Annotated in this window: 55 protein-coding genes, 2 tRNA genes, 1 rRNA gene, 1 other RNA gene, 1 pseudogene and 1 other annotated feature; of the genes and pseudogenes, 47 read left to right on the top strand and 13 right to left on the bottom strand. The window is 47.4% G+C overall.

Going from position 1 to position 54,843, the window contains the following annotated elements:
• The 3 genes from BLU03_RS13740 to BLU03_RS13245 all read left to right on the top strand — a co-directional run.
• On the top strand, nt 1–215 hold a 215-nt coding region (locus tag BLU03_RS13740; RefSeq protein WP_176765485.1), incomplete at its 5' end, for a hypothetical protein.
• Nucleotides 216–446: 231 nt separating this feature from the next.
• On the top strand, nt 447–1,268 hold the full coding sequence (nei, locus tag BLU03_RS13250; RefSeq protein WP_008590308.1) for an endonuclease VIII: 822 nt from the start codon (nt 447–449) through the stop codon (nt 1,266–1,268).
• Nucleotides 1,269–1,358: 90 nt separating this feature from the next.
• Nucleotides 1,359–2,492, top strand: coding sequence for a zinc-dependent alcohol dehydrogenase (locus tag BLU03_RS13245; protein WP_093108257.1), 1,134 nt, complete (start codon nt 1,359–1,361; stop codon nt 2,490–2,492).
• 48 nt (nt 2,493–2,540) lie between these two features.
• Here BLU03_RS13245 and rsmG read toward each other — a convergent pair whose 3' ends face one another.
• The 7 genes from rsmG to rpmH all read right to left on the bottom strand — a co-directional run bounded on the left by rsmG (nt 2,541) and on the right by rpmH (nt 9,007).
• Nucleotides 2,541–3,257, bottom strand: coding sequence for a 16S rRNA (guanine(527)-N(7))-methyltransferase RsmG (gene rsmG, locus BLU03_RS13240; protein WP_008590304.1), 717 nt, complete (start codon nt 3,255–3,257; stop codon nt 2,541–2,543).
• A 15-nt stretch (nt 3,258–3,272) separates the two neighbouring features.
• Complete coding sequence (mnmG, locus tag BLU03_RS13235) at nt 3,273–5,159, bottom strand: tRNA uridine-5-carboxymethylaminomethyl(34) synthesis enzyme MnmG (RefSeq protein ID WP_093108255.1); 1,887 nt, start codon at nt 5,157–5,159, stop codon at nt 3,273–3,275.
• 22 nt (nt 5,160–5,181) lie between these two features.
• Nucleotides 5,182–6,558: a tRNA uridine-5-carboxymethylaminomethyl(34) synthesis GTPase MnmE gene (gene mnmE, locus BLU03_RS13230; protein ID WP_008590300.1), complete on the bottom strand. Its 1,377-nt coding sequence runs from the start codon at nt 6,556–6,558 to the stop codon at nt 5,182–5,184.
• 379 nt (nt 6,559–6,937) lie between these two features.
• Nucleotides 6,938–7,555, bottom strand: coding sequence for an RNA-binding cell elongation regulator Jag/EloR (gene jag / locus BLU03_RS13225; protein ID WP_076572398.1), 618 nt, complete (start codon nt 7,553–7,555; stop codon nt 6,938–6,940).
• Entirely contained in the window at nt 7,552–8,319 is a 768-nt protein-coding gene (gene yidC / locus BLU03_RS13220; protein ID WP_076572396.1) for a membrane protein insertase YidC, read from the bottom strand. The genes jag and yidC overlap by 4 nt, the downstream gene beginning before the upstream one ends.
• A 77-nt stretch (nt 8,320–8,396) precedes the next feature.
• Nucleotides 8,397–8,744, bottom strand: a complete 348-nt coding sequence (rnpA, locus tag BLU03_RS13215) for a ribonuclease P protein component (RefSeq protein WP_076572394.1) — start codon at nt 8,742–8,744, stop codon at nt 8,397–8,399.
• A gap of 128 nt (nt 8,745–8,872) precedes the next feature.
• Nucleotides 8,873–9,007, bottom strand: coding sequence for a 50S ribosomal protein L34 (gene rpmH, locus BLU03_RS13210; RefSeq protein WP_008590292.1), 135 nt, complete (start codon nt 9,005–9,007; stop codon nt 8,873–8,875).
• 613 nt (nt 9,008–9,620) lie between these two features.
• Between rpmH and dnaA the strand changes: the two genes are divergently transcribed.
• From dnaA to BLU03_RS13140, 14 genes are all read left to right on the top strand, one after another.
• Nucleotides 9,621–10,964 (top strand): chromosomal replication initiator protein DnaA, encoded by a 1,344-nt coding sequence (dnaA, locus tag BLU03_RS13205; RefSeq protein WP_076572392.1) that lies wholly within the window; start codon nt 9,621–9,623, stop codon nt 10,962–10,964.
• A gap of 175 nt (nt 10,965–11,139) precedes the next feature.
• Nucleotides 11,140–12,279, top strand: coding sequence for a DNA polymerase III subunit beta (dnaN, locus tag BLU03_RS13200; protein WP_093108253.1), 1,140 nt, complete (start codon nt 11,140–11,142; stop codon nt 12,277–12,279).
• A gap of 212 nt (nt 12,280–12,491) precedes the next feature.
• Entirely contained in the window at nt 12,492–12,713 is a 222-nt protein-coding gene (yaaA, locus tag BLU03_RS13195) for a S4 domain-containing protein YaaA (protein WP_008590286.1), read from the top strand.
• Between the two features lie 16 nt (nt 12,714–12,729).
• Nucleotides 12,730–13,842, top strand: a complete 1,113-nt coding sequence (recF, locus tag BLU03_RS13190) for a DNA replication/repair protein RecF (RefSeq protein ID WP_008590283.1) — start codon at nt 12,730–12,732, stop codon at nt 13,840–13,842.
• Nucleotides 13,843–13,851: 9 nt separating this feature from the next.
• A complete protein-coding gene (remB, locus tag BLU03_RS13185) occupies nt 13,852–14,148 on the top strand; it encodes an extracellular matrix regulator RemB (RefSeq protein ID WP_076572388.1) in 297 nt (98 codons plus the stop codon).
• Between the two features lie 30 nt (nt 14,149–14,178).
• Nucleotides 14,179–16,110, top strand: a complete 1,932-nt coding sequence (gene gyrB / locus BLU03_RS13180; protein ID WP_093108263.1) for a DNA topoisomerase (ATP-hydrolyzing) subunit B — start codon at nt 14,179–14,181, stop codon at nt 16,108–16,110.
• A gap of 44 nt (nt 16,111–16,154) precedes the next feature.
• Nucleotides 16,155–18,650: a DNA gyrase subunit A gene (gene gyrA, locus BLU03_RS13175; RefSeq protein ID WP_093108251.1), complete on the top strand. Its 2,496-nt coding sequence runs from the start codon at nt 16,155–16,157 to the stop codon at nt 18,648–18,650.
• Between the two features lie 135 nt (nt 18,651–18,785).
• Nucleotides 18,786–19,859, top strand: coding sequence for an HD-GYP domain-containing protein (locus BLU03_RS13170; RefSeq protein ID WP_093108249.1), 1,074 nt, complete (start codon nt 18,786–18,788; stop codon nt 19,857–19,859).
• 101 nt (nt 19,860–19,960) lie between these two features.
• Entirely contained in the window at nt 19,961–21,430 is a 1,470-nt protein-coding gene (guaB, locus tag BLU03_RS13165) for an IMP dehydrogenase (RefSeq protein ID WP_076572382.1), read from the top strand.
• 197 nt (nt 21,431–21,627) lie between these two features.
• Nucleotides 21,628–22,929, top strand: a complete 1,302-nt coding sequence (locus tag BLU03_RS13160) for a serine hydrolase (protein ID WP_093108247.1) — start codon at nt 21,628–21,630, stop codon at nt 22,927–22,929.
• Between the two features lie 116 nt (nt 22,930–23,045).
• A complete protein-coding gene (gene pdxS / locus BLU03_RS13155; protein ID WP_076572378.1) occupies nt 23,046–23,924 on the top strand; it encodes a pyridoxal 5'-phosphate synthase lyase subunit PdxS in 879 nt (292 codons plus the stop codon).
• 18 nt (nt 23,925–23,942) lie between these two features.
• The gene (gene pdxT, locus BLU03_RS13150; RefSeq protein ID WP_076572376.1) at nt 23,943–24,533 is read left to right on the top strand and encodes a pyridoxal 5'-phosphate synthase glutaminase subunit PdxT; all 591 of its coding nucleotides are present in this window, start codon (nt 23,943–23,945) and stop codon (nt 24,531–24,533) included.
• Nucleotides 24,534–24,569: 36 nt separating this feature from the next.
• Nucleotides 24,570–24,778 (top strand) — a binding site (T-box leader).
• Between the two features lie 65 nt (nt 24,779–24,843).
• Nucleotides 24,844–26,118, top strand: coding sequence for a serine--tRNA ligase (serS, locus tag BLU03_RS13145; RefSeq protein WP_008590263.1), 1,275 nt, complete (start codon nt 24,844–24,846; stop codon nt 26,116–26,118).
• 151 nt (nt 26,119–26,269) lie between these two features.
• Nucleotides 26,270–26,362 (top strand) — tRNA-Ser (locus BLU03_RS13140).
• A 171-nt stretch (nt 26,363–26,533) separates the two neighbouring features.
• On the opposite strand, the gene BLU03_RS13135 is transcribed toward BLU03_RS13140, so the two are convergent.
• Nucleotides 26,534–27,346: an alpha/beta fold hydrolase gene (locus BLU03_RS13135; RefSeq protein WP_008590258.1), complete on the bottom strand. Its 813-nt coding sequence runs from the start codon at nt 27,344–27,346 to the stop codon at nt 26,534–26,536.
• Between the two features lie 92 nt (nt 27,347–27,438).
• Between BLU03_RS13135 and BLU03_RS13130 the strand changes: the two genes are divergently transcribed.
• The 5 genes from BLU03_RS13130 (at nt 27,439) to BLU03_RS13110 (ending at nt 31,646) form a co-directional block, all read left to right on the top strand.
• Nucleotides 27,439–27,882, top strand: a complete 444-nt coding sequence (locus BLU03_RS13130) for a MarR family winged helix-turn-helix transcriptional regulator (RefSeq protein WP_008590256.1) — start codon at nt 27,439–27,441, stop codon at nt 27,880–27,882.
• 141 nt (nt 27,883–28,023) lie between these two features.
• Nucleotides 28,024–28,977 (top strand): ABC transporter permease, encoded by a 954-nt coding sequence (locus tag BLU03_RS13125; RefSeq protein WP_008590253.1) that lies wholly within the window; start codon nt 28,024–28,026, stop codon nt 28,975–28,977.
• The gene (locus BLU03_RS13120; RefSeq protein WP_076572373.1) at nt 28,967–29,917 is read left to right on the top strand and encodes an iron chelate uptake ABC transporter family permease subunit; all 951 of its coding nucleotides are present in this window, start codon (nt 28,967–28,969) and stop codon (nt 29,915–29,917) included. Before BLU03_RS13125 ends, BLU03_RS13120 begins: the two co-directional genes overlap by 11 nt.
• Complete coding sequence (locus BLU03_RS13115; RefSeq protein WP_093108245.1) at nt 29,911–30,669, top strand: iron ABC transporter ATP-binding protein; 759 nt, start codon at nt 29,911–29,913, stop codon at nt 30,667–30,669. The genes BLU03_RS13120 and BLU03_RS13115 overlap by 7 nt, the downstream gene beginning before the upstream one ends.
• Nucleotides 30,670–30,698: 29 nt before the next feature.
• Nucleotides 30,699–31,646, top strand: coding sequence for a siderophore ABC transporter substrate-binding protein (locus BLU03_RS13110; protein ID WP_093108243.1), 948 nt, complete (start codon nt 30,699–30,701; stop codon nt 31,644–31,646).
• A 59-nt stretch (nt 31,647–31,705) separates the two neighbouring features.
• Here the strand turns inward: BLU03_RS13110 and BLU03_RS13105 are convergent, their stop codons facing one another.
• Complete coding sequence (locus tag BLU03_RS13105; RefSeq protein ID WP_093108241.1) at nt 31,706–32,392, bottom strand: deoxynucleoside kinase; 687 nt, start codon at nt 32,390–32,392, stop codon at nt 31,706–31,708.
• Nucleotides 32,389–33,030, bottom strand: coding sequence for a deoxynucleoside kinase (locus tag BLU03_RS13100; protein ID WP_093108239.1), 642 nt, complete (start codon nt 33,028–33,030; stop codon nt 32,389–32,391). Before BLU03_RS13100 ends, BLU03_RS13105 begins: the two co-directional genes overlap by 4 nt.
• Before the next feature lie 133 nt (nt 33,031–33,163).
• On the opposite strand from BLU03_RS13100, the gene BLU03_RS13095 reads away from it, so the two are divergent.
• Nucleotides 33,164–33,236, top strand: a tRNA-Arg gene (locus tag BLU03_RS13095).
• A gap of 719 nt (nt 33,237–33,955) precedes the next feature.
• Here the strand turns inward: BLU03_RS13095 and BLU03_RS13090 are convergent.
• Nucleotides 33,956–34,726 (bottom strand): S8 family peptidase, encoded by a 771-nt coding sequence (locus BLU03_RS13090; RefSeq protein ID WP_245698875.1) that lies wholly within the window; start codon nt 34,724–34,726, stop codon nt 33,956–33,958.
• A 31-nt stretch (nt 34,727–34,757) separates the two neighbouring features.
• Here BLU03_RS13090 and BLU03_RS13905 point away from each other — a divergent pair, with 31 nt between their 5' ends.
• The 8 genes and pseudogenes from BLU03_RS13905 (at nt 34,758) to BLU03_RS13055 (ending at nt 40,066) form a co-directional block, all read left to right on the top strand.
• The gene (locus BLU03_RS13905) at nt 34,758–35,105 is read left to right on the top strand and encodes a sigma factor-like helix-turn-helix DNA-binding protein (protein WP_143023840.1); all 348 of its coding nucleotides are present in this window, start codon (nt 34,758–34,760) and stop codon (nt 35,103–35,105) included.
• Nucleotides 35,102–35,305 (top strand): hypothetical protein, encoded by a 204-nt coding sequence (locus tag BLU03_RS13085; RefSeq protein WP_093108235.1) that lies wholly within the window; start codon nt 35,102–35,104, stop codon nt 35,303–35,305. The genes BLU03_RS13905 and BLU03_RS13085 overlap by 4 nt, the downstream gene beginning before the upstream one ends.
• 168 nt (nt 35,306–35,473) lie before the next feature.
• Nucleotides 35,474–35,575, top strand: a pseudogene (locus BLU03_RS13900) (peptidoglycan-binding domain-containing protein); the annotation flags it as partial.
• A 236-nt stretch (nt 35,576–35,811) separates the two neighbouring features.
• Nucleotides 35,812–37,950, top strand: coding sequence for a glycoside hydrolase domain-containing protein (locus BLU03_RS13075; protein WP_245698877.1), 2,139 nt, complete (start codon nt 35,812–35,814; stop codon nt 37,948–37,950).
• Between the two features lie 210 nt (nt 37,951–38,160).
• Nucleotides 38,161–38,709 (top strand): hypothetical protein, encoded by a 549-nt coding sequence (locus tag BLU03_RS13070; RefSeq protein ID WP_008592004.1) that lies wholly within the window; start codon nt 38,161–38,163, stop codon nt 38,707–38,709.
• Between the two features lie 150 nt (nt 38,710–38,859).
• Complete coding sequence (locus tag BLU03_RS13065; protein ID WP_008592015.1) at nt 38,860–39,045, top strand: hypothetical protein; 186 nt, start codon at nt 38,860–38,862, stop codon at nt 39,043–39,045.
• A gap of 332 nt (nt 39,046–39,377) precedes the next feature.
• Nucleotides 39,378–39,761 (top strand): AbrB/MazE/SpoVT family DNA-binding domain-containing protein, encoded by a 384-nt coding sequence (locus tag BLU03_RS13060; protein WP_093108231.1) that lies wholly within the window; start codon nt 39,378–39,380, stop codon nt 39,759–39,761.
• 2 nt (nt 39,762–39,763) lie between these two features.
• Nucleotides 39,764–40,066 (top strand): type II toxin-antitoxin system RelE/ParE family toxin, encoded by a 303-nt coding sequence (locus tag BLU03_RS13055; RefSeq protein WP_093108229.1) that lies wholly within the window; start codon nt 39,764–39,766, stop codon nt 40,064–40,066.
• 77 nt (nt 40,067–40,143) lie between these two features.
• On the opposite strand, the gene BLU03_RS13050 is transcribed toward BLU03_RS13055, so the two are convergent.
• Complete coding sequence (locus tag BLU03_RS13050) at nt 40,144–40,725, bottom strand: DUF4352 domain-containing protein (RefSeq protein ID WP_093108227.1); 582 nt, start codon at nt 40,723–40,725, stop codon at nt 40,144–40,146.
• Between the two features lie 297 nt (nt 40,726–41,022).
• Between BLU03_RS13050 and BLU03_RS13045 the strand changes: the two genes are divergently transcribed.
• The 5 genes from BLU03_RS13045 to BLU03_RS13025 all read left to right on the top strand — a co-directional run bounded on the left by BLU03_RS13045 (nt 41,023) and on the right by BLU03_RS13025 (nt 45,230).
• Nucleotides 41,023–41,658: an alpha/beta hydrolase gene (locus BLU03_RS13045; protein WP_093108225.1), complete on the top strand. Its 636-nt coding sequence runs from the start codon at nt 41,023–41,025 to the stop codon at nt 41,656–41,658.
• Between the two features lie 232 nt (nt 41,659–41,890).
• Nucleotides 41,891–43,147: a Y-family DNA polymerase gene (locus BLU03_RS13040; protein WP_093108261.1), complete on the top strand. Its 1,257-nt coding sequence runs from the start codon at nt 41,891–41,893 to the stop codon at nt 43,145–43,147.
• Between the two features lie 58 nt (nt 43,148–43,205).
• Nucleotides 43,206–43,853 (top strand): M50 family metallopeptidase, encoded by a 648-nt coding sequence (locus BLU03_RS13035; protein WP_093108259.1) that lies wholly within the window; start codon nt 43,206–43,208, stop codon nt 43,851–43,853.
• Between the two features lie 91 nt (nt 43,854–43,944).
• Nucleotides 43,945–44,196, top strand: coding sequence for a hypothetical protein (locus tag BLU03_RS13030; RefSeq protein WP_076572856.1), 252 nt, complete (start codon nt 43,945–43,947; stop codon nt 44,194–44,196).
• 125 nt (nt 44,197–44,321) lie between these two features.
• Nucleotides 44,322–45,230, top strand: a complete 909-nt coding sequence (locus tag BLU03_RS13025) for a DMT family transporter (RefSeq protein WP_093108223.1) — start codon at nt 44,322–44,324, stop codon at nt 45,228–45,230.
• On the opposite strand, the gene BLU03_RS13020 is transcribed toward BLU03_RS13025, so the two are convergent.
• Nucleotides 45,215–45,409, bottom strand: coding sequence for a hypothetical protein (locus BLU03_RS13020; RefSeq protein WP_076572852.1), 195 nt, complete (start codon nt 45,407–45,409; stop codon nt 45,215–45,217). The two genes, BLU03_RS13025 and BLU03_RS13020, sit on opposite strands and share 16 nt — an antisense overlap.
• A gap of 217 nt (nt 45,410–45,626) precedes the next feature.
• On the opposite strand from BLU03_RS13020, the gene acsA reads away from it, so the two are divergent.
• The 11 genes from acsA to BLU03_RS12965 form a co-directional block, all read left to right on the top strand.
• Nucleotides 45,627–47,336, top strand: a complete 1,710-nt coding sequence (acsA, locus tag BLU03_RS13015) for an acetate--CoA ligase (protein WP_076572850.1) — start codon at nt 45,627–45,629, stop codon at nt 47,334–47,336.
• Between the two features lie 303 nt (nt 47,337–47,639).
• Nucleotides 47,640–48,950, top strand: a complete 1,311-nt coding sequence (locus BLU03_RS13010) for a lysine N(6)-hydroxylase/L-ornithine N(5)-oxygenase family protein (protein WP_093108221.1) — start codon at nt 47,640–47,642, stop codon at nt 48,948–48,950.
• Between the two features lie 61 nt (nt 48,951–49,011).
• Nucleotides 49,012–49,527, top strand: a complete 516-nt coding sequence (locus BLU03_RS13005; protein WP_076572846.1) for a type 1 glutamine amidotransferase domain-containing protein — start codon at nt 49,012–49,014, stop codon at nt 49,525–49,527.
• An 88-nt stretch (nt 49,528–49,615) separates the two neighbouring features.
• Complete coding sequence (locus BLU03_RS13000) at nt 49,616–50,416, top strand: DUF3891 family protein (RefSeq protein ID WP_322787586.1); 801 nt, start codon at nt 49,616–49,618, stop codon at nt 50,414–50,416.
• 12 nt (nt 50,417–50,428) lie between these two features.
• Nucleotides 50,429–50,896 carry a tRNA adenosine(34) deaminase TadA gene (tadA, locus tag BLU03_RS12995; RefSeq protein WP_076572842.1) on the top strand — a complete coding sequence of 156 codons (468 nt, stop codon included), beginning with the start codon at nt 50,429–50,431 and terminating at the stop codon, nt 50,894–50,896.
• 44 nt (nt 50,897–50,940) lie between these two features.
• An RNA gene (ffs, locus tag BLU03_RS12990) (signal recognition particle sRNA large type) lies at nt 50,941–51,206 on the top strand.
• 159 nt (nt 51,207–51,365) lie between these two features.
• Entirely contained in the window at nt 51,366–53,057 is a 1,692-nt protein-coding gene (dnaX, locus tag BLU03_RS12985; protein WP_093108217.1) for a DNA polymerase III subunit gamma/tau, read from the top strand.
• 18 nt (nt 53,058–53,075) lie between these two features.
• On the top strand, nt 53,076–53,396 hold the full coding sequence (locus BLU03_RS12980) for a YbaB/EbfC family nucleoid-associated protein (protein ID WP_008590213.1): 321 nt from the start codon (nt 53,076–53,078) through the stop codon (nt 53,394–53,396).
• The gene (recR, locus tag BLU03_RS12975) at nt 53,396–53,992 is read left to right on the top strand and encodes a recombination mediator RecR (RefSeq protein ID WP_076572838.1); all 597 of its coding nucleotides are present in this window, start codon (nt 53,396–53,398) and stop codon (nt 53,990–53,992) included. The genes BLU03_RS12980 and recR overlap by 1 nt, the downstream gene beginning before the upstream one ends.
• Before the next feature lie 16 nt (nt 53,993–54,008).
• Nucleotides 54,009–54,218: a YaaL family protein gene (locus tag BLU03_RS12970; protein ID WP_076572836.1), complete on the top strand. Its 210-nt coding sequence runs from the start codon at nt 54,009–54,011 to the stop codon at nt 54,216–54,218.
• A gap of 358 nt (nt 54,219–54,576) precedes the next feature.
• Nucleotides 54,577–54,843: ribosomal RNA gene (locus BLU03_RS12965) — 16S ribosomal RNA — on the top strand; the annotation flags it as partial.

Genomic DNA, 54,843 nt, shown 5'->3' with positions numbered 1-54,843 from the left:
AGGCAGACGGACAGTCAAAAAGTGCTCTTTCTTTTTTGCCGGGCCGGACTGCCTGGGTCCCAAGTTTCTGGTCAGTGGAACTGGATAAAGCTAAAAGCGGAACCAACCGGGAGAAGCGGGAACATAAGCAGAATCACCCGGGTTCGGCGGTTTTTCCGAAACGGGAGAGACTGCTTATGGACGAAGCTTCTGGTTGGTGCAACTGGATAAGCTAAAAGTGGAGCTGACCGTTCAGAAACGAAGGCGCAGGCAGACGGACAGTCAAAAAGTGCTCTTTCTTTTTTGCCGGGCCGGACTGCCTGGGTCCCAAGTTTCTGGTCAGCGGAACTGGATAAAGCTAAAAGTGGAACCAACCGGGAGAAGCCGGGGCGTAAGCAGGAAGAACCTTTGATCCGACTGCTTACGTCCTTTTTATTAAAAGATTTTTTATTGAGAGGAGATCCGCTATGCCGGAAGGACCAGAAATACGGAAAGCCGCTGATGCGGTGGAGAAAGCCCTGAAAGACAGGGAAGTCCTTGATATATCTTTCGCTTTTGAAACACTTGAAGGATACGAGGATATTTTAACCGGGGCGACCGTAACCGGTGTAGATACGAAAGGAAAAGCGATGCTTACCCGCTTTGACAATGGGTACACCATCTATTCCCACAACCAGCTGTATGGGAAATGGATGATCAGGAATGCCTACAACTACCCGAAGACGAACCGGCAGCTCCGACTGGCGATTCATAACGAAAAAAAGTCCGCTCTTTTATACAGTGCTTCGGACATCGAAGTGCTGAGAGACGAGGAAGTACCTGATCATCCTTTCATAAGAAAAGTCGGACCGGATATTTTATCCGAGACTGTGACGAAAGAACAGCTGAGAGAACGGTACACGAGCAAACGTTTCTTCAGACGGAGATGGACCACCCTGCTTCTGGACCAGTCTTTCGTAGCCGGTATCGGAAACTACTTACGGAGCGAAATCCTTTTTCTCGCAGGTATCCACCCTTCCCTGAGACCCACAGACTCCACGCCACAGCAGATAGCGAAAGCGGCAGAGGCTACGATTACCCTTATGGAACAATCCTACCGCTACAAAGGAATCACCGTCGATCCAGATATTGCAGAACGGATGAAAGCAGAAGGAAAAACAAGAACCCAGTACCGGCACTGGGTTTTCCGGCGCTCGTTTCAGCCCTGCCACATATGCCGGACGAAAATAGAGAAAATAGAAGCCGGCAACCGCCGATTGTACTACTGCCCCACGTGCCAGGCGCTTTAATATTGAAAAGTTTCCCTATTTCTTCATGTTTAACTTTGGAATTTCAGGGATATATTGTCTCCAATACCAGAAAAGGAGTGAGATACCAACATGAGAGCAGTAACGTTCCAGGGTAAAGAAAATATGCAGGTAAAAGATGTACAGGCTCCTTCCATACAAGAACCGAGCGACATGATCGTGAAAATAACAGCGAGCGGAGTGTGCGGCTCCGACTTACACCTTTATAAAGGCGGACTTAAGCCCGAACAGGACTACGTGGTCGGACACGAGCCGATGGGTATCGTAGAAGAAGTCGACCCTGAAGTGAAAAACCTGAAAAAAGGCGACAGAGTCGTGATTCCGTTCAACATCGGATGCGGGGAATGTTTCTTCTGTAAGAACCAGATGGAGAGCCAGTGTGACGAATCCAACCCGCACGGCGAACCGGGCGGTCTTTTCGGATTTACGGAAATGTTCGGGAACTTCCCCGGCGGCCAGGCGGAGTACCTTCGCGTTCCGTATGCTGATTTCACTTCCTTTAAAGTTCCGGAGAACAGCGAACTGGAAGATGAAAGCGTCCTCTTCCTCTCCGATGTAATGCCGACAGCTTACTGGAGTGTGGAAAACAGCGGGGTGAAAAAAGGAGATACCGTCATCATTCTCGGAAGCGGACCGATCGGCCTCATGGCTCAGAAGTTCGCCCGCATGAAAGGGGCAGCACGCGTCATCGCCGTCGATCAGGTCGATCATCGCCTCAGTCATGCCGAGAAGACGAATAACGTGGAAACTTATAACTTCTCCAATAATCCGGACATCGGCTCCCTCCTTCATGAAAACACCAAAGGCGGAGCTGACGTCGTCATCGACTGTGTCGGCATGGACGGAACGGTACCGAAAGGGGAGAAATTCGGTTCCGATGAAGATAACCAGTTCGGAACGATCCACCCGATTATCACAGCTTCCCAGGCTGTACGGAAGTTCGGAGTCGTCCAGCTTACCGGCGTATACGGTACAGACGCCAACGCCTTCCCGCTTGGTGATTGCTTCAGCCGGAACGTTTCCCTGACAATGGGTCAGGCGCCTGTCATCCACCTGATGCCGAAGCTGTATGACATGGTCGAGAACAATGAACTGGATCCGACCGATATCATCACCCACAGCCTTCCTCTTGAGGATGCGGCCAAAGGGTACGATATTTTCGATAAAAAAGAAGACGGCAACATTAAAGTCGTTCTGAAACCATAACGAAAAAAATCCCTCTTCCAACAGGAAGGGGGATTTTTCGTCTGTTTTTCAGGAAAGAGGAACTTTATTCGGAGTTCCTGCTTTTCTCGGGTATTTACCGGGGGTTTTCCGGCGCTTTTCAATGCGTATAATACTTCTCTCCGCTCCGTCTTCCGGAAGCGTGAAGCTGTGCACATCCTTCGTCTCTCCGCCTAGGATAGAAATGGCGGATTCTGCTGTGTCCATCTCTTCCTGGGCGTTCGGCCCTTTCATGGCGATGAGGAACCCGCCTTTTTTCACAAGCGGCAGGCACAGTTCACTCAGCACAGACATCCGGGCGACAGCACGTCCGAGGACGAGATCATACTTTTCCCGGAATTTACCGTTCTTGCCGAAATTCTCGGCGCGGTCGTGATAGAAAGCCACATCGTTCAACTCAAGCTCCGTAGCTAAATGGTTTAGGAAACCGATTCTCTTTTTCAAGGAATCGACGATCGTAACCTTCAGTTCCGGAAACACGATTTTCAGCGGAAGACTTGGAAAACCTGCCCCCGCCCCGACATCACAGATGCGGAGCGGGCCGGAGAAGTCATGGTAAAAGGCAGCCGTCAGAGAATCATAGAAATGTTTCTCATACACTTCCCCTTTTTCAGTAATAGCGGTCAGGTTCATTTTTTCATTCCACTCGACAAGCATTTCCCAATATTTTTCGAACTGATCGAGCTGTTTCTCCGTAAGCTCGATTCCCTGTTCTTTCAATTTGTTTTGAAAAGTAGAAATATCCATATCTTACGTCCTTCCTCAGCCGGAAACCCGGGCTACATTTCCCTGTTCGATGTAGACAAGCAGAATCGATATATCAGCCGGATTCACACCGGAAACCCTCGAGGCCTGGCCGACAGAGAGCGGCTGTACGGCTTTCAAACGGTCTGCCGCTTCGGAAGCGAGACCCTGAATAGCATCGTAGTCGATGTCGTCCGGTATTTTTTTGGATTCCATATTTCTCATCTTCTCGATCTGTTCCAGAGATTTTTTAATATAACCGGAATATTTGATCTGAATCTCTACCTGTTCTTTTTCATCCGCTGTCAGAGCAATGTCGGAAGGAGTGAGACGTTCGATATAGCTGTAGTCGATTTCAGGCCGGCGCAGAAGGTCACTCGCCCGTACAGCTTCTTTCAGAGGCGTCGTACCCGATTCCTTCACGATGTCCTGCACGTCTTCCGTAGCCTTGACGATTTCATTTTCGAGACGTTTCTTCTCTTCTTCAATCTTGCGGCGTTTCTCTGTGAAACGATTATAGCGCTCTTCCGGAATGAGGCCGAGCTCGTATCCTTTTTCCGTAAGGCGGAGATCCGCGTTATCGTGACGAAGCATGAGACGGAACTCGGCACGGGAAGTAAGGAGACGGTACGGTTCTCTTGTACCTTTCGTGACCAGATCATCGATCATAACTCCGATATATCCTTCGGAACGATCGAGAATCAACGGTTCCAGATTAAGCGTTTTGGCAGCAGCGTTGATCCCTGCCATCAGTCCCTGACCGGCCGCTTCTTCATACCCGGAAGTCCCGTTGATCTGACCGGCTGTAAACAGCCCGTCAATCTGTTTCGTTTCAAGGCTCGGCCACAGCTGTGTCGGCACGACAGAATCGTACTCGATCGCATAGCCGGCCCGCATAATTTCTGCGTTTTCGAGTCCCGGTACTGTTTCCATCATCTGCTTCTGCACGTATTCCGGAAGAGAAGTGGACAGCCCCTGGACGTACACCTCTTCCGTGTCCCGGCCTTCCGGTTCCAGGAAGATCTGGTGACGTGGCTTGTCGTTGAAGCGCACGACTTTATCTTCAATGGATGGGCAGTAACGAGGCCCTGTACCTTTGATCATTCCCGAATACATCGGGGACAGACCGAGGTTTTCGTTTATGACTTCGTGAGTCGTTTCATTCGTATACGTCAGCCAGCACGGAATCTGGTCGGTAATGAATTCGGTCGTTTCATAGGAGAACGAGCGCGGTTCCGTTTCCCCGGGCTGAATCTCCGTTTTCGAGTAATCGATCGTATGGCTGTTTACGCGCATCGGCGTTCCGGTCTTGAACCGTACCATTTCGATACCCAGTTCTTCGAGCTGCTCGGAAAGCGTGACGGTCGGACGCTGGTTGTTCGGTCCGCTTTCATAAGACAGATCACCGATGATGACGCGTCCTCTCATAAACGTACCGGTTGTCACGATGACGCTCGGAGCATAGTATGCCGCTTTCGTTTCCGTTACGACTCCTTTGACCTGGTCGTCCTCCACAAGAATCTTCTCCACCATTCCCTGACGGAGGGTAAGATTGTCCTGGTTTTCAAGCAGACGTTTCATCTCTTTCAGATAAAGAGGTTTGTCCGCCTGGGCACGCAAAGCGCGTACGGCCGGTCCTTTTCTTGTATTCAACAGACGCATCTGGATATGGGTCTTATCGATGACACGACCCATCAGCCCTCCGAGAGCATCCACTTCACGTACCACGATTCCTTTGGCGGGACCGCCGATCGAAGGATTACACGGCATGAACGCAATCATATCCAGATTCAGACTGAGCATGAGCGTCTTCGCGCCGCGCCGCGCGGAAGCTGCAGCCGCTTCGACTCCGGCATGACCGGCTCCTATAACAATAACGTCGTAATGACCTGCATCATAAGTCATTCGAGATCTCTCCTTTAAAATTTTATTTCCCTAAGCAGAACTGCGAGAATAATTCATCAATAAGACTTTCTCCGACAGTGTCACCGACAATTTCACCAAGCAGTTCCCACGTTCTCGTCACATCGATCTGAACGACGTCGATCGGCACTCCCATTTCCATACCTTCGCGCGCATCTTCCAGTGCCTGTTTGGACTGCTTCAAAAGCTGAACGTGCCGTACGTTCGATACGTACGTCATATCTCCGCTGTCGATTTCTCCTTCAAAGAATGTGGAAGAGATCGCGTTCTCAAGCTGATCGATCCCCTCTTCCTGAATGAGGGAAGTGGAAATGACCGGGTTGTCCCCGGCTAATTCTTTCACACGTTCTATATCTATATTCTGTTCAAGATCCGTCTTGTTCAGCAATACAATCATGTTCATATCGCGAGCCGCTTCAAAAAGCTTCACGTCTTCTTCCGTAAGCTCGTCTCCATAGTTTAACACAAGTAGAATGAGATCCGCTTCCGTCAGCACCTGACGCGAGCGCTCTACTCCGATCCGTTCGACGATGTCCTCGGTTTCCCGGATGCCGGCTGTATCCACCAGTCTGAGCGGCACTCCTCTCACGTTTACATATTCCTCGATCACGTCCCGCGTCGTCCCCGGAACTTCGGTGACAATCGCTTTGTTTTCATGGACGAGCGTGTTCATCAGTGATGACTTCCCGACGTTCGGACGGCCGATGATAGCCGTAGCCAGGCCTTCGCGCAGAATCTTCCCCTGCTTTGCCGTCTGCAGAAGATTTTCGATCTCATCACGGACTTCCGCCGTTTTCTCCTGCATGATGTCGTTCGTCATTTCCTCGACGTCATCATACTCCGGATAGTCGATATTCACTTCCACCTGGGCAAGTGTTTCCAGAAGTTTCTGTCGCAGATTCTGGATCAGACCGGACAACCGGCCGTCCATCTGCTTCAACGCCACGTTCATCGCTCTGTCCGTTTTGGCACGGATAAGGTCCATGACTGCTTCCGCCTGCGACAAGTCGATTCGTCCGTTCAGAAAAGCACGTTTCGTGAATTCTCCGGGCTCGGCAAGTCTCGCTCCCTGAGCCAGAACGATTTCAAGGACACGGTTCACGGACACGAGCCCGCCGTGACAGTTGATCTCAACGATATCTTCCCGGGTGAAGGTTTTCGGTGCACGCATGACCGACGCCATCACTTCTTCCGCTATTTCACCCGTTTCCGGGTCCAGTAATTTTCCATAGTGCATCGTATGAGAATCGACAGTCGTCAAATCTTTCCCCTGGAACAGTTCATTCGCTCTGGAAACTGCATCATCCCCGCTCAGGCGGACAATCGCAATCGCTCCTTCTCCTGTCGGGGTAGAAATAGCCGCAATCGTATCGGTATCCATACATCGCACCTCCTTCTTTATTGAAATATCCACATGTGGATAAGTTTATCGTTAATAACTAACAGTTAAGATTAGCATGATTTGGGGATAAATATCAAGTTCCTGCTTCACAGCTTAAAAGAATCTCCCGGGGCTTCAGGAGGACCCGGATTATCGTGACCTTCAGGGGGTTTTCCAGTCTTTAAACGTCACGTTTCCCACTTTATCGTTACCTTCCGGCTGTACAATGATGCACAGACGTCACGTTTCCTGCGTAATCGTTACCTTCACCCGAAGTGCCAAGCTCCGAAAGTCACGAAAAAGCCGGAAGGCAAAAAACCTTTTTTCCGCATACAAAAACCCGCCAGGGAAGCCTGGCGGGAAAAGGGTTGCAGCTATTCTATTGCACAGGGCGGATAACGACGGAGCGGTTCGGATCTTTTCCGGCCGAATCCGTCTCTACCCGTCTGTTTCTCTGGAGAGCCGCATGAATGATTTTCCGTTCGTAGGAAGGCATAGGTTCTAGTTTCACCTGCTGCTGTCTCACGAGCGCCTGTTCTGCCTTACGCTCAGCCAGCTGCTTCAGCGTCTCGCGACGACGTTCCCGGTAACCTTCTGCATCGAGGGTGACACTCATGAGCTGTTCAGCCGAATTGTTTACAGCCATCTGAGTCAGGTACTGCAGGGCATTCAGTGTCTGCCCGCGTTTTCCGATCAGTCTGGCTATGTCTTCCCCGGAAATATCGGCATAGATTTCCCGGTTCTTTCTTTTCGTATCGACGCTCACAGTAAGTCCCATCTGAGCTGCTACGTTCTGAATGTAGGCGACTGTTTCTTCTTCCAGATCTTTTTTCTTCGTCACTTTGACAATGGACGGTTTTGCTCCGAATCCAAGAAAACCTTTTCTGCCTTCATCCAGTATCTCCACATCAACCCGGTCCTCTGTTGTCCGAAGTTCGGCCAGGGCAGAGTCGACCGCTTCTTTCACTGATGAGCCTGTAGCAGTCATTTGCTTCACTGATTTGCGCCTCCTGTCGATTTGTTCATCATCGGTTTACGTATAAATATCGTCTGTAAAATCATGAACACGTTACCCACGATCCAGTAGAGAGCAAGGGCGGACGGGAAGAAGAATGCGAATGTACCGATCATCAGCGGCATGATGTAAAGCATCATCTGCATCTGAGGGTTCGCACCTGCTGCTCCCGACATGCCTGCCATCATCAGCTTCTGCTGAAGGAACGTAGTGGCAGCTGTCAATATAGCGAGAAACGGATCCGGAGAACCGAGTTCGAGCCACATGAAGTTATGTGTCTGTATTTCGGGTGTTCTCATAATTGCGTGATAGAAACCGATCAGTATCGGCATCTGAACGATGATAGGCAGACATCCGGCCAGCGGGTTGACACCGTTCTGCTGGAAAAGATTCATCGTTTCCTGCTGCAGCTTCTGCTGCGTCTGAGCATCTTTCGAACTGTATTTCTGTCTTAATTCCTGCAGTTGAGGCTGAATATCCTGCATCGATTTCGAACTTTTCAACTGTTTAACGTTCAACGGCAACAAGACCAGACGAATGATGATCGTCACCGTAATGATTGCCAATCCATAACTTCCGCTTAAGAAATCAGCGAAAAACAACAACGTCTGTGATAACGGCCAGACTACGAATTCATTCCAGAATCCGGTACTATCCGCAGAAACATCCTGATTAATCTGCGTACACCCGGAAAGGAATAGCAGTACTCCCGCCATTGCGAGCAATATGCTCAGCTTTTTACGCAACGTTCCTTCCTCCTTACTGAAACTTCATATTTCCTTTTTCATACTAGCACTTATTAAGGAATCATTCCATGAACATTTTATTTCAATTTCTTTTTCAAAACACCGGAACGCCTGCAGACGTGCTGAAGACTTTGCTTCAGTTCGTGGTACTCCATCGTGTTCACCGGTTTTCTGGCAATCACTACGTAGTCATATTCCTGATGAAGGTCCTCTTCCATCTCCTGAAAAGCCTGACGCAGGTACCTCTTCACTTTATTTCTCATTACAGCATTGCCTATCCGCTTACTCACGGATAGTCCAATCCGGAAATGAGGCTGATCTTTTTTATAATAATAAAGAACCAGCTGCCTGTTGGCAAAAGATTTCCCTTTTTTGAAGACCGTCTGAAATTCTTTGTTTTTTTTGATTCTGTATGCTTTCTGCACAGTTCTCACAACCTCTTATCTGCATTAAAAAAGTTCTGTCCCAAAGGCCGGAGAACACCAGGTGGCGATCATCACTCCGACACGAATGGCAGAACCTAGAAAAAAAACCACTGATTACTTCAGTGGTCTTATGCGGATAACGTTTTTCTTCCTTTACGACGACGACGAGCAAGAACTTTTCTGCCGTTCTTCGTGCTCATACGTGTACGGAATCCGTGTACTTTTTTGCGCTTACGATTATTTGGTTGAAATGTACGTTTCATTATATACACACCTCCTGATGGGATTTACATGTTGTTTCTCATGTCATAGGCAGTCCTAATCATTATAATCATATTTAAAAAATGATGTCAATTACTAATTTAAGGGGAGTTCTTTTTTCAGAGGTGTCTTACAACAGCATCTGTACTACAACAACCAAAAAAATAAGCTGTCCACCTCCAGTGTGCACAACATTTTCAGTTCTCGTTTCTATCCACAGCACTAATCTACAGGTTAACCACAAAATATGGTGGTGTGGATATGTTTTTTCCTCAAGCTGTAGAAATTGTGGATAAGTTCCTGTGATTCATTGCAAGACTGCGATTTATTTGATATTATATTTGTGTTTAACAGTGAAATTAATTCCTGCCCGATTTTATATTATCCACAGCTTGTGGGTAATGTGTGGATAGTTTTTCACAGGGGTGTAGACATACTTATACACAAAGGTGTGGATAATGGGTAAAAAACGACTGAGTCCTTTATTCATACCCTATCGTACATCCACAACAGTTTAAAAGACATTTTTTATGTTAAAGCGAAAAATTATAGCTTTTTGTTATGTAAAACGAACAAAAAGCTTTTCTTTATTGGAACAGGAAAGGGGTGAAAGGGTTGGAAAATATCCATGAGTTATGGAATGCCACTCTGGAGCAGATGAAAGAGAAAATCAGCAAACCGAGCTTTGAGACCTGGCTGAAAGCGACGAAAGCTCACTCTCTCGACGAAGATACGCTCACCATCATAGCTCCGAATGAATTCGCGAGGGACTGGCTCGAGAACCAGTATCAGAAATTAATAAAAGAAACATTGATCGAAGTGACGGGATCGGAACTGAAAACGAAATTCATCATCCCGGAAACGAAAGAGGAGTCTCTCGAAGACGTAAAACTCTCCTCCAAACCTCCGGATCTTAAAGACGGGGAAGAATCTCCGACGAGCATGCTGAATTCCAAATATACGTTCGACACGTTCGTCATCGGAAGCGGGAACCGGTTCGCTCACGCAGCCTCTCTGGCCGTTGCAGAAGCTCCGGCAAGGGCTTATAACCCCCTGTTCATCTACGGGGGCGTCGGGCTTGGCAAAACCCACCTGATGCACGCGATCGGGCATTACGTACTGGATCACAACCCGAATGCGAAAGTCGTATATATTACATCCGAAAAATTCACGAATGAATTCATTAACTCGATCCGTGATAACAAAGCCGTGAATTTCCGAAACAAATACCGGAGCGTGGACGTTCTTCTTATAGACGACATCCAGTTCCTTGCGGGGAAAGAACAGACCCAGGAAGAGTTCTTCCATACATTCAATACTCTTCATGAAGAAAGCAAACAGATCGTCATTTCAAGTGACCGTCCCCCGAAAGAGATACCGACGCTCGAAGACAGGCTCCGCTCCCGCTTTGAGTGGGGACTGATTACGGATATCACACCGCCGGATCTTGAGACGAGAATTGCGATCCTCAGAAAAAAAGCTAAAGCGGAAGGACTCGAGATCCCGAATGAGGTCATGCTTTATATCGCCAACCAGATCGATACCAACATCCGTGAACTCGAAGGAGCACTGATCAGAGTGGTGGCCTATTCCTCCCTGATCAATCGGGATATCAACGCTTCCCTGGCGGCAGAAGCTCTGAAGGACATTATTCCGAACAAGAAACCGAAAGTCATTACGATCGGTGATATACAGGAAGTCGTTGCTGAGAAATTCAACATCCGCATGGAAGATTTTCCTGCGAAAAAACGGACGAAATCCGTAGCGTTCCCCCGTCAGGTTGCCATGTATTTATCGAGGGAGCTCACTGATGCCTCCCTTCCTAAAATCGGGGAAGAATTCGGGGGACGCGATCATACGACAGTCATTCATGCCCATGAAAAGATTACGAATATGCTGAGTAATGATCAGCAGCTTCACAGGGAACTCGATGAGATTACAGAACAGTTGAAAACGTAGAGCCTGGGTATAGTGTGAATAACAGGTACACATTCGCACACAGGTTATACACATGTGGATAATTATATGTGTCATGAGATAATTACAGTTATCCACAAATCCACACGCCCTATTACTATTACTACTATTTTTTTAATAATAATAATTAATATATTCACTTTAGGAGGACTCATGAATGAAATTCGCTATTCAGCGTGATCAACTGATGGAAAGTGTCCAGGATGTAATGAAAGCCATATCTTCCCGTACGGCAATTCCGATTCTTACAGGAATGAAACTGGAAGCTACGACAGAAGGAGTAAAACTTACGGGGAGTGACTCCGACATCTCCATCGAATCTTTCATACCCGCCGAGGAAGACGGAACGGTCCATATCGAAAACATTGAACCGGGAAGCATCGTTCTACAGGCAAAGTACTTTCCTGATATCGTACGTAAAGTTCCGGATAATACCGTGGAAATAGAAAGCGATCATACGAAAAACGTAACGATCCGTTCCGGAAGTGCAGAATTTCACCTGAATGGCCAGGACGCCGAAGAATACCCGTCTCTTCCGCAACTGCGTACGGAAAACAGTTTCGATATGCCTACGGATCTTCTGAAAAGATTAATCAAACAGACCGGATTCGCCGTTTCCACTTCCGAGACCCGACCGATTCTGACAGGAGTGCACGTGAGTACGGAAGAAGAGAATCTTCAGTTCGTAGCAACCGACAGCCACCGTCTCGCTTCAAGAAAAATCAGCCTGGAAACGGAAGAAACGTTGAACCTTCCTTCCGTCGTCATCCCCGGGAAGAGTCTCAGTGAACTGAACAAAATTCTCGATGATACGGGAGACTCGGTACAGATCAGCATTACGGATAACCAGATCCTCTTCCGGACAAAACATTTATATTTCCTGTCACGTCTTCTCGAAGGTAACTATCCGGAGACATCCCGTCTTATTCCGAACGAAAGCAAAACGACGGTACTTATCGATTCCAAAGAACTGCTTCAATCCGTGGATCGTGCTTCTTTGCTGGCTAAAGAAAACAGAAACAACGTCGTACGTCTGCTTACGAAAGAAAACAACCAGATTGAAATTCACGGAAATTCTCCGGAAGTCGGTAACGTAACGGAAGAAGTGACGGCTGACACAATAGACGGCGAAGAACTGAAAATATCGTTCAGCGCCAAATACATGATGGATGCCCTTAGGGCGATCGATGCAACTCAGGTGAAAATATCTTTTACAGGAGCGATGCGGCCGTTCCTGATCACTCCCGTTGACGACGCTTCCATACTTCAGCTCATCCTGCCGGTCCGTACGTATTAATTACGTGTAACGTGAGAAAGAGTTATCCACTGTGGATAACTCTTTTTTAGGTTTTGATCTGAAAGGGACTTTAACCGGTTGTGACGGGTTTCTTGACCGCTCCGGAAACTTTTCTCTCCTCCCCGATAAAGTAAGGCCCTTTCCTTTTCATAACCCCTTATCTTTAGTAAAATAGATAAATAGATACTACTTAGAGAATAAAGGTGACGGAGATGAGCGAAAAAATTGAAATAACGACCGAGCAGATCCAGCTTGGGCAATTCCTCAAATTGGCGAACGTTGCAGAATCGGGCGGGATGGTGAAAATGCTTCTTTCCGAATTTGAAGTACTGGTAAACGGTGAACCCGAATCCAGACGGGGCCGGAAGCTCCGGATTGGTGACGTCGTTGAAATTGAGGAGTTCGGAGCATACGAAGTCGTCTCCGAACAGTAGATGGAGAAGCGATCTGATGCATATTAAAGACATAGCCCTGACTACTTACAGAAATTACGACAGACTTGCTCTCGAGTTCGACGACACGATCAACGTCATCATCGGAGAAAATGCTCAGGGGAAGACGAATTTGATGGAATCGATTTATTTACTCGCTTTCACGAAATCACATCGTACTCCGAGGGATAAAGAACTCATACAGTGGGACGCGGAGTATGCTAAAATAAAAGGTACGATTATAAAACGGAACAGCCGTTTTCCGATGGAAATCGTCCTCTCCAAAAAAGGGAAGAAAGCGAAACTGAATCATATCGAGCAGAGGCGGCTCAGTGATTACATCGGTGCCCTTAATGTCGTCATGTTCGCACCTGAAGACCTGAACCTCGTAAAGGGGAATCCGCAGGTGCGCCGCCGTTTCATAGACATGGAAATCGGACAGATCCAGCCGAGGTATATTTATCACCTGGGTCAGTATCAGAAAGTTCTGAGACAGCGGAACCATCTTCTGAAAGACCTGCAGCGCCGTCGCAATGAAGATGCGACCATGCTGCACGTACTTACCGAACAGCTTATCGAACATGCAGCGATTATCGTGGAGCGGCGCTTCCAGTTTCTGAATCTTTTGAGAGAATGGGCAGCTCCGATCCACCGGGGCATCAGCCGGGAACTGGAGAAACTTGAGATTTTCTACAGACCGAGTCTTGATGTGTCGGAGGATATGGATCTTGACGCTATCAAAGAAAGTTATATAGCAAAATTCCACGGGATCGAAACGAAAGAGATTGAAAGAGGGACGACCCTCGCCGGACCTCACAGGGACGATCTCGTCTTTTATGTGAACGGCAGAGACGTCCAGACATACGGCTCCCAGGGACAGCAGAGGACGACTGCCCTTTCCCTGAAACTGGCCGAAATAGAACTGATCAATAAAGAAACCGGAGAGTACCCGGTTCTGCTGCTTGATGATGTCCTCAGTGAACTGGATGACTACCGGCAGTCTCATCTGCTCCATACGATTCGTGGAAAAGTCCAGACGTTCGTCTCGACGACGAGTATCGACGGTATCGAACACGAAGCACTGCAGGAAGCGGAACTTTTTTATATCGAAGAAGGAATAAGAAAGAAATGAGGTGTCCTATTGTTCATTCATATAGGTGAAGGCAACATAGTGAAATCCGAAGAGGTCGTAGCCATCATTGACTGCGAACTGCTCAGTTCTTCCACCATTACGGAAGAGATGGTCTTCAACAGAAGAAAAGAAAAGCAGGTGGTGGAGACGGAGGGGTATGAGCCGAAAGCGATGGTTGTTACGGAAGAGGTGCTCTATTTCAGTCCCCTTTCTGTAGCCACCCTGAAAAAGCGTGGAAAAATGCAGAACACCCTGGATAAACTGGATGACTATTCGGAAGAGATGGAAGAAGCGCTTGATAAATAATCAAAAGAAACAAGGACTGTGGGTGAAACTATGAGTGAAGAGATTCAAAGAGGTAAAGAACAGGCGTATGATGAGAATCAGATTCAGGTGCTCGAAGGTCTGGAAGCGGTACGTAAACGTCCGGGTATGTATATAGGCTCGACGAACGAAAAGGGTCTCCATCACCTGGTGTGGGAAATAGTCGATAACAGTATTGATGAAGCGATGGCCGGCCACTGTGACCATATCCAGGTGGTTATCGAAGAAGATAACAGTATTACGGTTATGGATAACGGGCGCGGTATTCCCGTCGGTATCCAGGAAAAGACCGGACGTCCGGCCGTTGAGGTGATCATGACCGTTCTTCACGCCGGCGGTAAGTTCGGCGGCGGCGGTTACAAAGTCTCGGGCGGTCTGCACGGCGTCGGAGCTTCTGTAGTGAACGCTCTTTCCGATTATCTCGAAGTACACGTGCACCGGGACGGTAAACTGTATCATCAGGATTTCCGCCACGGCGTCCCGCAAAAAGACGTCGAAGAAATCGATACGACGGATAAGACCGGAACACAGATTCATTTCAAACCGGACCCTGAGATCTTCAAAGAAGGTCAGGAATATGATTTCGAAACGCTCACGACGCGTCTCAGAGAACTTGCGTTTCTGAACCGCGGTCTGACTATTACGGTGGAAGACAAGCGTGAAGAGCACGGCAACGGGAAGAAGGAGTTTTACTACGAAGGCGGTATCATTTCGTACGTGGAACACTTGAACAGCAGCCGGGAAGTTCTTCATGAACCGATTTATGCCGAAGCGGAGCAGGACGGAATTTCCATCGAACTGGCGCTTCAGTACAACGACGGCTTCGCCAGTAATATTTATTCCTACGCCAACAATATTCACACTTATGAAGGCGGAACGCACGAATCCGGATTCAAAACGGGGCTGACCCGGGTCATCAACGACTACGCCCGGAAAAACAGCATGTTCCGGGAAAACGACCCGAATCTGACCGGGGATGATGTAAGAGAAGGACTGACCGTCATCATCTCGATCAAACATCCCAATCCTCAGTTCGAAGGTCAGACGAAGACGAAGCTTGGAAACAGTGAAGCCCGTACGGTTACGGATGCGCTGTTTTCCGAAAACTTCAGTAAATTCCTGCTGGAAAACCCGAACGTTGCTAAAATCATCGTCGAAAAAGGCCTGATGGCTTCACGGGCAAGAATGGCAGCCAAGAAGGCGAGAGAGCTGACGAGAAGAAAGAGCGCTCTTGAGATCTCCAATCTTCCCGGGAAACTTTCCGACTGTGCTTCGAAAGACCCTTCCGAGTCCGAACTTTATATCGTGGAGGGGGACTCGGCCGGAGGATCGGCCAAACAGGGACGGGACCGTCACTTTCAGGCTATCCTTCCGCTGCGCGGTAAAATTCTGAACGTCGAGAAAGCACGTCTTGATAAAATCCTCTCCAACAACGAAGTGCGTACCATGATTACGGCACTCGGAAGCGGAGTGGGCGAAGAGTTCGACGTATCGAAGGCCCGCTATCACAAAGTCGTCATCATGACGGACGCAGACGTGGATGGTGCGCATATCCGGACCCTTCTCCTTACGTTCTTTTACCGATACATGAGACCGCTGCTTGAACATGGGTACGTCTATATCGCCCAGCCGCCGCTCTATCAGATCAAACAGAACAAAAAGGTGTATTACACGTTCTCCGACCAGGAACTGGAGGAGAAACTTTCCGAAATCCCGGCTACTCCGAAACCGGTGATCCAGCGTTATAAAGGTCTCGGTGAAATGAATCCGGAGCAGCTGTGGGAGACTACGATGAATCCTGAAGGCCGTACGATGCTCCAGGTCACTCTCGAGGATGCCATCGGAGCGGACGAAACATTCAGCATGCTGATGGGGGATGCGGTCGAACCGAGAAGGAATTTTATACAGGAAAATGCTCATTACGTTCAGAATCTGGACGTATAAGACGAAGGAAAGATAAGAGTTCGTTTCTCTAGGAGGTTTACAAAATGGTGGATCAGCCAGACAGTTCGCGCGTGCATGAAATAAATATAAGTAACGAGATGCGGACCTCATTTTTGGATTATGCAATGAGTGTCATCGTGGCGCGTGCCCTCCCGGACGTACGGGACGGTATGAAACCGGTACACAGACGTATTCTTTATGCCATGAACGATCTCGGCATTACTGCAGACAAAGCGTACAAGAAATCCGCCCGTATCGTCGGGGACGTCATCGGTAAGTATCACCCGCACGGGGATTCTGCCGTATATGAAGCGATGGTACGTATGGCTCAGGATTTCAGCTTCCGTTACGAGCTCGTGGACGGACACGGAAACTTCGGATCCGTCGACGGGGATTCTGCAGCCGCCATGCGTTACACCGAGGCACGTATGTCCAAGATTTCGATGGAAATGCTGCGCGATATACAGAAAGATACGATTGATTATCAGGAAAACTACGACGGCACGGAAAAAGAACCGGCCGTTCTGCCCGCCCGTTTTCCGAACTTTCTCGTGAACGGGGGAGCAGGTATTGCCGTAGGTATGGCCACAAACGTTCCTCCTCACCATCTCGGAGAAGTTATCGACGGTGTGCTGGCTCTGAGCCGGGACCGTGACATAACTGTTCAGGAACTGATGGAAAACTATATTTTCGGTCCGGACTTTCCGACATCGGGTCAAATTCTCGGACTGAGCGGAATACGTAAAGCCTACGAAACAGGAAAAGGTTCGATTTTAATACGGTCGAAGGTCGATATTGAAGAAAAACCCAACGGCAAGCATCACATTATCGTTACCGAACTTCCTTATCAGGTGAACAAAGCCCGGCTTGTTGAAAAGATTGCCGAACTTGCCCGTGATAAGAAGATAGACGGTATTACGGACTTGCGTGACGAATCGGACCGGGACGGCATGCGGATCGTCATCGAACTCAGAAAAGACGTGAATGCCAACGTCCTGCTGAATAACCTTTACAAAATGACAGCTCTCCAGACGTCCTTCGGCATCAATATGCTGGCGCTTGTCGACGGAAGACCCCAGGTTCTGAACCTGAAACAGTCACTGGAACACTATCTGGAACACCAGAAAGTGGTCATTCGCAGACGGACGGCTTATGAACTGAAGAAAGCTGAAGCGAGAGCCCACATTCTCGAAGGTCTTAAAGTGGCGCTCGATCACCTGGATGAAGTCATTACGCTTATAAGACAGTCACAGACGACAGAGGTTGCCCGCGAAGAACTGATGACCCGCTTCGAGCTTTCCGAGAAGCAGGCCCAGGCTATTCTTGATATGCGTCTGCAGCGTCTGACAGGGCTTGAACGCGAGAAGATCGATTCCGAGTACGATGATCTCGTTAAGAAAATCGAGGAATTAAAAGCGATTCTGGCCGACGAAGAACGCGTACTCGAAATCATCAGAGAAGAGCTTCTTGAACTGAAAGAGCGCTTCAGTGATGAACGCCGTACCGAAATTATCATGGGCGGTATGGAAATGATTGAAGATGAAGACCTTATTCCGGAGGAGACGATTGTCGTCACTCTTACTAATCAAGGGTACGTGAAGCGGCTTCCGGCCGACACATACCGGGCTCAGCGTCGCGGTGGCCGTGGCGTGCAGGGTATGGGTACGAATGACGAAGACTTCGTGGAACATCTGCTTTCGACCTCCACCCACAGTACAGTGCTCTTTTTCTCCAATAAAGGAAAAGTGTACAAGCTTAAAGGGTATGAGATTCCCGAATTCAGCAGAACGGCGAAAGGTCTTCCGATCATCAACCTTCTCAATATCGAAAATGATGAGTGGATCAACGACGTCATTGCCGTGGATAAATTCGAGGAGGACTGGTACTTCGTCTTTACTACGAGGCACGGAGTTACGAAACGGACCAGCCTTTCGAAATTCGCCAATATACGAAAAGGCGGCCTGATCGCTCTCAGCCTGCGTGAAAATGATGAACTCATTTCCGTACGCATGACGGACGGAGAAAAAGACATCATGATCGCCACCCAAAACGGGTACCTTATCCGGTTCCCTGAGACACAGATACGTTCTATGGGCCGTACAGCAGCCGGGGTCAAAGGTATTTCCCTGCGCAATGACGACCGGGTCGTATCGATGGAGCTTGTGGAAGACGACCGTGAAATCCTTACCGTTACGGATAAAGGGTTCGGTAAACGGACACCTGCTTCCGAATACCGGATAACGAACCGGGGCGGAAAAGGGATCCTTACCTGTAACCTCACCGAACGGAACGGAAAAGTCGTTTCCACGAAAGCGGTCACGGGAGAAGAGGACCTTATGATTATGACAGCCAGCGGCGTCCTTATCCGTATGGCAGCCGGCAGTGTGTCACGTACCGGGCGTAATACACAGGGCGTGCGTCTCATTCGTCTGCAGGACGGCGAAGAGGTGTCGACCGTAGCCCGTCTTGAAGCGATGAAAGAAGAGAAAGAGGAAGAGACAGAAGGCCTCTCTGAAGATTCGACGGAGAGCCTGGAGTAATAGTTTTATCCCCCCGCCGTTATAAACGGACGGGGGTTTTTCTTTTGTGACTGAAATAGCAGGAGAAGAAGTCGATAGTATAAGTAAAGGACCTTTCTTTAAAGTGGGCCGAATGCTTAGGAAGGCGGGAAAAAGATGCAGGTAAGCGTAAATGAACTGATACCGGGATGTATTTTGATCAAAGAAGTGGAAGGGAAAACTTCGCGTCCGCTCATACCGGAGAATACGGTGCTTCATCCGATACATATCAACGTTCTTCGTGCTTTCCGTATCCGGGAAGTGGAGATTTCCTCCAGGCTTTCGAGCGGGGAGACGTTTGAGGAAGCATCCGAACATTATGAACCGGAAGATATGGAGGCGACGGTGAACGAGGAGTTCAGGGAAGAATACTTGAGCGCGGTCCATCATCACAGACGTATGTTCACGAAATGGGGGAACCGCTCGGGCATCGATCTTCCGGAAATAAGGGAGTGGTTCCTCCCTTTGCTGTTCAAAGCATCCGAAGCCCGTCAGGAAATCCTGAGACTTCACCACTATTCCAGTGAAAACGACTATATCCACCACCACAGTGTAGCGATGGGCCTGATTGCAGGTTACCTCGGGCAGAGACTCGGTCTTGAGAAGGGGGAATGGATCCAGGTTGCTCTCGGCGGTCTGTTGAGTGATGGCGGTATGGCGCTTATTTCCCCGGAAATACTGAAGAAAAAGGGCTCTCTGAGCGCCGGGGAAATGGCTGAAGTCCGCCAGCACCCGGTGCATTCCTACCGGATGGTCGAGGATCTGACCGTTTTGAGCAAGAAAGTGAAATACGCCGTACTTCAGCATCACGAGCGGCTGGACGGGTCGGGGTACCCTCTCGCGGTTTCACAGAAAAAAATCCACTTCTACAGTCAGATCATCGCCGTAAGTGACGTGTACCATGCGATGACATCGGAGCGTCCCTACCGTAAAAAACAGTCTCCTTTCAAAGTGATCGAAGAAATCCAGAAAGAGCAGTTCGGCAAATACGATATGAGAGTGATCAAAATGCTCGTCGAAGATCTGGCCAGTATATCCGTAGGAACGACGGTGAAACTTTCCAACGAAGAACTGGCCACCATAGTGTTCGTCGATCCTTCAACTCCGGCTCATCCCATGGTGCAGCTGCAGCGCAGCCAGGTTTTGCTGTCTTTAAAAGACGAAGGACTGCACGTGGAGGAAGTTTATTGACGTCTTTATAACTTTTCAGGTTGAAAAACGACGGCGGATGTCTTATTGTAAATAACAATATATAAGATAGCTTCCTTCGGGAGGGAAAAGGAGAGAGAGACGTGCGCACAGATAAATTTCAAAAAGAATCACTCACATTCGATGATGTATTGCTGATGCCGAGAAAGTCGGAAGTATTGCCGAGGGACGTATCCTTAAGCGTTGATCTGACTTCCAGGCTGAAGCTGAACATTCCTGTAGTAAGTGCCGGCATGGACACGGTGACCGAAGCTTCGATGGCTATCGCGATGGCCCGCCAGGGGGGCCTCGGAGTCGTTCACAAAAATATGTCCATTGAAGAACAGGCGGAACAGGTGGATATGGTCAAACGCTCGGAGCGCGGGGTCATCACCAACCCTTTCTTCCTTACTCCGGAAAATCAGGTGTACGATGCCGAACATCTGATGGGCAAATATAGAATATCGGGCGTCCCTATCGTGGACAACGACACTTCAAGAAAACTGGTCGGCATCATTACGAACCGGGATATGCGTTTTGTGGAAGACTACTCCCTACGGATTTCCGAAGTGATGACCAGCGAAGATCTGATTACGGCTCCGGTAGGAACTACAATCGAAGAAGCGGGGCATACACTGCAGAAACATAAGATAGAGAAGCTCCCTCTTGTCGACGAGAACAACACGCTTAAAGGTCTGATCACTATTAAAGATATAGAAAAAGTGATTGAATTCCCGAATGCCGCAAAAGACGGACAGGGCCGCCTTCTTGCAGCAGCTGCCGTAGGCGTAACGGCTGATGCGATGACGCGCATCGGAAAACTGGTGGAAGCAGGCGTGGACGCTCTCGTCGTCGACACCGCTCACGGACACTCGGAAGGCGTGATGGAGCAGGTGAAGAGAATCCGTGCAGCTTATCCATCGGTTGATATCATCGCCGGAAACGTGGCTACAAAAGAAGCGACCCGCGATCTGATCGAAGCGGGCGTGGATGTCGTGAAAGTGGGGATCGGTCCCGGCTCTATCTGTACGACACGGGTCGTCTCCGGCGTGGGTGTACCTCAAATAACCGCTATCTACGACTGTGCCGAAGAAGCGGAAAAACACGGGGTGTCCATCATCGCTGACGGAGGAATCAAATACTCCGGGGAAATCGTGAAAGCTCTCGCTGCCGGCGGCTCCGCCGTTATGCTCGGCAGTCTGCTGGCCGGGGTGAAAGAGAGCCCGGGAGATACGGAAATTTTCCAGGGCCGTCAGTTTAAAGTATATCGCGGCATGGGATCGGTCGGAGCAATGGAAGCAGGATCGAAAGACCGCTATTTCCAGAGCGGAAGCGAAGCGAAGAAGCTCGTACCCGAAGGCATCGAAGGACGTATTCCTTTTAAAGGCCCGCTTGCCGACACCGTCCATCAGCTTCTCGGCGGTCTTCGTTCCGGTATGGGATACTGCGGCACGAAGACGATCCAGGAACTGCGAAACGATGCGTACTTTACGAGAATTACGGGGGCAGGCCTGCGCGAAAGCCATCCTCACGACGTTCAGATTACGAAAGAAGCACCGAACTACTCGGTATAACCGCCGGCGGAGGCCGGTCCAGACCATCACGGGAGAGGCTCTTCGATTTTTCGGAGAGCCTCTCCTTATTTTTGCGTAAATTTATTAATTTTTCATATTTTTACAGTCAGAAGGTACACCCGCGTCTATTTTTTTACAGGGGGGTGTGGTAAAATTGTAAAGCGTAAATTTATATACAGCGGAGGTCGAAAATAGTAATGCAAAGATGGAAAACAGCACTTATATTAACGTTACTCGTTATAACATCAACTCTTCTAGCTCCCGCGGACATTCTGGCACGGGAAGTGGAGACAGAAGCGGAATCAGCGATTCTTGTGGATGCTGATACGGGAGATATACTTTTTCAGAAAGAAGCGGAGCAGGCTCTGCCGCCGGCAAGTATGACGAAAATGATGACGGAGTATCTTGTGATGGAGGCGATTGAGGACGGAAGTATCAGCTGGGACACCACCACCCAGATCTCCGACTATCCTTACAGTATTTCGGCAGATCCCTCCTTTTCCGGAGTGGGGATGACCCAGAATAAGGACTACACTGTCCGTTCGCTTTATGAAGCGATGGCGATCAACTCCGATAACGCAGCCTCCATTGCTCTCGCAGAACTGATTGCAGGTTCCGAAGGGGAATTCGTCAAGATGATGAACGAAAAGGCGGAGCAACTGGGGATGGAAGACTATAAATTCGTCAACAGCACCGGCCTTGCCAACAGTGACCTGGGTGATCACGTGCCGGAGGGGACGGGTGCCGATGATAATAATCTCATGTCGGCGAAAGCGACCGCTACCCTTGCGTATCATCTGGTGAACGATTATCCGCAGGCACTGGACATCTCCGGCACACGTACAGCCGAGTTCGACGGTCAGACGATTCAGAACTGGAACTGGATGATCCCCGACATGCCGGGGTACCTTTCCAATTTCGGCTATGAAGGGGTCGACGGTCTGAAAACGGGATATACGGAGAAAGCCGGCAACACCTTTACCGGTACAGCTAAACAGGGAGACCAGCGGCTTATTTCCGTCGTTATGAAAACGGACAGCCGGGAAGCCCGTTTCCGGGAAACGGCCAAGTTATTCGATTACGGTTTCGATCAGTTTGAGACGAAGGAACTGTTTGCAGCCGGACACCAGAAGAAAGGTGAAAGTTCTGTTCCGGTATCAAAAGGAAAAGAGGACAATGTTTCCGTCGAAACGGGCAAAGCTCTTTCTGCGATGGTCAAACAGGGAGAGGAGGACTCCTATTCTCTTGAATACTCCCTGAAGGAAGAGGAACTTACGGCACCCGTCGAGTCCGGTCAGAAAGTCGGGGAAGCGAAACTGGTGTATGAAGGGGAAGGAAAGAAAGCCAACCTTGTCGAAGGAGGCGCCCCCTCCGTGCCGCTTGTGACTACGACCGGAGTGGAGAAGTCGAACTGGTTCATGCTCACTCTCGGAAATGTCGGGAACTTCTTCAGTGACATGTTCACAGGAGCCGTCGATACGGTCAAAAGCTGGTTTTGATTAATTTTCCGATAACGATGGTTGATAATGGTAGGATTGACGGGAAAAATGCGTTAAAATAGTAAAGAAAATTGTAGTAATCGATGGATATAGATACAGAACAGGGAGGAATCAACATGGCTCGAACAGGAACGAATGTTGTAAAAAGAGGTATGGCAGAAATGCAGAAAGGCGGCGTCATCATGGACGTCGTAAATGCGGAACAGGCGAAAATAGCCGAAGAGGCCGGAGCTGTTGCGGTTATGGCACTTGAACGCGTACCGTCCGACATCAGAGCGGCCGGAGGGGTTGCGAGAATGGCGGACCCTACGATCGTTGAGGAAGTGATGAACGCTGTTTCGATTCCTGTAATGGCAAAAGCGAGAATCGGTCACATCGCCGAGGCGCGTGTCCTCGAATCGATGGGCGTCGATTATATCGATGAAAGTGAAGTACTTACTCCTGCGGATGAAGTATTCCACATTAAAAAAGACGGCTATACGGTTCCATTCGTATGCGGCTGCCGTAATATCGGAGAAGCGACCCGCCGTATTGCGGAAGGTGCTTCCATGCTTCGTACGAAAGGGGAGCCGGGTACCGGTAATATTGTGGAAGCGGTCCGTCATATGCGTGAAGTCCAGGGACAGATCCGCCGTCTTCAGTCGATGGACGAAGACGAAGTGATGGTTTATGCAAAAGAGAACGGTGCACCTTACGATCTTCTGCTTGAGATCCGGGAAGAAGGCCGCCTTCCGGTCGTAAACTTCGCAGCGGGCGGTATCGCCACTCCTGCAGACGCAGCGCTTATGATGCAGCTTGGCGCGGACGGCGTATTCGTCGGATCCGGTATTTTCAAATCCGACCGTCCTAAAGAGTTTGCACGGGCCATCGTGGAAGCGACGACTCACTACGACGACTACAAGCTGATTGCTGAGATTTCCAAAGGTCTCGGTACCGCGATGAAAGGCGAAGAGATGAACGAAACGACCGACCGCATGCAGGAGCGCAGTGAATAAGTAAAGGAGAAATGCCTCATGACTACTATCGGTGTACTTGCTCTGCAGGGAGCCTTCCGGGAGCACATCCGCTCCGTGGAGGCTTCCGGAGCGACAGCGGTAATCATAAAACGTAAAGAACAGCTTGAGACGATCGATGGCCTTATCATCCCGGGCGGTGAGAGTACGACGATGCGCCGCCTCATCGATCAATACGGGTTTCTTGAGCCGATCCGCGCTTTTGCAAATGCAGGAAAGCCCGTTTTCGGCACCTGTGCCGGTCTGATTTTACTTGCCGGGGAAATCGACGGCTCTTATGACGCTCATCTCGGACTTATGGATATGAGTGTCCGTCGGAACGCTTTCGGAAGGCAGCGGGACAGTTTTGAAACCGATCTTGACATCAAAGGCGTGGCGGACGGATATAATGCCGTTTTCATACGGGCACCCTACATTGAACGGGTCGGGGAGAATACCGAAGTTCTGGCCACTTACGACGGTCACATCGTCGTAGCGCAGGAAGACCACCTTCTCGCCTGTTCTTTCCATCCGGAACTTACGAAAGACCACCGTCTTACTGCCCATTTCGTGAGTATGGTGGAAAATTCTAAGCGCACGCTTGCATCCTGAGCGGGAATGAGCTAATCTGTATAGTAAGTAAATAGAAAAAACGCGTTGAACGGAACAAGTATCATCAGCTTTTCTTCAAAGAGAGTCAGGGACCGGTGAAAACTGACAGAAAACTGATGAGAATCCATCCCGGAGCGTCTGGTGATGAGCCAGGACGGACCCTCCCCGTTACGGAGGTCGAGCCGGAAGAGCAGCTGCTCTTCAATCGGGGTGGTATCGCGGGAATTCAGACTCTCGTCCCTTTTTTATAAAGGGATGGGAGTCTTTTTTTAATGACTGATGTTATACATTAAACAGAGGAGGATGACATATGCTCGATTTAAAATATGTAAGACAGAATTTCGGGGAAGTGAAAGAGAAACTGCGGGAGCGGGGGGAAGACCTCTCGGAACTCGATTCCTTTGAGGAACTGGATACGAGACGAAGAGAACTGATCAGGGAAAGTGAAGAGTTGAAAGCGAAGCGGAACGAGGTATCCAAAGAAATTTCCCAGCTGAAAAAAGAAAAACAGGATGCCGACGAAAAAATAAAAGAAATGCAGGAAGTCGGGGAACGCATCAAAACGCTCGACGGGGAGCTTAAGGAAACGGAAGAGAGGCTGCAGACGATCCTTCTGTCCATTCCGAACATTCCGCACGAAAGTACGCCGGTCGGAAGTGATGAGGACGATAACGTTCTGACCCGTTCCTGGGGGGACATTACATCTTTCGGTTTCGAACCGAAAGCACACTGGGACCTGGCAGGAAACCTCGGTATTCTGGATTTCGAACGCGCCGCCAAAGTGACGGGGAGCCGCTTCGTTTTCTATAAAGGGGCAGGAGCAAGACTGGAGCGGGCCCTGCTGAACTTCATGATGGATCATCACGCGGATACGCACGGATATGAGGAAATGCTTCCTCCTCAAATCGTAAACCGTGATTCGATGACGGGTACAGGCCAGCTTCCGAAATTCGAAGAAGACGCGTTTAAACTTGAGGGCTGGGACTACTTCCTGATCCCTACCGCCGAAGTTCCGGTTACGAACTATCATCGTGACGAGATTCTGCCGATTGACGAGCTTCCGAAAAAACTGGTCGCCTTCAGTACGAACTTCCGTTCCGAAGCCGGTTCTGCCGGAAGGGACACGCGGGGACTTGTCCGCCAGCATCAGTTCAACAAAGTGGAACTCGTACAGCTGTCGAAACCGGAGGAATCCTATGAGCGGCTGGAGGAACTGACGGGACATGCGGAAAAGATTCTGCAGATGCTTGAACTGCCGTACCGGGTAATGAGCATGTGTACGGGAGATCTCGGGTTCACGGCTGCTAAGAAATACGACATCGAAGTCTGGATTCCGAGCTATGAAACGTACCGGGAAATCAGTTCCTGTTCCAACTTTGAAGCGTTCCAGGCCCGCCGCGCCGGCATACGTTTCCGCCGGGAGAAGAACGGCAAACCTGAATTCGTGCATACATTGAACGGTTCGGGGCTCGCTATCGGCCGTACGGTAGCAGCTATCCTCGAAAATTATCAGCAGGAGGATGGCACGGTCGTCATTCCTGAAGTTCTTCGTCCTTATATGGGCGGCAAAGAAGTCATCAAGTAACGGGTTGTGTGCATACGGCCGCCTTTTTCCTTTCTGAAGCACGGGCTCGTGTTCAGGGGGAGAAGGCGGTTTTTTATTTTCGGCGGCGAATTGCCGAAATTTTATTGACGCCTGCCGGGAGGCGTGGTATATTACTAATTGTCGGTCACACGGAGGAGTACCCAAGTCCGGCTGAAGGGAGCGGTCTTGAAAACCGCCAGGGGCTTTACGGCCCGCGGGGGTTCGAATCCCTCCTCCTCCGCCATATTTTAAAATAAACGCGCATATATATTCGGAGAAGTCCGGAAGTAATCGTTACTGTATACAGTAACGATTTTTTTGACAGGAATTTTCCGGTTTTCCCCGAATACGTATGTATAAACAAAAGACAGACCCTTCTCACAGTACTGGGCCTGCCTTCTCCGTAAATTATTAATCAGCTGCTTTTCCACAGCTTCTGTTCGATGTAGTCCAAGATCAAAGAGGTCACTTCCTGCGGATGACTGAGGTGAGGAGCATGCCCCTTTGCATCCAGCATGACGGATTCACTGTAAGGAAGGTGTTCCCGTAAATATTCACCGGCCGCAGGCGGGACGAGGGAGTCCTTTTTTGACTGAAGGAGCAGGGAAGGTACGGTGTTTTCTTTCAGTTTCTCCCGCATATCCAGCGTAAACGCCACTTCGGCAAAAGAACGGGTGACCTCCGGAGACTGATCGGCCAGCATCTCCTCCAGTTCTTCTTTCATTTTCGGTGCGTCTATCTCCTCAAGAAAAAGCTCGGCCATGTATTTCGACCATTTCCGGTAATCGCTGTCCATCATTTGGAGAAGCTTCTCCAGATCTTCTTCTTCAAGACCCCCCTTATAGCCGTCTTCATTAAGAAAACGGGGAGAAGCACCGAGCATGATGTTCGAGCGCAGAAGTTCGGGGCGTTCAAGCGCGATCTTCAGGCCGACCATGCCGCTGAAAGAGTGTCCGACGAAGATTGCATCCGTGAGAGCCATCTCTTCCATAATGCCGATGACGTCTTCTGCATAGCCGTCGACGGAACTGTAGCGCTCTTCGGAGTAGGAGCCCGCACTGGAGTTGCCGGAACCCGCGTAATCAAAAAGAATAACCTGATACATGTCGAAGAAACCGGGGATGACGTATTCCCATATATGCTGGTCACACCCGAAACCGTGGGCAAAAATGATCGGGGTCGTGCCGTTTCCGTATATCTGAACATTGTTGCGTTTTCTCATTTTCATGTTCCTATCATCCTTTGCTGTAAGAGAAATACTGTCTTTATTATCATTCTATCACAACGGACGACTATTACTTAACGGAGGGAGTGCGGATCATGAATCGGAAATATGTAATGGACGAATCGCCGGGGTATCAGCTTTTTCAGGCCTCCCGGGTAATGAACGCAAGACTGAATGAGAATTTCAAAAAAATCGGGCACACGTTGACGTATGAACAGTGGCAGATAATGAGCCGTCTGTACGGGAAAGAAGGACAGACGCAGCGGATGCTTGCCGTCTCCATTGAAAGAGACGAAGCCGGGACATCGAGACTGCTTGGAAGGATGGAGAAGGCCGGGTACATTTACCGTTACGTAAACCCGGAAGATAAGCGGAGGAATTACATTTACCCGACGGAATGGGCGAGACAGGAAGAAGAGAAGCTGAATCGGACGGCTCTGGATACAATCGACGAAGCCTGTGCGGGAATGACAGAGGAAGAAAAGCGCAGCGGACAGCTTTTTCTTGAAAAAATTCGAAATAATCTCGGAAGCAGTTGACACTCTCATTGAGAATTGATATCATTTACTTGTCATTGAGAATGATTATCATTTTTACAACTGCTTCTTTTTTTGTACTTATATTTGTCTAGACAAGGGTTTTTTTGTAAATAGAAGCAGGTTGGTTAGGAAGAATTGGATATGAAATGGTGGATTACGGGTTTTCTTTTAATATTTTTCTCGATTCTTTCCCTTTTTACCGGGGTGTCTGATTTATCGATCACGGATTTTTTTTCCTTAAGCGACGAACAGCAGGAAGTCCTGTTCGTCAGCCGAATTCCGAGGCTTGTCAGCCTTCTTATCGCCGGGATGAGTATGAGTATCGCCGGACTGATTATGCAGCAGCTCAGCCAGAATAAATTCGTCTCCCCGACGACAGCCGGTACGATGGATTCGGCAAGACTGGGGATTCTCGTCGGTATGCTGTTGTTCCCTTCGGCATCGATGATGGAGAAAATGCTGCTGGCTTTTCTTTTCGCTTTGGCCGGTACGTTCGTTTTCATGAAAATCCTCGATAAGATTAGATACAGAGACGCGGTCTTCATCCCTCTGGTCGGACTGATGTTCGGGAATATCATCGGTTCCGTTACGACGTTTCTCGCCTATCGTTTTGATCTCGTCCAAAGCATAGGGACGTGGCTTCACGGGGATTTCTCCATGCTGATCGAGGGCCGTTACGAACTTCTTTACTTAAGCCTTCCGGTAGTGATTCTCGCTTACATATTTGCACATCACTTCACTATCGCCGGGATGGGGGAAGACTTTGCTTCCAACTTAGGGCTCAGCTATCAGAAAGTTCTTTATCTGGGGCTCGGGCTTGTAGCACTGATTACAGCCTCCGTCGTACTTACAGCCGGGATGCTGCCGTTCCTCGGGCTGATTGTTCCGAATATCGTGACGATTTACCAGGGGGATCACTTAAGGAGCAGTATATGGCAGACGGCGGTGCTCGGGGCACTGTTCGTACTCGTATGTGACATCCTCGGGCGGGTTATCATCTACCCTTATGAAATATCCATCGGTCTGACTGTCGGAGTTCTCGGCAGTGGTATTTTCCTTTATTTACTGTTAAGGAGACGGTCGTATGGGCTATAACAAAAAACTGATCATATTACTGTCTCTGTCGGTTGCAAGCATTCTGCTGTTTGTTTTCTGGGATGTCGGAGGGCAGTGGGATTACGTCCTCCCGAGGCGCCTTGAGAAAGTGGCCGCGATTACGATGACCGGAGCGGCCATTGCAGCATCCACGGTCATCTTTCAGACCATTACGAATAACCGGATTCTCACACCGAGCCTGATTGGATTCGATTCTCTTTACGTTCTACTGCAGACGGCAATCGTCTTCCTGCTCGGAGGCGGAACGCTTGTGATGATGAACAATCACTTTCATTTCCTTCTGTCTGTCGGACTTATGGTCGTGTTTGCCCTTCTTCTGTTTCTGTTCATATTCAAAAGAGAAGGGAAGAATATTTACTTCCTGTTGCTCGTCGGCATTATTCTCGGAACATTTTTCAGCAGTATTTCGGAGTTCCTCCAGGTACTGATCGATCCGAACGAATTCCTCGTCGTGCAGGATAAGATGTTCGCAAGTTTCAACAATGCCAATACAGAGCTATTGCTTGTGGGAGGAATTCTGCTTCTCGCAGCTACGCTGTATCTGTTCAGGTATACGAAGTATCTGGATGTAATCTCTCTCGGTGAGGAAGAGGCGGTGAATCTCGGCGTCAATTATGACGCGGTGGTGAAACGCCTGCTCGGTGTAATAGCCGTATACGTTTCCGTCGCAACGGCACTTGTTGGTCCGATTACTTTTCTCGGGCTGATTGTGGCCAATGTCTCCCACGAAGTGTTCCGGACGTATCGTCATAAGTATCTTATCCCGGGAGCGATATTCGTAAGTATCTTCAGTCTGCTGCTCGGGCAGTGGTTCGTGGAACACGTCTTCACTTTTTCCACGACCATCAGTGTCATTGTGAACTTCGTCGGCGGTATTTATTTCATCTATCTGTTAGTAAAGGAGAATGACGTATGGTAGACGTAACGAATGTATCCAAGGCTTATAAAGAAGTGAAAGTGGTCGATGACGTATCCGTCCATATAAAGAAAGGTACGATCACCTCTTTTATCGGGGCGAACGGAGCTGGAAAAAGTACGCTTCTGTCGATGGTGAGCCGGCTCATTCCGAAAGACGAAGGTTCTGTACTCCTCGACGGCGAGGAAATCACTTCCTACGACAACAAAGAATTGGCCAAGCGGCTCTCCGTTCTGAAACAGTCGAATAATATCAAAGTGCGGATCACTGTCCGGGAACTGGTAAGCTTCGGACGTTTCCCCTACTCGCAGGGAAAGCTGAAAAAAGAAGATGAGAAACTGATTAATGAAGCGATTGAATACATGCAGCTCGAAGATTTCGAAGACCGCTTTCTCGATGAACTGAGCGGAGGACAGAAACAGCGGGCTTACATAGCGATGGTCATCGCCCAGGATACCGATTACATCCTTCTTGATGAACCGCTCAATAACCTGGATATGAAACATTCTAAACAGATTATGAAAGCACTCCGGCGCATGGTGGATGATCTCGGGAAGACGGTTGTAATCGTTATTCACGATATCAACTTCGCCTCCTGTTATTCCAATCACATCGTAGCGCTGAAAGACGGAAAGTGTGTGTACGAGGGGCATCCGGAAGAGATGATTACGAATAACGTGCTCCGTGAAGTTTACGATATGGAATTCAACGTGTGCAACATAGACGGCAACCGCATTTGTGTGTTTTTTACCTGAATAATAAAAAAGAATAAAGGAGAATGAATATGAAGAAATTGTTGATGACTCTCAGTGTGCTCGTAATGATGGTGCTCGCGGCCTGCGGAAGTTCGGAAGAAGAAGCCGGTGCCTCTTCCGGTGACGGGGAAGACAAGGAGAAGAGTAAAGAAACCGTTATGGTGGAGCACGAACTCGGAACGACGGAAGTGGAGAAGAATCCGGAGAACGTAGTCGTATTTGATTTCGGAGCGCTTGATACGCTCGATGCCCTCGGTATAGAAGCAGACGGTGTAGCGAAATCGAGTACCCTTCCCGATTATCTGTCGAAATATGAAGAAGATGATTATGAAAACGTTGGAAGTCTGAAAGAACCTGATTTCGAAAAAATCAATAGTATGGACCCCGGACTGATTGTTATCTCAGGTCGTCAGTCCGAGGCATACGAAGATCTCAGTGATATTGCTCCTACTGTTTATGTAGGTATGGATAACGAAAATTATATGGAATCATTCGAGAAGAATACTCAAACCCTTGCCAGAATTTTCGGTAAAACGGAAGAAGCTGACCAGAAGGTTTCGGCACTGAAAAAAGATATTGAGCAGATTAAAGAAGATATGCCGGAGGATAAGACTGGTCTCGTAACGCTTGCGACCGGTGGAAAAGTCAGTGCCTACGGACCCGGGTCACGTTTTGGGCTCGTCCACGATGTATTCGGAGTACCGGCGGCTGATAAAGAGATCGAAGCCTCCACTCATGGTATGAGTGTAACGTTTGAGTATATTGCGGAACAGGATCCTGACTATCTCTTCATTATCGACCGCGATAAGGTAGTCAGCGGTGAAGGGCAGGCGAAGGAATTGTATGATAACGATCTGGTCAACCAGACAGATGCTAAAAAAGTCTATTTGGATCCGGCAGTCTGGTATCTGTCCGGAGGCGGCTTAAGATCATTTGAAAAAATGGCCGAGGAAGTATCGGCCGGTATCAGCGAATAATGAAACATCCCCCGTCTGCAGTACGGAACTGTTGCAGACGGGGGGGTTTTCTTTTATTTTCACTCGACCGGGAGATGGCTCGATCTCCATTTACGGGCCTGCTGAATAAAGTGACCGATTTTTTCGAGAATCGGTTCAACGCTTTTTTCATCATTCAGAAGGTCATAGTCGGCTATATTCAGACGTAATACCGGACAGGCATTGAAATTGTCGATCCAGTCTTCATAACGGTTGTACATTTCTTCCCAGTAAGCAGTCGGTGTCTCCTGTTCCATCGGCCGACCACGGTCTCTGATGCGTTCGATGACGTCATCGAATGACCCTTCCAAATAGATAAGCAGATCCGGGTGCGGGAAATAGGGGGTCATGACCATCGCATCAAACAGGTTGGTGTACGTCTCGTAATCGGTAGGGGACATGGTGCCCTGGTCGTAATGCATTCTCGCGAAAATACCGGTATCCTCATAAATGGAGCGGTCCTGGACGAAGCCGCCACCATATTCGAAGATTTTTTTCTGTTCTTTGAACCGCTCTGCGAGAAAGTAGATCTGCAGATGGAAACTCCACCGTTCGAAGTCTTTATAGAAACTGTTCAGATAAGGGTTCTTTTCCACTTTTTCAAACGACGTACGGAAGTTCAGGGCCTGAGCCAGAGATGTCGTGAGCGTCGACTTCCCGACACCTACCGTACCGGCTACGGTAATCACACTGTCGTGCGGGATCCCGTATTTTTCACGTGCGTTCATTTGATCACTTCTCCTTTGTTCAGGTAGCTCCCGACTTTTTCAAGTATATAGTCAAGGTCACGCTGATGTTTGATGAAATCCAGACGGTCCCCGTCCAGGCGTATGACCGGAATATCGGGGTGGGTTTCTTCGAACTGATCCATGAATGTCTCATAATCATCGGACAGCTGCTGCAGATACTCAGGCTGTATATTCGCTTCCACGTCCCGATTCCGTCTCCGTATACGCTCGAATAATGTGTCGAGCCCCGCATGTACATAAATGACCATGTTAGGACGCGGCATATCTCCGGTCAGTATATCAAAGATGCGGGAATATTTGCGGAAATGTTCTTCTTTGAGTGTACGCTTTGCAAAAATCATATTTTTGAAGATATGATAATCCGCGACGACGGGCTTGCTTTCCCTCAAAAATTTATGTTCTATATCTTCAAGCTGTTTGTGCCGGTTACAGAGGAAAAACATCTCTGTCTGAAAGCTCCATTCTTCGATATTGTCGTAGAATTTACCGAGGAAAGGATTTTCTTCTACGATTTCTTCCAATAATTGAAATTCGAAATGCGCAGCTATTTTCTTGGACAGGGAGGTCTTTCCTACACCGATCGGACCTTCCACAGCTATAAAAGGCAGTTGAGCCATTACTGTCTTCCTCCTTTTTGTACATCCGTTCGAACAGACAAAGTATATTCTATCACACACCGGTCAGGGAAGGCACGAGGAGGAAGAATTTTATCTTTGCATAAAAGGGAAATGGTAGTATAATAACGTTTGTGCCCCCGTAGCTCAGGGGATAGAGCATTGGTTTCCTAAACCATGTGTCGCAGGTTCGAATCCTGCCGGGGGCGTTTTTAAATAGTTTCATATGAAAAGGGATGCAGTCATAATTGAATGACCGCATCCCTTTTTTGTTGCTTTAGAAGACGCAATTACTGTTTATGGAAGGTCAATCAGTTTTTATACTATGTGCTTAAGGTGCAAAACAGCGCCCGACATATGTGCAAAATAACGATTAAAAGTACACATCGGCCTATCGGTGTCAAAAATTCAAAATTCAGATCTATCTCAAAGTACTATATATTTGTGCTACTGGATTATTGTGCCATTGAGTTACTGTGTTATCTTTCGTAGATAAACATGGAAGTGGTAACTAGAAGATAAGGAAACTAGGGATTTATTAAACCATAGTAAAGACTGCCTTTATGTAATGTGGAGAAAGTCATAGACGTTTATTCTTTGTTAACGATAAAAATAAAAAGAGAAGGGAAAACGCCCTTCTCTCGTATACCTCATTTATCCTTGGAGACTGACGGAAAAAGTTCTCCTCTGTCTCCTATAAACGTTCATTCTCCAATCGTGTTCCATCCTCGTTGCTATCTCTTATATATTCAATGCTTTAAAACAATGGTCATTCATTAACGGGTGGACGTTGAACACTTCCTATATCAAAGCCCGGCGCCCTTTATGACATAAGGGGGCCGGGCTTTTATTGTTCTATGCTATACCAGCGTATCTCGTACGATAGTAGAGGACAGGGGGGGAGTCAACCTATGATGCCAGAGGAAACTTAGACAAAGGAAACAATGCGATCCCCTTGTTTTGTGAGAACGGTACATTTGTTTAGTGTTGTTAAGACGTTAGGAATGGAAATCTTTTGATCCTTTTCTTTTAACAAACGGTGCACCAAACTAATAGCACCAGTTATTTGCGGCACGGCCATGGACGTACCTGTTAATTGTGCGTATTCCCCGTTAGGAATCGTGGAAAAAATATTAGTACCCGGGGCCACGTAATCGATGTTTTTATTCGTGTTGGAATAATGGGCCACTTGATCGTTCCGAGTCATCGCTCCTACTTGTAGGACCTCTTTGTAAAAGCCGGGATAAAAGATTTCGCTGGTACTCCTTCGCCCGTCCCCGTCATTGCCCGAGGCAGCTACACTTACAATACCGTTCTGATAAGCCTTTCGGATAGCACGATGAAGGGTGACGTCATTTTTCGAACCTCCTAAGGAAAGGTTCAACGTCGCGACTTTTTCGTTATTAGGCCCTCGCCATCTAATCGCATAATCAATAGCCTCTACTAACGATTGATAATTTCCGGAGTTAGGGTCTTCCCCTAGGACCTTTAAGATGAGTAATTTTGATTTAGGAGCTATTCCTACCATGCCCTTCCTGTCGTCTTTGGCAGCCACAATACCGGACACGTGCGTTCCATGGATACCACTATCTTGAACATCGGACTTGGTACCTGTATCAGTGAAATTACGTACATCGATAATATTTTCCCTGAGATCAGGGTGCGTGATATCACACCCTGAATCGATAATAGCGTTCACTACCCCTTCGCCTTGATGGGCGTCTTTCCATATGGCCGGAGCATGCATTCTTGTCACCCCGTATGCGGAACTAACGTTGGACACATCTGTCCAAAACGGAAGTGAAGGGGAAACATCCTTAAAGGATCTGTATCCTCATCCTCAACCGCCCCTTGTCGAGGAGACGGCAATCTCTATCGAAGATATTCTACCCACGAAAAAAATGATTCAGATCTACCAATCATTTAGTAAGCAAAAACAAATCATTCTTCATTTATGGGTTTATGTTCAGTTATCTATCAGAGAAATTGCAGAAGTCCTTTCCTGTTCTCCTCAGAATGTTTCCAAATTGAAAGCGAAAGCGTTGAGTCAATTACGAGAAGGGAGGGATAGGCGATGAATAAGAATAAAATTATCATGGAAGTCGTAGAAAGAATGAACGCGAGGATTGAAACAGGCGCCAAAGGCACGGGTTTTCAGGATAGAGAGGATGTAAAACAAGATATCCATATGCGTCTTGTGAAGGTGGCTCACGACATGGACGTTATATCTTTTTGGACTTTTAAACAGAACTTTGAAAAAAATACGGAGAATGGTTGAAAAACTACGGTTTCTTCTTCTTTTATAGATAGACCAACAAAAAAGGAGAGATTTTACATGAACATTGATAACCAATCCATTAATTCAAACGCAGTTCCAAGGTGATCGACATGGTTCAGAAACAACGATTTGTTGTGTTTTTATATTTAACAAAGCTCAGTCGATGGAAGCTTTGGGCCAACAACTGAATCTAATGTTGAAAAGTTTCAAGAAGCCACAGGGCTTTATGTGGATGAGGATGTAGGCCGGATGACTATGAATCTTTTATAGCTGGAAGCTACTCACCCACACACTGACAAAGAGGTAGAAGAGAAATTAAAAGAAATGGGTGTATCTACGGAAAAAGTAACTTCACCCGTAGAAAAAAATATATTCAACTTTTATAGTGCAGTTTTTTGTTACTTTTGTGAGGATCTGAATTATGGGATGTTTTGTAATATTGAAAGTAACGGAGCTTTAATTACAAGTTCTGAAATTTTATGAAGGGGTGTATTTTTGTGGATGAAATGGTGCTTTTAACACAAGAGTGGGTAAATGAAACTTACGGAAATCATCCGGGTTACAATACCATCGATGAAAATGGTAACACTGGATGGAATACAATTCATGCTTTAACACGAGCGCTTCAAATTGAACTGGGAATTACTAATACAGCTGATAACTTTGGAGCTGGAACGTTAGCGAGAGTTAGAGGTATCACTCCTATATCTAAAAATTCGAATACCAATAAAAATATTGTGAAAATTATTCAGGGAGCATTGTATTGTAAGGGGTACGGTCCTGGGGGAGTTACAGGAACTTATGGTTCCGGAACTGAAAGAGCAGTGACCGTTTTACAAAGAGACATGGGAGAAGATAATCCGAGTGGAAGTGTGGATGGGAAATTTTTTAAAGCTTTACTATCCATGGATGCTTATTCTTTATTGTATGGAGGAGAAGAATCTATTCGTACCGTCCAGCAATGGATAAACAAAACTTACATCCATAGGAAAAACTTTTTTTATATGCCTTGTGATGGACTATACTCCAGAAACACGCAAGAGGCTCTAATCTACGCTATTCAATATGAAGAAGGTTTGAGTGATTCAATTGCTAATGGTCACTTTGGTCCTAGCACTCAGAGCTTGTTACCTACGCTGCAAGTGGGTGATACGGATGGTACCGACAATTTTGTTAGATTGTTTCAGGCGGCTATGAGGTTTAATGGATATGATGTTTCATTTGACGGCCAATTTGATGCAATTTTGAGTAGTAAGGTTAAGGACTTTCAATCTTTCACTAAATTAACTGTTAATGGACAAGCTGACTTCCAAACATGGGCTTCTTTATTAGTAAGTACCGGAGATCCGAGCCGTGACGGGAGTGCTTGTGATTGTATTACGGAAATAACTCCTGCTCGAGCCGAAACTTTGCGACAGCATGGTTATGAAACTGTAGGGCGATATCTAACAAATGTACCTGGCGGTTTAAATAAAAAAATTCAACCAGGGGAATTGGAAAACATTTTTAATGCTGGGCTCACAGTTTATCCAATATACCAAACTGTAGGAAGAGATGCTTCTCACTTTAATGAAGAGCAGGGTAAGGAAGACGCAATTTCAGCTTTTAAGGCAGCTCAAGACTATGGTTTTAAGGATGGAACCATCATTTATTTTGCTGTGGATTTTGATGCGTTAGGGTATCAGATCTCAGGAAATATTATTCCTTATTTTCGATCAATTAAGCAAAGTCTAAATGTTTTGGGATATGACTACAAAGTAGGTGTTTATGGAGCTAGAAATGTCTGTATCCAAGTATCTGAGGCTGGTCATGCGGTGAGTAGCTTCGTAAGTGGTATGTCTACAGGATTTAGTGGGAATCTAGGTTATCCTCTTCCTGGTAATTGGGCTTTTAATCAAATTTCAACAATTACAATTGGATCTGGAGACGGTCAAATTCAAATTGATAATAACATTAAATCCGGACGTGATAATGGAGCTTCTTCAGTAAGTAGTGAAGTTACCAACAATGATCCTAGTGTGCATAGTGTTAGCTCACCATTTGCTGAAATTCAAGAGATTTATAGCTCAGAATCTGTAGATACTATAAGCTATTCTAAGGCTTATGATATTAAGCTTGGGCGAATAGAAGGCGAGCTAACAGGACAAATTATTTTTGGAGATGCTAGTAAAGGTGATTGGGACTTAGGAGTCGACAAAGCTATCAGTGGTGATGTGATTGATGGAGCTATAAACCAGTTTATAAATAAGATGATGCAAGATGGATTTCTTCCTGGATATAGGGAAGTTGCAGAAGCACGCGCAGAACTTGACAATAAAGTGGAGGGAATTCCAAGTATTTCACAGATCAGAGTCAGTAAATTAGATCCAAAATTATCTTCTGAGTTTCCATATTTTATAATGGATTACCTCACCGTGGAAGTCTTAAGAAAATCTGCCTCTAGTGTCTATGTGAAAGAAAAATTAACCTTAAATGATGTAGATTGGGACGAAGACCAACTACGTAGAGATGGACAAATACTAATTTTAATCTTAATACTTGCTTATGCGACTTCTTCTGTTGGCGTAGCTGCAGCAGTACTGACTGCACTTTATAGACGAGTAAGTCAAGTAGTTTTTGGTATAGTTAAAAGCAAGTTGCCATAATAGTGGTTTAAAAAAAGCTGTCTTCCCTTTATCACAAAGGGTATGATAGCTTTTTTTACTTCTAAATCTGAATAATACTCCTATACTTTACTCATTTAAAATTATGTTTTAAATTAAAGTGTACTTATTTATATCTTAGGGAAGAACCAGTAAATTACCTGTTTGGTGCTTATTATTGCTATGTTTTTTATTTGAAGGAGCGTGGATAAGGTGTTTAAGAGGATTTATACCAGATTTATGATGGAGTTTTTAAGGATATTGTTATGGGGATTATTATCTCTTCCTGAGAAAGACTGGAAGAAAAGAAACATCGACAAAGAGATTGAGGATGGAATGAAGTTGGCTCAACGAAGCTTAATTAAATCTCAACAACTAAATGAAGATCTTACTTTGGGATCAGAACCAGGCCATAGTAAATCTACAAGGAAATTGATGAAGGCATTTTCAACACAACGTTATATATTAGAAGAAGATGAGAAGGAATTTTATTTACAGGTAGCTAAAGTGTGGGTAGGGGGACTCTTCAATAGTTATTATGTAGCATTGAGTTGTAGTGGGATCTTTTTGGTTACTTATTTAAGTACTTTTTTACTTCATCCTTATCTTAGTGGATGGAGTACTGTTATCTGGACGATGATATTGTTTTTCAGCTCAATTATTGGAATTCTTAATGCTATACGGATTGAAGGAGGGAGAAAATGGCTTCTTCTACTTCTTAATGTCTTTTTCTTTATTATCTTTATTATGATAATGAGTTGACTTTAAAGTTCCATTATATGCTGTGTTCTTTTACTAATAGCAAAACATCATTATCGCTCGCAAGTAGCCAAAGAGTAGACAAGGGGGAGTTATATATAAGTACTTATTTTATTTTCCCTTGTCCTACCGAGGGCAGGGAGGATATTTAAGATGGAAAGTTATACTTATCGGGAGAATATTTTCAATTTTTCTCAAAAACCATCGATAACAAAAGATGTTGAAGGAAACGAGGCATATGAAGTACAACTTTATTATTTAAGTGGAGTTCAGAAATTATTAACGCAAGGACTGGGCCGTGTCACTAATGGAGCCACAAATATATTCAATCGTAGATAACAATTATTGTCTTTGTTCCAAAACTCGTCCTTTTCTGTACACATAGTCATTGCATAAGAAAAGGATCTTTTTTTATGTATTTTGTGTACAAAAACCCTGTTCATTATTTTATGTTCATTAACCTTGGTATTATTATCTTAATGAAAGGAACCGATTTTTTTATGCCCTGATTAAATTTTCTATAGACCCCTGTATCCGTCGTTCCTAGCTGAAGGAACCTTGCGTATACTATCCTGGAGTATTATAATTAAAACAAGGAATCCTAGAAACAAAGAAATAATTTTTTGGTTTCTAGGAAAACGTGAATACATGAAAGGAGGGGGGGAATACTGATGGCTATAGAAGAAACTGTAAGGAGGAGTGGAGATATGGCTCAAGGACCTAGGAAAAAGTCGCGCCGTATAGCTATATCCAACAAACGCCAAATCACCGTCCCGAAGGAATATTACGATTATCTCGAAATGGATACCGAAGCCAATATCGAGTTGGAGGGGAATAAAATCGTGATTACCCCTGTACGAGAAACCAACGACGACTTCTCGGAGTTTATTTTGAAAGATCTGATCGATGAAGGATACGGAGGGGACGAACTGCTCCAGGAATTCAACCGACGGAAGAACAATATACGCCCTGCAGTCGAAGCGTGGCTCAAGGACGCTCACGAGAACGCCGAGGACGTAGATTCTGTTTCTGACTTGTTCAACGAGGACGAATAGTCATGGAAAAAGCGAAATTGAAAGTCCAGAACCCGGCTAAAAAATTCTTCAAGAAAATCAAAAACAAACAACTTAAATGTAAATACGAGGATGCGATTGAGACCATATGCTTAGACCCCTACCAGGCGGGCGATCCGAAAACAGGGGATCTCGCAGGGGTCTATGGGTATGATATTCGCCATAACAAAATAGGATACGAATTGGCGTATACAATCGAAGAAGACAACGATGGAAATACTGTCGTTATTCTCCACGCAGGTACGCGGGAACAGTTTTATAAGGAACTGAAACGGTACCTCCAGTAAGTGGGATACATAGAAAAATCGAACGGAAGGCGAGTAAAGCGCCTTCCGTTCGATTTTTTTAAACACGTGGTTACTGTTTATTGAAGCTCGATCAGTTTTGATACGGAACCAAATATACCTTCTTGAGCTTTCAATTGAAGGTCTTGAGCTTCTGCTACATCAGATACCACATCGAAGACGAGTGTTCCTGAAATAGAGGAACCGGGGTTCACTTCTTCCAGAAAGAAACTGCTGTTATCTTCTCCGGAATTAGCAGCCATCGTAGCTTCACTGTCAGGGCTGAACGTCGTGTCCCCCTGAACTAATTCAAAGTAGTCGGAATCGACCATTGCGGCTTCATTACCGTTATTGGTAAACGTTACTTCAAGAGTCAAAAACATCTCTTCCGTAGTTTCTTTCATAAATTCAGGACCTACACTTTGGGCCGTTTCTCTTCCTTCTACTACATAGGTGACATCACCTACAGCCACTTCCTCACCCATAGCGTAAGTCTCTTTTTCTCCGTCGGAAGAACTGTCCCCGGAACTTTCACTGGAGCTGGTTGATTCTTCGTTATTGTTCTCCTGTGATGAATCATCCCCGCCCAAAGCGGCGAATAATACAACGAGAATTATGATTCCTATGAGCCCTAAACAACCGAACTTGAAAAACTTTTTCATACTATGTACCTCCCTGGATGGATATTTGTAACGCTGCAGGTATCATTATAAACATATGTAGTAAAAAATAACTACAGGAGAAATGGTTATCCTTTCCGTTTCCCTGAATTTCTGCATTTTTTTGTTGTTCCTTTCATCTCTCTGTTGACTTATGAGCAATTTTTTGGCACACATGCACCTCTTCTTACCCAATACTACGTATTTATCATTTTGAAAAATACGGTTGAAGGGTATAGGACAAATGGAGGCCTGAACAGATCCGGGCCCGGAAATTATGAAATACGGGAGGGATCGAAAATGAGATGGATGTATACGGTACTTCTTTTTACTGTAGTACTATTCTCTCTTGCAGGCTGTCAGGGAGGAGACTCGGGCAGTCAGAGTACGGATACGGAAGATAAAAACACATCTGAGGAAATTAATATAGAAGGCGAATTGTGGAAAGGGGATGGAGACCTTGGCGTCGTCCTCTCTCACGGTGCCGTTTACAATGCGGAAAGCTGGGATGACCAGGGCAGAAAATTGGCAGATAACGGTATCACCGCTTTTGCGACGGAAGACACGTCACCGCGGACGCTCAAAAAGGCGGCTGCTATGCTTAAAGAAGAGCAGGGAGCCGAAAAGGTAGCTGTGATGGGGGCAAGCGCCGGAGGTTCTTCCGCTATTGAAGCTGTAACGGAAGGGGACTTCGATTTTCAAAAAGTGGTTCTTCTCTCTCCAGGAGGCGACCCTATGAAAATCAGCAATACCCCGGTATTGACCGTTTACAGTGAAGACGAAGGTTACAGAGAACTTGAAGAAAGTACGGAAGAATTGATGAAAAAGATGGAAATTTCGGGCGGAGCCCACGCTCAGGAGATATTCAAAGGGGAGAAAAGTGAAGAGGTGATGAGCGAAATCATCCGGTTTCTTAAGGATGAAAACACTTCCTGACAGATATAAGCGCCTCGTGAGTCAGCAGAAGGTCTCTGACTCATGAGGCGTTTTTTATCAACGTGGCAGCCCCCGCCTCCCGTAACCAAAATCGTGGACTTGCAGGGGGGAGGATCAAAAAGTACTGTTTACAAAAAAACAGTTCAGGGGTAATATAAGAACAAGTGTTCCCGTTAAAAGTGAAGCGGTACTGATATTATATTTCCCGGGAAATGAGGTGATGGCGATGACGATGACGGAGTACACCTATCCCAGGCACGACGTGCTATGTCTCGATATGAGGTCTTTTTATGCCAGTGTCGAATGTATGAAAAGAGGACTGGATCCGGCAAAGGCGCTTCTCGCTGTAGTCGGCGACCCGGAGCGCAGCGGTAGTATCGTGCTTGCAGCTTCTCCTGCTCTTAAGGAGCGGCACGGAACAGGGAACGTCTCCCGCTTTTTCGAGCTTCCCGATGACCCGGAAATCATTATCGCCAAAGCATGCATGCAGGATTATCTGGATGTTTCCGTAGAGATTACGAGGCTCGTTCATCAGTATGCGCCGCGGGAAGCCATCCACGTTTATTCCGTCGATGAGCTCTGGGTGACGGTGGACGGGCTGGAGAAGCTCTATGGTCCTCCACGTGAAATCGCTGAACTTTTCCGGAAAAGAATTGCCGAACAGTTCGGAATTGAGTGTGCTGTCGGTATAGGAGATAATAAGTTTCTGGCTAAAGTCGTGCTGGACATACACGCGAAAAAGAGCGTAAGCGGAATCGCCGTCTGCCGTTATGAAGATGTGGAAAGGCTTCTGTGGCCGGTGCCGGTGGAAGATATATGGGGGATAGGGAAGCGTATGATGCGGCGTTTGAACAATATGGGAATTATAAAGCTCGGAGATCTGGCTACCCATCCGCTGCGCTTTCTTAAAAAACGTTTCGGTGTAATGGGAGAACAGCTCTACTGGCATGCAAGAGGCGTGGACTTAAGTTCGGTATTCGGAAACTTCACAGGCTCCGTACAGAAGAGTTATGGCCATGGTATAACGTTACTTGAGGATTATGGGGAAAAGGATATATATCCCTGTCTCCTGGATTTATGTGAGGAAGTGTGCCGCAGGGCGAGAGAATTCCATCATGTCGGCCGGACCGTTCACATAGGTATCGGGTACACGAAAGGGACAGGCGGAGGGTTCTCCCGTTCGCTCACTCTCCATACCCCGACGAACCTGACGATGGATATGTATAAAGCGATCCTTTCTTTATTCCGGAAAAATTACGACTCCGGCCTCGCCATTCGCCGGGTTTACGTCTCTCTCACTAACCTGGAGAATGATGAGAGTTTGCAGATGACCTTTTTCGATCAAAAAGAAAAGGAACGTGACCTGGCTGTCACTATGGATGACATACGGGCCCGGCACGGCTCCACCTCTCTGCTGCGGGCCAGCAGCTATGAGCCGGGCGGAATCACGATCGAGAGAAGTAAAAAGGTCGGGGGTCACTATGCATGAAACGTTTCCGTCCGTGAAAACGTAAAGAAGAGAGCAGATGAGGAATGGAGAGGTACCGATGAAAACACAAATTATTATAAGTCTTATAGTTGCTCTTTTACTGACCCAGATGCCTATCATAGGAAAATACTTTGCTATGCTGAATACGATGGTACACGAAACCGGCCATTCCCTTATGGCTCTTTTGAGCGGCGGGGAAGTGAGGAATATATCCCTCTTTCCCAACACGTCCGGTGTAACCATGACCGGGCACACCTCATGGTTCAGCCACGTGCTCACCAGCCTGTCGGGCTATATTTTCGCGTCAACATTCGCATTTCTTCTTTTCTACCTTCTCTCCAGAGGAAAATACACGCTGATCGTTATTCTGTTACTCGGATTACTCTCTGTGAACCTGTTATTCTGGGTACGCAATCCGTACGGAGTATTCTGGATTATCACGTTTGCAGCTCTCTTCGTCTGGCTGCTGCGTTCCGGTCACCAGACGCTCATCGTTTATGCTTTGACGTTTATTGCCGCACTTATACTGGTGCAGTCGGTCATCAGCGCTTTTAATATCATGTGGCTTAGCCTCACCTCTCCTTCCGGGGCCGGGGATGCGACGAACCTCGCACGTGCTACGAAAATACCGGCGGTCGTCTGGGGTACAGGCTTTTTCCTCCAGGCGTTCTACTTCGGTATTCAGGCATGGAAACGATTTTTTTAATTTCTCCGGGGGGATCAGCCAGCCCTTGTTTTTATATGGAAAAGATAGGGTAAGAAGTATAGTACACACTGAGATAGGAAGGAGGCGAGTTATGGAATTGAAAGATCGTTTAATTACGTACGGATTTGATACAATCGATATTTTCCTGATTGACGAAGAAAAGAACCAGGAGACAGTATCGAACGTCAAACTTCATAAAGTCACCAATCTTGAATATAAGCTATATCTGGATCCGGAGTCTATCGAATACTATCTTGATCATGAAGATCCTTATTTCAAAGCGGTTCAGCAGGAACCCGATCAAAAGCCGATAGGGGTGAAAGGATATATCCTGGAATGGTGAGAAGAACCTCTTTATAGACGAGAGGCTCTTTTTTACTGAGGGGAAATGAGGAAGAAGAAAAGTCCCTGGCTTTTAGAAAAAGAGATACCCGAGTACATTCGTCATTCAGGAAAGGGGGAGTCGGGATGAGAGCGTATGCTCTTGTAATGGTAACTATGTTTTTGTTTGCAGGGAACTATATCGTAGGGAAAGTGGCGGCTGATGCCGTCCCTCCTTTGACCCTGACGTGGCTGAGAACGCTCATCGGGTTGCTTCTTGTCGCGACGTTTTACTGGAAGAAGATTAGGCTGGTGAAGAGACAGCTAATAGAGGGATGGCGCCCTCTGGTCGGTATGGCAGCTACGGGAATTGTAATGTTTCCGGCTTTTTCGTATTTGGCGCTGCATTACACTACCACTATAAACGCCTCTATTATGGAATCGCTTACCCCGGCAGTGACTATTTTTATCGGGGCCGTGTTCCTGAAGGAGAAATATGGACTGAGTCAGCTGGTCGGTGTAGGGATTTCCCTGGCCGGAGTCGCTTATATTATAAGTAAGGGATCTTTTGCGAGGCTATTAAGTCTCGAGTTCAACAGCGGGGATCTGATTATGATAGGGGCGGTCATCAGCTGGGCTATTTATTCTACGCTCGTTAACGTCTACGGCTACAGACTGCCTTTGTTCGGGAGTCTGTTCGGTATCCTGCTGATCGGGAATATCATGGTGATGATAGCGGCCTTTCTGTTTGAATGGTCCCAGGGCCGGTTCATAACCGACTGGTCCATGCCGATAATCGCAAGTATCCTTTATACCGGCCTGTTCCCGTCTTTTCTTGCGCTGCTGTCATGGAATATGGCCGTTGCGGAAATAGGACCGGCGAAGGCAACGATATTCATCAATCTGCTGCCGTTCGCCACTGCGATCCTTTCCCTTCTGTTTCTGCAGGAAAAAATTACGGTTGATCAGGTTATCGGAGGTGCAATCGTTCTCACGGGGATTTATTTTACTACGAGAGTAAAAGGTGGAAGAAAACCCGGTTACAAGCCGCGCTGACGGCGCCGGTTTTTCTCCTTCCGATCCGCAATTCCTCCGATGATAAGAAACACACCCGAGGAGAAGAGCATTAGGGAAATCATTGTGTTGTTGATAGCCAGAAGCAGTATAAGGGAAACGATAATATTGACTGTTCCTATAACACCGAGAATCCAAAACATTTTATTTTCTTTAGTCATAGTCTCTCACCTTTCTACTGTATATTATATAAAGACAAAAGGCGGGAAGCAAACGTCCCCCGACTGCGGCGGTCAAAAGGGAAATTATGTGTTTTACTTTAAATATTTTTTGAAATCGCATACAATGCAATTAACGGAATTTTCCGAAATACATGTACATAGCTTCCCTGATTTGTGAAATGGGGGGAGTAATTTTGCCAAGGAGTGTGAGACAATTATGGATATGAAATCAATTCCGGCACAAACGGGTAATTACAATCTCGAAAACTACGAAGAAATGTACAAAACGTTTGACTGGGAAGATGCCAGAAAGAATTTCACCTGGAATGAAACAGGGAAAGTAAACATGGCCTATGAAGCGATAGATAAGCATGCGGAGAACCCTGACAAAAAAGATCAGCCCGCTCTCGTCTATTCGGCTCCCGGTCGGGAAGAAACACTCACATTCAGTGATTTGAAGCGGGAAAGTGATAAATTCGCAAACGTACTTAAGAAGCATAATATTGAAAAAGGGGACCGGGTTTTTATGTTCCTTCCGCGAAGCCCGGAATTTTACGCTGCTTTTCTCGGTATATTGAAAACCGGAGCTATCGCGGGGCCCCTGTTTGAAGCGTTTATGGAACAGGCTGTCCGTGATCGCCTGGAAGACAGCGGGGCTAAAATGCTCATAACGACTCCTGAGCTTCTCGAACGCGTACCGGAAAAAGAACTTCCGGATCTGAAGCAGGTCGTGCTCGTAGGAGGAGAAGGGTCCGAAGACTATATCAGTTTTGAGGAGGAGATGAAAGACGCTTCTCAGGATTTCGATATAGAATGGGTGGACCTCGAAGACGGAATGCTTCTTCACTACACTTCGGGATCAACGGGTAAACCGAAAGGCGTCTACCACGTACACAATGCCATGATCCAGCATTATCAGACGGGTAAGTGGGTGCTCGATCTGAAAGAAAGCGATATTTACTGGTGCACTGCCGATCCGGGCTGGGTTACAGGTACGAGCTACGGTATTTTCGCCCCGTGGCTGAACGGAGTGACGAACGTGGTCAAAGGTGGCCGCTTCAGTGCCGATGACTGGTATTCTCTCATTGCAGAGAAAGAGATCAGCGTCTGGTACTCGGCCCCTACCGCTTTCCGTAAGCTTATGAGTGCGGGAGCGGAGGTTGCGAAAAAACATGATATGTCGTCCCTCCGTCATGTACTGAGTGTAGGGGAACCGCTTAACCCGGAAGTCGTTACGTGGGGGCTGAAGGCGTTCGACCTTCGTATCCACGATACATGGTGGATGACGGAGACGGGAGCCCAGCTGATCTGTAACTTCCCTGCTATGGAAATCCGTCCCGGTTCCATGGGTAAACCGATTCCGGGAATAGAAGCTTCTATCGTAGATAACGAAGGGAACGAACTTCCACCGAACCAGATGGGGAACCTGGCGATCAAAGAAGGGTGGCCTGCCCAGATGCGCGCCATCTGGAACAACCCCGGCAAATTTGAAAGCTACTTCGTCAACGGCTGGTACGTCTCCGGTGACAGTGCCTATCAGGATGAAGACGGATACTTCTGGTTCCAGGGACGTCTCGATGATGTCATCAACACTTCCGGAGAACGGGTAGGACCGTTTGAAGTGGAAAGTAAGCTGATTGAACATGAAGCCGTAGCGGAAGCAGGGGTTATCGGTAAACCGGACCCTGAGCGCGGAGAAATTATCAAAGCTTTCATTATGCTTAACGATGGCTACGAAGAATCAGAGGAATTGCTGGAGGAAATCCGTCAGTTCGTGAAAAAAGGTCTGAGTGCTCACGCAGCACCACGTGAAATGGAAGTGAAAGACTCTATTCCTAAAACGAGAAGTGGTAAGATTATGCGTCGTCTGCTGAAGTCCTGGGAACTTGGACTTCCGACAGGAGACACGTCCACACTTGAAGAATAATTATTTCCGGCACCCGGGACAAAATGAACGATAAAGATACAGAAATCGGACAACTGAATCCATGAATACTATACGAAAAGTACGTCAATTTCCGCAGAACCGGCACGGCCTCGTAATCAAAAGAATTTCATGATTACGCCAGCTGAGGCTGTGCCCGCGGAAAGCGACGTGCTTTTTGTTTTGCTTTCCGGCAGAAGTTCCACGTGAAACACACACAATAGATGAACGTACCCGAAAAAACCCCGGAGATTAAGAAGGAGGAAAGTTGGGAATAGCCTCTTAGAAGAAAAAGGGGGAAATAGTATGTACGACGTAATCGGTATTGGAATAGGACCTTATAATCTCGGGATGGCCGGGCTCATAGATCAGACGAATGAAGTGGAGGGGATCTTTTTTGATGATACTCCGAAGTTCGAATGGCACCCCGGCATGCTCGTGGAAAAGATGGATTTACAGGTGCCGTTCATGGCGGATCTGGCTACATTCGCTGATCCTAAAAGCCCTTATACGTTCATGAACTACCTGTATGAAAACAATAGATTATTTCCTTTTTACCTGTATCAGAATTTCAAAATCCCCCGCCAGGAATACAACGATTATTTGCAATGGGCGGCCGGTCGCCTCGACAACCTGTATTTTGGTCATGTGGTGGTGGACGTTCTGGATCATGAGGAGGAAGAGTATTACACCGTCGAGGTAGAGGATAAAATGACGGGTGAGCTCAAAAAATATGATACGAAACACGTGTTGATGGGGACGGGCACGAAGCCGCTCTTATTCAAAGGGACGGAAGAACTCTCGCGGGAAGACGTTCTTCATTCCAGCCGCTATCTGTTTGAAAAAGATCAGCTCCTCCGCTCCCAGGACGTGACGGTGGTCGGTTCGGGGCAGAGTGCTCTCGAAATCTTTCTCGACCTGCTGGAGGAACAGGAGCGACAGGATATGCGTATAACGCTTCTCACAAGGTCCGGAGGTCTGTTCCAGCTGGATCAGGCAAAATTTGCCCAGGAGATGTTCACTCCCGAATACATCGATTACTTCCATGGTTTAAGCGAAGAGAAACGTCTGGAAGCCCTCGACACCCTTAAACCTCTGCGTAAGGGCATCGATCCCGACACCCTTATCCGTCTGTATACGAAACTGTATCACCGGACAGCAGGAGGAGGGGAGAGCGGTATCTTCATTCAGCCGATGACGGAAGTGAACAATATCACTTACGACAACGGAAGGTATCACCTCGACTGTTATCAGTGGCAGGAAGAAGAACAATACGTGCATTCGACGAAAAAAGTCGTACTTGCGACCGGATATGAACCGCATTTTCCCGAGTGGTTCATACAGAATTTCAAAAATAAAATCGAGTGGGAAGGCGATATGCAGTACAAAGTAACGAGAGACTATAAACTCGTCTTCAATAAAGAACGGTCTCACCAGTTCTTCACAGCTACCGGCCTTACCCACTCCCATGGAACCGGAGCGACCAACCTTGGCCTCGCTGTGCACAGAAATATACACGTTTTAAATGCTATAGCCGGAAAGGAAATCTATAAAAACCAGGAAAACCCGGCCTTTCAGACGTTTTCCGTGAAAGAGCGAAAGCGGGATCAGGTTTAATATATTATGTACCGGGAAACATTTACAGTGGAAACAATCTTACAAAGGAGATGAAAACACAATGAGTAAAATAGCATGTGTAATCACCGATATGTTTGAAGATGTAGAATTCACTCAGCCGGTCAACGCTTTGAAAAAAGAAGGCCATGAAGTGACGAATATAGAATGGGAAGCCGGAAAAGAAGTGACAGGAAAACAGGGAGAGGCGAAAGTTGCAATAGATAAATCTATTGATAACGTAAACCCTGGCGATTTCGATGCGCTGCTCATTCCGGGAGGTTTCTCTCCGGATCAGCTCCGTGCGGATGATAATTTCGTGAAGTTCGTCAAGTACTTCATGGATAATGAGAAGCCGGTCTTCGCAATATGCCACGGCCCACAGCTTCTGATCACTGCGAAAAGTCTGGAAGGACGTCACGCGACAGGCTTCAAATCCATTCAGGTGGATATGGAGTACGCTGGTGCGACCGTTCAGGACAAGGAAGTAGTCGTATGCCAGGATCAGCTGGTGACGAGCCGTCAGCCTGATGATATCCCGGCATTCAATAAAGAAATGACCCGCATCCTAAGTAAATAAAGGACAGAGGCCCCGCTTTCATAAGCGGGGTTTTTCTTTTGGAAAAAGGTCCGAAAGCCTGTGCTTTTAATATTTTCAAAAAATTGCTATGATTAGTAGTACGAAAAAGCGAGGAAGTGGAGGGGTGAAAATGATTGTCCGGGAATATAAGGAAGGGTTTGTTATGATTCGTCAGCATGATCATGCGCTTATCTCAGGAGAGATGGCACGTCAGTGGAAAAATGATTTCCTGCTGACTTCGAGAATCAGATCGGAAGCGGACTGGGCAGTAGAGGTCCATGACAGGGCGTGGCTCCCTCTCGATGAGAAGCCGCTATGGAACGGGGAAAAGGGGCGGCCTTTTACCTTTGTTGATTATCCTCTGGAAGAGAAACTGGCGGCCTATCGCAGCGGCATCGAGAAGACAGCGGAGCAATCCCCATACGCCGGAGTGCTGACGAGTATGCATTATCAGTCCTTCTTCGAAAATGACCGGGACGATTCCCGTACTGCCGAATTTTATGAAGAGCAGAAGGACGTGCAGGAAAAACTGCTCAGCAAAATGAAAGTGGAAGTGCCGGCGGAACTACGTCACCTTCATTTTGAAAGGCTTCAGTTTTGTGATAATCTCTCTCTGTACATATGTATGAATGAGCCGGGGGCCTCAAAAGAAAATGAAGTGCCCTGGTTCAGAGACGGTTTCCCGCAGAAGTTCGACATCGCTCCGGGCGGGATTTATCCGGAATGGAAGAACGAAGCTACTGTTCTTCTTACCCCTTTTCCTTTCGCGGAGGAATGGACCGTTTCCGTTCCATATCGTTTCGTAACGAAGGAGAGAATCGATGAGGCGGGTCTTGAGACAGCTTATCATGAAGCAGAAGAAAAGAACTATTTCGTAACTTTCGATTAAGGACGTGGACGTATGGAAAGCGACCGGTATTATATGAAGAAAGCCATCGAGGAAGCGGAGAAAGCAGAGGCACTCGGAGAGGTTCCGATAGGAGCTGTCCTCGTCCACGAAGGTGAAGTGATAGCCCGGGGACATAACTTGAGAGAAACGACACAAAAAACGTCCTCTCACGCCGAGTGTATTACGATCGATCGTGCCAATGATGTTATAGGAAGCTGGAGACTCGAGGAATGCACGCTGTACGTAACACTTGAACCATGTCCGATGTGCGCCGGAGCGATTCTTCAGTCCCGCATTCCTGTACTCGTATACGGAGCTTACGACAGGAAAGCAGGATGCGCCGGGACGCTTATGAACCTTCTGGATGACGACCGTTTTAACCACCGTACAGCCATCCGCGCCGGGGTGATGGGAGAGGAGTGCGGAGAGATGCTCTCCTCTTTTTTCAGAAGGATAAGGAAAAAAAGAAAAGACAAATAGCTATCTGTTGCAATTTCGGAAGTGAGGTTATATAATTACGATTGTCGTGCTAAGCGGGGAGGTAGCGGTGCCCTGCACTCGCAAGCCGCTAGAGCGAGGCTGAATTCCTGCTCGAGGTGACAAAGTTTCAAGGTCTGCCTCACAAAAGCAGTGTTGACATCCAGGTCCTGCGCAACGAGAAGCAGTGAACCCTGTCAGGTCCGGAAGGAAGCAGCAGTAAGCTGTGCCTCTCGTGTGCCGCGGGAGTGCCTGGATCGAGCTGTGATTGTGAGTAACGCTTGGGGTTCTGTCATCGACAGCAGGTGCACGGCATTACATAAAACAGAAAGTCGTTATGGCGAAGAGCCATAGCGGCTTTTTTTCTCTCCGGGGTGGTAAAGTTTTTGCAGAGAGACAGAGGTGGAACTTCACAGGGAGGGTCCGTTTTCGCTATAATAAGAAGTAAGACTAACAAAGGGGAACATCGACTATGAGCTATCAGGCCCTATACCGGGTGTGGCGCCCTACCCTGTTCAGGGATGTGGTAGGACAGACACACATTACACGTACTTTGCAAAACGCAATCGCCCAGCAGAAATTTTCACATGCGTATCTGTTCTCCGGCCCGCGCGGTACCGGAAAGACGAGTGCTGCGAAAATTTTCGCAAAAACGGTCAACTGTGAACAGGGACCGACAAAAGAACCCTGTAACGCCTGCAGCGCATGTCTCGGTATCCAGGACGGTTCCATATCGGACGTTATCGAAATAGACGCAGCTTCAAACAACGGAGTGGAGCAGATCCGTGATATCAGGGATAAAGTCAAATACGCGCCTACTTCCGTCTCCTACAAAGTCTACATTATCGATGAGGTGCACATGCTTTCCATCGGGGCTTTCAACGCCCTGTTGAAGACGCTTGAAGAACCTCCTTCACACGTAGTTTTCATTCTGGCGACGACGGAACCTCACAAAATACCCCTGACGATCATCTCCCGCTGTCAGCGTTTCGATTTCAAACGTATATCGCAGACAGCTATGGTAGAACGGATGGCTTCCATTACGGAAGAAGAGGATCTTGCAGTGGACAGGGAAGCTCTCGAGATCGTAGCTTTGAGTGCAGAGGGCGGAATGCGGGATGCTCTCAGTCTGCTGGACCAGGCGATTTCCTACAGTGAGGATGCCGTAGGTACGGAAGATGTACTGGCCGTTACCGGCTCCATCTCCCAGCAGCAACTGGCTGCTCTTTTGCGTTACGTACATGCAGGGGAAGTAAAGGAAGCACTCGAAACGGTGGATGCTCTTATTCAGGAAGGGAAAGATCCGGGGCGTTTCGTTTTCGACCTGATCTACTATCTCCGGGATCTGCTTATGTACAAGAGTGCGCCGGGACTTGAACAGCATCTGGAGAGAGCAGTACCGGATGAAGGCTTCCGGGATTTCTCCGGGGAGCTTCAGCCGGAATGGATTCAGGGCTCAATCCGCTCTTTGAATCAGTGTCAGCAGGAAATGAAGTGGACGACGAGTCCTAAGGTGTTCATAGAAATCGCTCTTTTAAATATTGCAGACCAGAAACCGGGAACTCCCGCAGAGGGAGATGCGGAGAAAGTGGATAAACTGTCCCGCAAAATCGATACGCTGGAAAAGAAACTCATGAAGATGGAAGAAAACCCACCTGCTGTCGCAGCCTCTCAGCAGGCACCTGCCCCGGAAAAGCGGACGCCCGCCAGGGGAGCCAAAAACAATTATCAGGTTCCTTACGAGAAGATAAACCGTACGCTTCAGGAAGCTTCCAAAGAAGCGATTACCGGTGTGAAAGAAGTGTGGGGCGAGTTCATGGAAGCATTGAAGAAGAGAAATGCCCCCGCTCATGCGACACTGTTGAACAGTAAACCGAGGGCCGCTTCCGGAAGCTCACTCGTTCTCGCCTTTCGTTACGATATCCATTGTTCCTTAGCGCTCGATCATAGAGCGACCATCGAGCCTCTGCTTGAGGAATTCACCGGGAAACCGCTGATGATTATCCCCGTGCCGGAACCGAAGTGGCAGCAGCTGCGTGAGGAGTACGTACAGAAACAGAGAGACGAAGCTCCGGAAGAAGAGAAAAATGCACATACAGAAGACGATTTCATCTCAGAAGCGAAAAAATTAGCCGGTGATGATATAATTGAAATTCACGATTAAACTTTAGGAGGAATTCATATGCGTGGTGGCGGAAACATGAATAATATGATGAAACAGATGCAGAAAATGCAGAAGAAAATGATGAAAGCACAGGAAGAACTTTATGAAATGACGTTCGAAGCTACAGCGGGCGGCGGAATGATTAAAGTGGAAGCGAACGGGAAAAAGGAAATCACCAACGTGGAAATAGATGAAGAAGCAGTCGATCCGGATGACGTGGAAATGCTTCAGGATCTGATCATCGCAGCTACGAACGACGTATTGAAACAGGTGGACGATAAGACGAATGATACGATGGGTGAGTTTACGAAAGGCATGCCTGGTGGAGGAATGTTTTAGTGTATTATCCAGAACCGATTTCAAAGCTGATCGACAGCTTTACTAAATTGCCAGGGATCGGTCCTAAAACAGCGGTCCGCCTGGCTTTTTATGTTTTAGAGATGGAAGAGGACGACGTCCTGGAGTTTGGTAAAGCACTTGTGAATGCGAAAAGGGAACTGACCCACTGCACCAATTGTGGTCACATTACGGATCAGGATCCCTGTGCCATCTGTCAGGACGAGTCGAGAGACAGTGCGCTTATCTGCGTAGTTCAGGACCCGAAAGACGTCATTGCTATGGAAAAGATGAAAGAGTTCAGTGGAAAGTACCACGTGCTCCATGGTGCCATCTCCCCGATGGACGGGATAGGGCCTGAAGACATCAATGTGGAAAGCTTAATTAAGCGTCTGAAAGATGAAGGTGTGGAAGAACTTATCATTGCCACCAACCCGAACGTGGAAGGGGAGGCTACGGCTATGTATATTTCACGTCTCGTGAAGCCGGCCGGAATCCGGACGACCCGCATAGCCCATGGGCTGCCTGTCGGCGGGGACCTCGAATACGCGGACGAAGTTACTCTTTCCAAAGCGATGGAAGGAAGACGGGAGCTCTGAGAGTGAGGGGTGCCTTATGTTTAATAGGAAAAGAAAGAGAAAGCGGGAAGAAAAACGGTTAATTGAGAGTATCGGACACGCTCACAGGGAATGGAGCGAACTTGCCCGTCTGATGGAGCACAACTTTCATGCGAGTGAGGAAGAATATCGTCAGATCACCGTGGCGAAAGCTAAATATTTCTATTTACTCAGGGAGGCACGGGAGAGAGAAATCAATGTTCTTTGAACTGTGAAGTCCGTGCTGCTTCAAAAAATCTCCTCCCGGGCTGTATCTATAGAAGAGAAACAGCCAGGTCCTTTTAAAAAACTGCGATTTCTGCGGTTTTTTTTATTTTTTTCAGCATAACTCTTGTAATGTTAGAAACAAGGTGTTATATTATTACCTGTCGCATTAAGAAAGCCGGGAACGGCAGACGATGCGAAACAAAAAAATATATAAAGTTGTTGACGGGAAACCTTCAGCATGATATATTAATTAAGTCGCTGTTTTGAGGCGACGCTGTAATGGATCTTTGAAAACTGAACAATGTTTTATGCCATGCGTCAATTTTTTGAACGAATTATGATTGAGCTAATCAATCTCTTTTATGGAGAGTTTGATCCTGGCTCAGGACGAACGCTGGCGGCGTGCCTAATACATGCAAGTCGAGCGCGGGAAGCGAGCTGAAGCCCTTCGGGGCGGACGCTCGTGGAACGAGCGGCGGACGGGTGAGTAACACGTGGGCAACCTGCCTGTAAGACCGGAATAACCCCGGGAAACCGGGGCTAATGCCGGATAACCCAACGGTTCTCCTGAACCGATGGTAAAAGGATGGCTTCTTGCTATCGCTTACAGATGGGCCCGCGGCGCA

The organism is Salimicrobium album (assembly GCF_900107115.1).
GTDB lineage: Bacteria > Bacillota > Bacilli > Bacillales > Halobacillaceae > Salimicrobium > Salimicrobium album.
Note: the sequence above shows the minus strand (reverse complement) of the source record. Positions and strands in the feature narration are given on the sequence as shown.

Bases quoted from the DNA above. Each gene is read 5' to 3' on its own strand.
- BLU03_RS13005 (WP_076572846.1), top strand. From the start codon at position 49,012: ATGAGTAAAATAGCATGTGTAATCACCGATATGTTTGAAGATGTAGAA.
- BLU03_RS13160 (WP_093108247.1), top strand. From the start codon at position 21,628: ATGCAAAGATGGAAAACAGCACTTATATTAACGTTACTCGTTATAACA.
- BLU03_RS13020 (WP_076572852.1), bottom strand. From the start codon at position 45,409: ATGACTAAAGAAAATAAAATGTTTTGGATTCTCGGTGTTATAGGAACA.
- BLU03_RS13045 (WP_093108225.1), top strand. From the start codon at position 41,023: ATGAGATGGATGTATACGGTACTTCTTTTTACTGTAGTACTATTCTCT.
- rsmG (WP_008590304.1), bottom strand. From the start codon at position 3,257: ATGGATATTTCTACTTTTCAAAACAAATTGAAAGAACAGGGAATCGAG.
- nei (WP_008590308.1), top strand. From the start codon at position 447: ATGCCGGAAGGACCAGAAATACGGAAAGCCGCTGATGCGGTGGAGAAA.
- acsA (WP_076572850.1), top strand. From the start codon at position 45,627: ATGGATATGAAATCAATTCCGGCACAAACGGGTAATTACAATCTCGAA.
- BLU03_RS13060 (WP_093108231.1), top strand. From the start codon at position 39,378: ATGGCTATAGAAGAAACTGTAAGGAGGAGTGGAGATATGGCTCAAGGA.
- dnaN (WP_093108253.1), top strand. From the start codon at position 11,140: ATGAAATTCGCTATTCAGCGTGATCAACTGATGGAAAGTGTCCAGGAT.
- BLU03_RS13000 (WP_322787586.1), top strand. From the start codon at position 49,616: ATGATTAGTAGTACGAAAAAGCGAGGAAGTGGAGGGGTGAAAATGATT.
- gyrA (WP_093108251.1), top strand. From the start codon at position 16,155: ATGGTGGATCAGCCAGACAGTTCGCGCGTGCATGAAATAAATATAAGT.
- pdxS (WP_076572378.1), top strand. From the start codon at position 23,046: ATGGCTCGAACAGGAACGAATGTTGTAAAAAGAGGTATGGCAGAAATG.
- BLU03_RS13120 (WP_076572373.1), top strand. From the start codon at position 28,967: ATGGGCTATAACAAAAAACTGATCATATTACTGTCTCTGTCGGTTGCA.
- BLU03_RS13135 (WP_008590258.1), bottom strand. From the start codon at position 27,346: ATGAAAATGAGAAAACGCAACAATGTTCAGATATACGGAAACGGCACG.
- BLU03_RS13065 (WP_008592015.1), top strand. From the start codon at position 38,860: ATGGAAAGTTATACTTATCGGGAGAATATTTTCAATTTTTCTCAAAAA.
- yaaA (WP_008590286.1), top strand. From the start codon at position 12,492: ATGAGCGAAAAAATTGAAATAACGACCGAGCAGATCCAGCTTGGGCAA.
- gyrB (WP_093108263.1), top strand. From the start codon at position 14,179: ATGAGTGAAGAGATTCAAAGAGGTAAAGAACAGGCGTATGATGAGAAT.
- BLU03_RS13035 (WP_093108259.1), top strand. From the start codon at position 43,206: ATGAAAACACAAATTATTATAAGTCTTATAGTTGCTCTTTTACTGACC.
- BLU03_RS13130 (WP_008590256.1), top strand. From the start codon at position 27,439: ATGAATCGGAAATATGTAATGGACGAATCGCCGGGGTATCAGCTTTTT.
- BLU03_RS12980 (WP_008590213.1), top strand. From the start codon at position 53,076: ATGCGTGGTGGCGGAAACATGAATAATATGATGAAACAGATGCAGAAA.
- BLU03_RS13025 (WP_093108223.1), top strand. From the start codon at position 44,322: ATGAGAGCGTATGCTCTTGTAATGGTAACTATGTTTTTGTTTGCAGGG.
- BLU03_RS13110 (WP_093108243.1), top strand. From the start codon at position 30,699: ATGAAGAAATTGTTGATGACTCTCAGTGTGCTCGTAATGATGGTGCTC.
- BLU03_RS13010 (WP_093108221.1), top strand. From the start codon at position 47,640: ATGTACGACGTAATCGGTATTGGAATAGGACCTTATAATCTCGGGATG.
- dnaX (WP_093108217.1), top strand. From the start codon at position 51,366: ATGAGCTATCAGGCCCTATACCGGGTGTGGCGCCCTACCCTGTTCAGG.
- BLU03_RS13055 (WP_093108229.1), top strand. From the start codon at position 39,764: ATGGAAAAAGCGAAATTGAAAGTCCAGAACCCGGCTAAAAAATTCTTC.
- mnmG (WP_093108255.1), bottom strand. From the start codon at position 5,159: ATGACTTATGATGCAGGTCATTACGACGTTATTGTTATAGGAGCCGGT.
- BLU03_RS13075 (WP_245698877.1), top strand. From the start codon at position 35,812: ATGGTGCTTTTAACACAAGAGTGGGTAAATGAAACTTACGGAAATCAT.
- serS (WP_008590263.1), top strand. From the start codon at position 24,844: ATGCTCGATTTAAAATATGTAAGACAGAATTTCGGGGAAGTGAAAGAG.
- BLU03_RS13085 (WP_093108235.1), top strand. From the start codon at position 35,102: ATGAATAAGAATAAAATTATCATGGAAGTCGTAGAAAGAATGAACGCG.
- BLU03_RS13245 (WP_093108257.1), top strand. From the start codon at position 1,359: ATGAGAGCAGTAACGTTCCAGGGTAAAGAAAATATGCAGGTAAAAGAT.
- BLU03_RS13100 (WP_093108239.1), bottom strand. From the start codon at position 33,030: ATGGCTCAACTGCCTTTTATAGCTGTGGAAGGTCCGATCGGTGTAGGA.
- mnmE (WP_008590300.1), bottom strand. From the start codon at position 6,558: ATGGATACCGATACGATTGCGGCTATTTCTACCCCGACAGGAGAAGGA.
- BLU03_RS13905 (WP_143023840.1), top strand. From the start codon at position 34,758: ATGGCCGGAGCATGCATTCTTGTCACCCCGTATGCGGAACTAACGTTG.
- pdxT (WP_076572376.1), top strand. From the start codon at position 23,943: ATGACTACTATCGGTGTACTTGCTCTGCAGGGAGCCTTCCGGGAGCAC.
- BLU03_RS13115 (WP_093108245.1), top strand. From the start codon at position 29,911: ATGGTAGACGTAACGAATGTATCCAAGGCTTATAAAGAAGTGAAAGTG.
- BLU03_RS13030 (WP_076572856.1), top strand. From the start codon at position 43,945: ATGGAATTGAAAGATCGTTTAATTACGTACGGATTTGATACAATCGAT.
- BLU03_RS13050 (WP_093108227.1), bottom strand. From the start codon at position 40,725: ATGAAAAAGTTTTTCAAGTTCGGTTGTTTAGGGCTCATAGGAATCATA.
- tadA (WP_076572842.1), top strand. From the start codon at position 50,429: ATGGAAAGCGACCGGTATTATATGAAGAAAGCCATCGAGGAAGCGGAG.
- recF (WP_008590283.1), top strand. From the start codon at position 12,730: ATGCATATTAAAGACATAGCCCTGACTACTTACAGAAATTACGACAGA.
- BLU03_RS13040 (WP_093108261.1), top strand. From the start codon at position 41,891: ATGACGGAGTACACCTATCCCAGGCACGACGTGCTATGTCTCGATATG.
- BLU03_RS13125 (WP_008590253.1), top strand. From the start codon at position 28,024: ATGAAATGGTGGATTACGGGTTTTCTTTTAATATTTTTCTCGATTCTT.
- BLU03_RS12970 (WP_076572836.1), top strand. From the start codon at position 54,009: ATGTTTAATAGGAAAAGAAAGAGAAAGCGGGAAGAAAAACGGTTAATT.
- rpmH (WP_008590292.1), bottom strand. From the start codon at position 9,007: ATGAAACGTACATTTCAACCAAATAATCGTAAGCGCAAAAAAGTACAC.
- BLU03_RS13170 (WP_093108249.1), top strand. From the start codon at position 18,786: ATGCAGGTAAGCGTAAATGAACTGATACCGGGATGTATTTTGATCAAA.
- BLU03_RS13105 (WP_093108241.1), bottom strand. From the start codon at position 32,392: ATGAACGCACGTGAAAAATACGGGATCCCGCACGACAGTGTGATTACC.